Source organism: Brevibacillus sp. HB1.2 (assembly GCF_013332495.1).
In the GTDB taxonomy this organism is placed as follows: domain Bacteria; phylum Bacillota; class Bacilli; order Brevibacillales; family Brevibacillaceae; genus Brevibacillus; species Brevibacillus porteri.
The window spans coordinates 460,650-518,320 of the sequence record NZ_JABMIU010000003.1 but is presented as its reverse complement, the minus strand read 5'-3'; the positions used below and the strand labels follow the sequence as shown (position 1 = coordinate 518,320).

General features: G+C 48.0%; 59 protein-coding genes, 1 pseudogene and 1 other annotated feature (2 of these 61 cut by a window edge). Of the genes and pseudogenes, 9 read left to right on the top strand and 51 right to left on the bottom strand.

The features are described 5' to 3' along the window. The 3 genes from hisS to HPY28_RS10505 form a co-directional block, all read right to left on the bottom strand. Nucleotides 1-1,158, bottom strand: partial view of a histidine--tRNA ligase gene (gene hisS / locus HPY28_RS10515; RefSeq protein ID WP_017247585.1) — the 5' portion only. Its footprint begins 117 nt before the window's first position; the window shows 1,158 of its 1,275 coding nt (coding positions 1-1,158); it begins with the start codon at nucleotides 1,156-1,158; its stop codon lies off the left edge, out of view. A 600-nt stretch (nucleotides 1,159-1,758) separates the two neighbouring features. Beyond that, nucleotides 1,759-3,282, bottom strand: coding sequence for a coproporphyrinogen III oxidase (locus tag HPY28_RS10510; protein ID WP_174230535.1), 1,524 nt, complete (start codon nucleotides 3,280-3,282; stop codon nucleotides 1,759-1,761). A 94-nt stretch (nucleotides 3,283-3,376) separates the two neighbouring features. Further along, on the bottom strand, nucleotides 3,377-3,547 hold the full coding sequence (locus HPY28_RS10505) for a hypothetical protein (RefSeq protein ID WP_017247583.1): 171 nt from the start codon (nucleotides 3,545-3,547) through the stop codon (nucleotides 3,377-3,379). Nucleotides 3,548-3,702: 155 nt separating this feature from the next. Between HPY28_RS10505 and HPY28_RS10500 the strand changes: the two genes are divergently transcribed. Both HPY28_RS10500 and HPY28_RS10495 read left to right on the top strand, forming a co-directional pair. After that, nucleotides 3,703-5,592 carry an N-acetylmuramoyl-L-alanine amidase family protein gene (locus tag HPY28_RS10500; protein ID WP_017247582.1) on the top strand — a complete coding sequence of 630 codons (1,890 nt, stop codon included), beginning with the start codon at nucleotides 3,703-3,705 and terminating at the stop codon, nucleotides 5,590-5,592. 240 nt (nucleotides 5,593-5,832) lie between these two features. Next, nucleotides 5,833-6,327: a DinB family protein gene (locus tag HPY28_RS10495; RefSeq protein ID WP_174230598.1), complete on the top strand. Its 495-nt coding sequence runs from the start codon at nucleotides 5,833-5,835 to the stop codon at nucleotides 6,325-6,327. A 65-nt stretch (nucleotides 6,328-6,392) separates the two neighbouring features. On the opposite strand, the gene HPY28_RS10490 is transcribed toward HPY28_RS10495, so the two are convergent. From HPY28_RS10490 to HPY28_RS10455, 8 genes are all read right to left on the bottom strand, one after another. Next, entirely contained in the window at nucleotides 6,393-6,953 is a 561-nt protein-coding gene (locus HPY28_RS10490; RefSeq protein ID WP_017247580.1) for a short-chain dehydrogenase, read from the bottom strand. Nucleotides 6,954-6,979: 26 nt separating this feature from the next. Further along, entirely contained in the window at nucleotides 6,980-7,417 is a 438-nt protein-coding gene (gene dtd, locus HPY28_RS10485) for a D-aminoacyl-tRNA deacylase (protein ID WP_017247579.1), read from the bottom strand. A 51-nt stretch (nucleotides 7,418-7,468) separates the two neighbouring features. Next, entirely contained in the window at nucleotides 7,469-9,640 is a 2,172-nt protein-coding gene (locus tag HPY28_RS10480) for a RelA/SpoT family protein (RefSeq protein ID WP_017247578.1), read from the bottom strand. 383 nt (nucleotides 9,641-10,023) lie between these two features. Next, the gene (locus tag HPY28_RS10475; protein WP_017247577.1) at nucleotides 10,024-10,536 is read right to left on the bottom strand and encodes an adenine phosphoribosyltransferase; all 513 of its coding nucleotides are present in this window, start codon (nucleotides 10,534-10,536) and stop codon (nucleotides 10,024-10,026) included. A 12-nt stretch (nucleotides 10,537-10,548) separates the two neighbouring features. After that, a complete protein-coding gene (gene recJ / locus HPY28_RS10470) occupies nucleotides 10,549-12,897 on the bottom strand; it encodes a single-stranded-DNA-specific exonuclease RecJ (protein ID WP_173622462.1) in 2,349 nt (782 codons plus the stop codon). Between the two features lie 164 nt (nucleotides 12,898-13,061). Continuing rightward, the gene (gene secF / locus HPY28_RS10465; protein WP_083261699.1) at nucleotides 13,062-13,979 is read right to left on the bottom strand and encodes a protein translocase subunit SecF; all 918 of its coding nucleotides are present in this window, start codon (nucleotides 13,977-13,979) and stop codon (nucleotides 13,062-13,064) included. Then, complete coding sequence (secD, locus tag HPY28_RS10460) at nucleotides 13,969-15,207, bottom strand: protein translocase subunit SecD (RefSeq protein ID WP_174230534.1); 1,239 nt, start codon at nucleotides 15,205-15,207, stop codon at nucleotides 13,969-13,971. The genes secF and secD overlap by 11 nt, the downstream gene beginning before the upstream one ends. A 185-nt stretch (nucleotides 15,208-15,392) precedes the next feature. Next, on the bottom strand, nucleotides 15,393-15,629 hold the full coding sequence (locus HPY28_RS10455; protein ID WP_017247573.1) for a post-transcriptional regulator: 237 nt from the start codon (nucleotides 15,627-15,629) through the stop codon (nucleotides 15,393-15,395). A gap of 87 nt (nucleotides 15,630-15,716) precedes the next feature. Here HPY28_RS10455 and spoVB point away from each other — a divergent pair, with 87 nt between their 5' ends. Further along, complete coding sequence (gene spoVB / locus HPY28_RS10450) at nucleotides 15,717-17,303, top strand: stage V sporulation protein B (protein ID WP_017247572.1); 1,587 nt, start codon at nucleotides 15,717-15,719, stop codon at nucleotides 17,301-17,303. Nucleotides 17,304-17,306: 3 nt separating this feature from the next. Here spoVB and HPY28_RS10445 read toward each other — a convergent pair whose 3' ends face one another. Together HPY28_RS10445 and corA are read right to left on the bottom strand one after the other, a co-directional pair. Beyond that, nucleotides 17,307-18,020 carry a DUF421 domain-containing protein gene (locus HPY28_RS10445; protein WP_017247571.1) on the bottom strand — a complete coding sequence of 238 codons (714 nt, stop codon included), beginning with the start codon at nucleotides 18,018-18,020 and terminating at the stop codon, nucleotides 17,307-17,309. 67 nt (nucleotides 18,021-18,087) lie between these two features. Further along, complete coding sequence (gene corA / locus HPY28_RS10440; protein ID WP_007717563.1) at nucleotides 18,088-19,065, bottom strand: magnesium/cobalt transporter CorA; 978 nt, start codon at nucleotides 19,063-19,065, stop codon at nucleotides 18,088-18,090. A gap of 131 nt (nucleotides 19,066-19,196) precedes the next feature. On the opposite strand from corA, the gene HPY28_RS10435 reads away from it, so the two are divergent. Continuing rightward, entirely contained in the window at nucleotides 19,197-19,613 is a 417-nt protein-coding gene (locus tag HPY28_RS10435) for a TIGR04086 family membrane protein (protein WP_017247569.1), read from the top strand. 49 nt (nucleotides 19,614-19,662) lie between these two features. Here the strand turns inward: HPY28_RS10435 and yajC are convergent, their stop codons facing one another. From yajC to HPY28_RS10390, 9 genes are all read right to left on the bottom strand, one after another. Further along, nucleotides 19,663-19,983, bottom strand: coding sequence for a preprotein translocase subunit YajC (gene yajC, locus HPY28_RS10430; protein ID WP_017247568.1), 321 nt, complete (start codon nucleotides 19,981-19,983; stop codon nucleotides 19,663-19,665). Nucleotides 19,984-20,001: 18 nt separating this feature from the next. Then, the gene (tgt, locus tag HPY28_RS10425) at nucleotides 20,002-21,132 is read right to left on the bottom strand and encodes a tRNA guanosine(34) transglycosylase Tgt (RefSeq protein WP_007717557.1); all 1,131 of its coding nucleotides are present in this window, start codon (nucleotides 21,130-21,132) and stop codon (nucleotides 20,002-20,004) included. A gap of 117 nt (nucleotides 21,133-21,249) precedes the next feature. Then, nucleotides 21,250-22,278, bottom strand: coding sequence for a tRNA preQ1(34) S-adenosylmethionine ribosyltransferase-isomerase QueA (gene queA / locus HPY28_RS10420; RefSeq protein ID WP_174230533.1), 1,029 nt, complete (start codon nucleotides 22,276-22,278; stop codon nucleotides 21,250-21,252). Between the two features lie 43 nt (nucleotides 22,279-22,321). After that, a complete protein-coding gene (locus tag HPY28_RS10415) occupies nucleotides 22,322-24,256 on the bottom strand; it encodes a SpoIID/LytB domain-containing protein (RefSeq protein WP_069850505.1) in 1,935 nt (644 codons plus the stop codon). A 173-nt stretch (nucleotides 24,257-24,429) separates the two neighbouring features. Further along, the gene (locus HPY28_RS10410) at nucleotides 24,430-24,648 is read right to left on the bottom strand and encodes a DUF2905 domain-containing protein (RefSeq protein WP_012685583.1); all 219 of its coding nucleotides are present in this window, start codon (nucleotides 24,646-24,648) and stop codon (nucleotides 24,430-24,432) included. Next, nucleotides 24,645-25,643, bottom strand: a complete 999-nt coding sequence (gene ruvB, locus HPY28_RS10405) for a Holliday junction branch migration DNA helicase RuvB (RefSeq protein ID WP_012685582.1) — start codon at nucleotides 25,641-25,643, stop codon at nucleotides 24,645-24,647. Before ruvB ends, HPY28_RS10410 begins: the two co-directional genes overlap by 4 nt. A 4-nt stretch (nucleotides 25,644-25,647) precedes the next feature. Next, entirely contained in the window at nucleotides 25,648-26,265 is a 618-nt protein-coding gene (gene ruvA, locus HPY28_RS10400; RefSeq protein ID WP_174230532.1) for a Holliday junction branch migration protein RuvA, read from the bottom strand. Next, nucleotides 26,262-26,762 carry a crossover junction endodeoxyribonuclease RuvC gene (gene ruvC, locus HPY28_RS10395; protein ID WP_017247564.1) on the bottom strand — a complete coding sequence of 167 codons (501 nt, stop codon included), beginning with the start codon at nucleotides 26,760-26,762 and terminating at the stop codon, nucleotides 26,262-26,264. Before ruvC ends, ruvA begins: the two co-directional genes overlap by 4 nt. A 163-nt stretch (nucleotides 26,763-26,925) precedes the next feature. After that, nucleotides 26,926-27,117, bottom strand: coding sequence for a hypothetical protein (locus HPY28_RS10390; RefSeq protein WP_017247563.1), 192 nt, complete (start codon nucleotides 27,115-27,117; stop codon nucleotides 26,926-26,928). A gap of 129 nt (nucleotides 27,118-27,246) precedes the next feature. Between HPY28_RS10390 and HPY28_RS10385 the strand changes: the two genes are divergently transcribed. After that, a complete protein-coding gene (locus HPY28_RS10385) occupies nucleotides 27,247-28,335 on the top strand; it encodes a hypothetical protein (protein ID WP_173622458.1) in 1,089 nt (362 codons plus the stop codon). A gap of 86 nt (nucleotides 28,336-28,421) precedes the next feature. On the opposite strand, the gene HPY28_RS10380 is transcribed toward HPY28_RS10385, so the two are convergent. Further along, nucleotides 28,422-28,994, bottom strand: a complete 573-nt coding sequence (locus tag HPY28_RS10380) for a BofC C-terminal domain-containing protein (RefSeq protein WP_017247561.1) — start codon at nucleotides 28,992-28,994, stop codon at nucleotides 28,422-28,424. Between the two features lie 217 nt (nucleotides 28,995-29,211). Here HPY28_RS10380 and HPY28_RS10375 point away from each other — a divergent pair, with 217 nt between their 5' ends. Then, nucleotides 29,212-31,200, top strand: coding sequence for a bifunctional 2',3'-cyclic-nucleotide 2'-phosphodiesterase/3'-nucleotidase (locus HPY28_RS10375; RefSeq protein WP_173622457.1), 1,989 nt, complete (start codon nucleotides 29,212-29,214; stop codon nucleotides 31,198-31,200). Nucleotides 31,201-31,255: 55 nt separating this feature from the next. Here HPY28_RS10375 and HPY28_RS10370 read toward each other — a convergent pair whose 3' ends face one another. Both HPY28_RS10370 and HPY28_RS30705 read right to left on the bottom strand, forming a co-directional pair. Continuing rightward, a complete protein-coding gene (locus HPY28_RS10370) occupies nucleotides 31,256-32,284 on the bottom strand; it encodes a phosphotransferase (protein WP_017247559.1) in 1,029 nt (342 codons plus the stop codon). A gap of 183 nt (nucleotides 32,285-32,467) precedes the next feature. After that, a complete protein-coding gene (locus HPY28_RS30705; RefSeq protein ID WP_256437596.1) occupies nucleotides 32,468-33,154 on the bottom strand; it encodes a prolipoprotein diacylglyceryl transferase in 687 nt (228 codons plus the stop codon). A 147-nt stretch (nucleotides 33,155-33,301) separates the two neighbouring features. On the opposite strand from HPY28_RS30705, the gene HPY28_RS30430 reads away from it, so the two are divergent. Continuing rightward, entirely contained in the window at nucleotides 33,302-33,730 is a 429-nt protein-coding gene (locus HPY28_RS30430; RefSeq protein ID WP_254612953.1) for a hypothetical protein, read from the top strand. Between the two features lie 125 nt (nucleotides 33,731-33,855). Here HPY28_RS30430 and HPY28_RS30425 read toward each other — a convergent pair. From HPY28_RS30425 to HPY28_RS10340, 6 genes and pseudogenes are all read right to left on the bottom strand, one after another. Then, nucleotides 33,856-33,909 (bottom strand): annotated as a pseudogene (locus HPY28_RS30425) (LysM peptidoglycan-binding domain-containing protein); the annotation flags it as partial. 149 nt (nucleotides 33,910-34,058) lie between these two features. Then, nucleotides 34,059-34,922 carry a prephenate dehydratase gene (gene pheA, locus HPY28_RS10360; RefSeq protein WP_017247555.1) on the bottom strand — a complete coding sequence of 288 codons (864 nt, stop codon included), beginning with the start codon at nucleotides 34,920-34,922 and terminating at the stop codon, nucleotides 34,059-34,061. A 22-nt stretch (nucleotides 34,923-34,944) separates the two neighbouring features. Continuing rightward, a complete protein-coding gene (gene thrB / locus HPY28_RS10355; protein WP_017247554.1) occupies nucleotides 34,945-35,874 on the bottom strand; it encodes a homoserine kinase in 930 nt (309 codons plus the stop codon). Further along, entirely contained in the window at nucleotides 35,871-36,953 is a 1,083-nt protein-coding gene (thrC, locus tag HPY28_RS10350; RefSeq protein ID WP_174230530.1) for a threonine synthase, read from the bottom strand. Before thrC ends, thrB begins: the two co-directional genes overlap by 4 nt. Continuing rightward, nucleotides 36,953-38,254, bottom strand: a complete 1,302-nt coding sequence (locus HPY28_RS10345) for a homoserine dehydrogenase (RefSeq protein WP_174230529.1) — start codon at nucleotides 38,252-38,254, stop codon at nucleotides 36,953-36,955. The genes thrC and HPY28_RS10345 overlap by 1 nt, the downstream gene beginning before the upstream one ends. Nucleotides 38,255-38,292: 38 nt before the next feature. Next, entirely contained in the window at nucleotides 38,293-38,736 is a 444-nt protein-coding gene (locus tag HPY28_RS10340; protein WP_017247551.1) for an ACT domain-containing protein, read from the bottom strand. 185 nt (nucleotides 38,737-38,921) lie between these two features. On the opposite strand from HPY28_RS10340, the gene HPY28_RS10335 reads away from it, so the two are divergent. Next, on the top strand, nucleotides 38,922-39,074 hold the full coding sequence (locus HPY28_RS10335) for a hypothetical protein (RefSeq protein WP_007728640.1): 153 nt from the start codon (nucleotides 38,922-38,924) through the stop codon (nucleotides 39,072-39,074). A 50-nt stretch (nucleotides 39,075-39,124) separates the two neighbouring features. Here the strand turns inward: HPY28_RS10335 and HPY28_RS10330 are convergent, their stop codons facing one another. The 9 genes from HPY28_RS10330 to HPY28_RS10290 all read right to left on the bottom strand — a co-directional run bounded on the left by HPY28_RS10330 (nucleotide 39,125) and on the right by HPY28_RS10290 (nucleotide 46,349). Beyond that, nucleotides 39,125-40,303, bottom strand: a complete 1,179-nt coding sequence (locus HPY28_RS10330) for an NAD(P)/FAD-dependent oxidoreductase (protein WP_174230528.1) — start codon at nucleotides 40,301-40,303, stop codon at nucleotides 39,125-39,127. Nucleotides 40,304-40,346: 43 nt separating this feature from the next. Next, a complete protein-coding gene (locus HPY28_RS10325) occupies nucleotides 40,347-40,802 on the bottom strand; it encodes a helical membrane plugin domain-containing protein (protein WP_007728644.1) in 456 nt (151 codons plus the stop codon). A gap of 290 nt (nucleotides 40,803-41,092) precedes the next feature. Continuing rightward, the gene (locus HPY28_RS10320) at nucleotides 41,093-41,758 is read right to left on the bottom strand and encodes a PilZ domain-containing protein (RefSeq protein WP_174230527.1); all 666 of its coding nucleotides are present in this window, start codon (nucleotides 41,756-41,758) and stop codon (nucleotides 41,093-41,095) included. An 8-nt stretch (nucleotides 41,759-41,766) separates the two neighbouring features. After that, nucleotides 41,767-43,044: a GTPase ObgE gene (obgE, locus tag HPY28_RS10315; protein WP_017247548.1), complete on the bottom strand. Its 1,278-nt coding sequence runs from the start codon at nucleotides 43,042-43,044 to the stop codon at nucleotides 41,767-41,769. Nucleotides 43,045-43,057: 13 nt separating this feature from the next. Further along, complete coding sequence (locus HPY28_RS10310) at nucleotides 43,058-43,642, bottom strand: Spo0B C-terminal domain-containing protein (RefSeq protein WP_017247547.1); 585 nt, start codon at nucleotides 43,640-43,642, stop codon at nucleotides 43,058-43,060. A 108-nt stretch (nucleotides 43,643-43,750) separates the two neighbouring features. Then, nucleotides 43,751-44,044 carry a 50S ribosomal protein L27 gene (rpmA, locus tag HPY28_RS10305; protein WP_005832382.1) on the bottom strand — a complete coding sequence of 98 codons (294 nt, stop codon included), beginning with the start codon at nucleotides 44,042-44,044 and terminating at the stop codon, nucleotides 43,751-43,753. Nucleotides 44,045-44,051: 7 nt separating this feature from the next. After that, complete coding sequence (locus HPY28_RS10300) at nucleotides 44,052-44,402, bottom strand: ribosomal-processing cysteine protease Prp (RefSeq protein WP_017247546.1); 351 nt, start codon at nucleotides 44,400-44,402, stop codon at nucleotides 44,052-44,054. Nucleotides 44,403-44,415: 13 nt separating this feature from the next. Next, nucleotides 44,416-44,727, bottom strand: coding sequence for a 50S ribosomal protein L21 (rplU, locus tag HPY28_RS10295; protein ID WP_016739197.1), 312 nt, complete (start codon nucleotides 44,725-44,727; stop codon nucleotides 44,416-44,418). Between the two features lie 10 nt (nucleotides 44,728-44,737). Next, nucleotides 44,738-44,816 (bottom strand) — a sequence feature (ribosomal protein L21 leader region). Between the two features lie 57 nt (nucleotides 44,817-44,873). After that, nucleotides 44,874-46,349 (bottom strand): Rne/Rng family ribonuclease, encoded by a 1,476-nt coding sequence (locus HPY28_RS10290; RefSeq protein ID WP_174230526.1) that lies wholly within the window; start codon nucleotides 46,347-46,349, stop codon nucleotides 44,874-44,876. A gap of 107 nt (nucleotides 46,350-46,456) precedes the next feature. Here HPY28_RS10290 and aac(6')-35 point away from each other — a divergent pair, with 107 nt between their 5' ends. Next, complete coding sequence (gene aac(6')-35 / locus HPY28_RS10285) at nucleotides 46,457-47,008, top strand: aminoglycoside 6'-N-acetyltransferase AAC(6')-35 (protein ID WP_174230525.1); 552 nt, start codon at nucleotides 46,457-46,459, stop codon at nucleotides 47,006-47,008. Here the strand turns inward: aac(6')-35 and HPY28_RS10280 are convergent. From HPY28_RS10280 to radC, 11 genes are all read right to left on the bottom strand, one after another. Beyond that, nucleotides 47,005-47,841: a M50 family metallopeptidase gene (locus HPY28_RS10280; RefSeq protein WP_069850542.1), complete on the bottom strand. Its 837-nt coding sequence runs from the start codon at nucleotides 47,839-47,841 to the stop codon at nucleotides 47,005-47,007. The genes aac(6')-35 and HPY28_RS10280 overlap by 4 nt on opposite strands. Next, nucleotides 47,834-48,619, bottom strand: a complete 786-nt coding sequence (locus HPY28_RS10275; protein ID WP_017247542.1) for a M23 family metallopeptidase — start codon at nucleotides 48,617-48,619, stop codon at nucleotides 47,834-47,836. Before HPY28_RS10275 ends, HPY28_RS10280 begins: the two co-directional genes overlap by 8 nt. A 158-nt stretch (nucleotides 48,620-48,777) precedes the next feature. Continuing rightward, nucleotides 48,778-48,978 carry a cold-shock protein gene (locus HPY28_RS10270; protein WP_005832370.1) on the bottom strand — a complete coding sequence of 67 codons (201 nt, stop codon included), beginning with the start codon at nucleotides 48,976-48,978 and terminating at the stop codon, nucleotides 48,778-48,780. A gap of 307 nt (nucleotides 48,979-49,285) precedes the next feature. Then, on the bottom strand, nucleotides 49,286-50,416 hold the full coding sequence (rodA, locus tag HPY28_RS10265; protein WP_017247541.1) for a rod shape-determining protein RodA: 1,131 nt from the start codon (nucleotides 50,414-50,416) through the stop codon (nucleotides 49,286-49,288). A gap of 58 nt (nucleotides 50,417-50,474) precedes the next feature. Further along, nucleotides 50,475-51,269, bottom strand: a complete 795-nt coding sequence (gene minD / locus HPY28_RS10260) for a septum site-determining protein MinD (RefSeq protein WP_017247540.1) — start codon at nucleotides 51,267-51,269, stop codon at nucleotides 50,475-50,477. A 20-nt stretch (nucleotides 51,270-51,289) separates the two neighbouring features. Continuing rightward, complete coding sequence (gene minC / locus HPY28_RS10255; protein WP_026042972.1) at nucleotides 51,290-51,967, bottom strand: septum site-determining protein MinC; 678 nt, start codon at nucleotides 51,965-51,967, stop codon at nucleotides 51,290-51,292. 151 nt (nucleotides 51,968-52,118) lie between these two features. Continuing rightward, nucleotides 52,119-54,551 (bottom strand): peptidoglycan D,D-transpeptidase FtsI family protein, encoded by a 2,433-nt coding sequence (locus HPY28_RS10250; protein ID WP_174225843.1) that lies wholly within the window; start codon nucleotides 54,549-54,551, stop codon nucleotides 52,119-52,121. A 21-nt stretch (nucleotides 54,552-54,572) separates the two neighbouring features. Then, nucleotides 54,573-55,097: a rod shape-determining protein MreD gene (mreD, locus tag HPY28_RS10245; protein ID WP_017247537.1), complete on the bottom strand. Its 525-nt coding sequence runs from the start codon at nucleotides 55,095-55,097 to the stop codon at nucleotides 54,573-54,575. Next, on the bottom strand, nucleotides 55,097-56,056 hold the full coding sequence (gene mreC, locus HPY28_RS10240) for a rod shape-determining protein MreC (RefSeq protein ID WP_017247536.1): 960 nt from the start codon (nucleotides 56,054-56,056) through the stop codon (nucleotides 55,097-55,099). Before mreC ends, mreD begins: the two co-directional genes overlap by 1 nt. Nucleotides 56,057-56,070: 14 nt before the next feature. Beyond that, nucleotides 56,071-57,114: a rod shape-determining protein gene (locus HPY28_RS10235; protein ID WP_017247535.1), complete on the bottom strand. Its 1,044-nt coding sequence runs from the start codon at nucleotides 57,112-57,114 to the stop codon at nucleotides 56,071-56,073. Between the two features lie 156 nt (nucleotides 57,115-57,270). Further along, on the bottom strand, nucleotides 57,271-57,671 hold the 3' portion of the coding sequence (gene radC, locus HPY28_RS10230) for a RadC family protein (RefSeq protein ID WP_017247534.1). Its footprint extends 298 nt past the window's final position; the window shows 401 of its 699 coding nt (coding positions 299-699); its start codon lies beyond the right edge, outside the window; it ends in the stop codon at nucleotides 57,271-57,273.

Here is a 57,671-nt window from a genome sequence, read left to right as displayed (position 1 = left end):
GATGATCGCCGTAAAACGAGCCTGTAGACGATCTGCTTGCTTCAACTGTGCTTTCATTTTCCGATCCAGATAATCCAGCTCAGCCGCAATCCCAGCTTGGCGCAATTGGTCGACAAGAACAAAAGCTGTTGTTTTCGCTTCTGGTGTCTGCACCACTACGAAGCAATCGATGCCACCCGAGATCGGCAGTTGAACACCTTGCTTTTCCAGAGCCAACAGCAGACGCTCGATACTGAGTGCGAAGCCGATGCCCGGCATATCGTCGCCGCCCAGCTCTGCAACCAGTCCGTTGTAGCGCCCACCGCCACAAAGCGTTTCTACCGCACCGATCTCTGCCATTTTGATTTCAAATGCGGTCAGTGTGTAGTAGTCCAAGCCGCGAACCAGACGCGGATTTACATGAAACGGAATATCCAGCGCGGTCAAGTAGTTTTGTACGGCTTCGAAGTGTGTCGCGGATTCTTCGCTCAAGTAGTCCAAAATGGACGGAGCATCCATCGTCAGTGTTTTGCATTTTTCATTTTTGCAATCGAGCACGCGGAGCGGGTTGCGATCGATACGAGATTGGCAATCCTCGCACAGCTCAGAGCGAACACCGTTCAAGTGTGCGAGCAAATGCTCCCGGTGACGCGCCCGGTCTTCTACCGTACCTACGCTGTTCAATTCCACAGAAAGTCCTGTCAATCCGAGCTCCTGATACAGACGAATCGCAAGGCCAATGACTTCTGCATCGATCGCTGGATCGCTTGAACCGATCGCTTCTGCACCGAATTGGACGAATTGGCGATAGCGGCCTGCTTGCGGACGCTCGTGACGGAACATCGGCCCCAGGTAGTACAGCTTGGTAGGCTGATTAGGCACACCGTACAGCTTGTTTTCCACGTAGGAGCGAACAACACCCGCTGTCCCTTCTGGACGCAGCGTGAGAGCGTCCGTACTGCGCGGATTGGCTACACTGTACATTTCTTTTTCCACGATATCCGTGGTCTCGCCTACACCCCGTTGGAACAACTCTGTGCTCTCAAACAGCGGCGTACGAATTTCCGCGTAATTGGAGCGGCGACACAGATCGCGGGCCTTAGCCTCCACGTAGTGCCACAGCTCTACAGTACCAGGCATGATATCCTGCGTACCGCGTGGGATCTGGATTCTAGTCATTCCTCTCGAACCTCCATGTCTTTTCAAAAACTCGGGCTAACGCCAAACCTTCAGGATCAAGGAACCTTTATTTTTGACCAAATAAAAAAGTCCCCCGTCTCCTGACATTTAGCAAATCGCCGCATGTCAGGGACGAGAGACTGGTTATACTCCCGTGGTGCCACCCTGTTTGAATAGCCTTACAATCACAAAAGGCTATCCCACTTATTAGCCGTTAACGCCGGCACACGCCTGCCAGTTACTGGGGAAAGAGATTTCTTTCAGCCGTTCACTGCGGTCTTCAGGGATGTCATTCACCAAGCCGTTATACGAAAGCACTCTCAGCCACGGCGCTTTCTCTCTGGGCATCCGGTTCCTGGATACTTGTTCCCGTCATCAGATCATTTCTTATTCAATAAAAAAGCTTAATGTGAATCATAGCAAACCCGCCAACTGCCGTCAACAGGCGCTCGAATAAAACTTTTTTTAACGTGTAAGAATTTATTAGCGACACGCTAATAAATTCTGGAGCGCATAAAAACTTTCCGCAAAAACGTGGTCGCTCCTCCTTGAAAAAGCCTCGATAGAGGTTTTTTTATTAATCAACAGTATATCCATCACTTACTTGCCAGATACCTGTCCAGCCGTTTTCGCACCCGAATAGATTTGATCCAAATCACGAAGCTTGTTTTCAACCAGAACCTTGTATGTGTCATTGTACGTTTTTGGGTCCTTTGGATTCGGAAAGCGCGTCAGCTTGCCGCTTCCTGGAGCCATCAGCTTGGATACGGCACCACAGCCGAGACCAAGGATGGTTTGTACCTCTTCCATGATCATGATGTTGTAGATGCTCTCCTGCCCTGGCTTGGCATATCCGACATTCTCCAAATTTCCCAAAATGTTTTTTTGCCGATACAAATAGTAAGGGTCATAGCCATTCGCCGCTGTCCACTCGGAAGCCATCTCCATCATCTTACTAATTTCTTCGCGACTAGCGACCTTGTAGCGGTCTTTGTTCTGCGTCATCTCAGATGCTCTCTTGAAAGACAGCGTATGCACCGTCAGCGAGGCAGGCATTAGCTTTTCTACCTCTTGGAGGCTGTGCGCCAGCTCGGCTACGCCTTCATTTGGCAGCCCGATGATCAGGTCCATATTAATATTAGTCAAGCCCATCTCCATAGCCAGATGGTATTTCTCAATCGTCTCTTCGACGGTGTGATGACGTCCGATTGCCTGGAGCGTCTCCTGCGTGAACGACTGTGGATTAATGCTGATCCGATCCACTTCCCACTGCTTCATCACATCAAGCTTTTCACGTGTAATCGTGTCGGGTCTTCCCGCCTCAACTGTCAACTCACGCACATCTCCCATGTGTGGAAAAGAGCGATGCATCGTCTCAAACAGCTGGTTCATGTCATCTGCGGTAATACTCGTAGGGGTTCCGCCCCCGAAATAAATGGACGTGATCCGTTGGTCATTCGCGCGAAGCCACTCTCCCATCCGCTCCATCTCGTAATGGAGACCTTCGAGAAACGGATTAACCGAAGCCGTATGACTGCGAATCGCGTAAGCAGGAAACGTACAGTACGCACACTTCGTCGGACAAAATGGGATGCCGATATACACAGACAGTTCACGATCAATTTGATACAAGTCAGGCACGACGTTGAGCTGCTTGTCTACGATTTCTTGCAAAAGGTTCAGCTTGTATGGACGCAAAATCACATCCTGCTGCAATCGCTTATGTGCTTCCTGTCTGTCTACACCAGCGGCGTTCAACTGGTGAAGCAGTTTCGTCGGGCGTATCCCGGTCAAAATACCCCAGCCTTGCTCCATGCCCGTGTATTCTTCCAACATCAATAACAGCGCATAGCAAAGAGCTTGCTTGGCCGTCTTTTTCATCGCTTTTTCATCACGTGCTACGTAGTCTCGCTCCACCTGATGAGAGATGCTTCGTTTGCCATCGCATAACTCTCCCGAAGCTACGACTCCATTTTCATACACGGTCAATGCCAGCATGATTTTCAAATCAGCCTCACCTGTCCACTCCGGCACAAAAGTGAGCGCTGGATCTTCGTAAAATAACGCGAGAATTAAGGAGAGTTCCCGCTCGAATGCGTGTCCCTCACATACGATCTGTATCATGGAGTTCACCTGCTTTTTTCAAAAATGCCACTCCTCATCATAGCCGACAAGAATTACTCGGGTCAACTAGACAAGTTGTGGCATCATGTGCAAGTCATCGCCGTTTTTGCCGTGGATGTTGGATATCCCGCAAGCCTGGATGAAAATCTTGGGCCATTTCTACATTTTGGAGTGACATTTCTTTCTCCAAATCGTCTTGAAAATCAACAGACAAAAACTGCCGATTCAATCCTTGCGCGAATGTTTCCTTCTTTGACTGTCTCACGATGAATTCCTCCTGAAAAGCTGCGTGTGCTAGCGTCTAGTAAAATCTAGTATTGCCTTGCCTGCCGAAAAGCAATCAGGGAAGCTATGCAGAACTTTGTCGTTTTTTGCAGGAAAAAGCAGGAGAACTAGCGAAGTGATTATTTTGGTAAAAACATGAAAAATCACAAGGAATTCAAGAAGCTACTTATTTCGGAAAGGATGTCTATCGTGTTTGTTCGTCAAAAGATCCTGAGGAGTCTCCTGACTGTCGTCTGTGCCATTTCCCTCCCCGTTTCTGCAGCTTGGGCCGCCGGTTCTGTTCAGGTCACCGTGGACAAGCTCAATGTCCGTTCAGGTCCTAGCCTCCAAGACGCTATTGTCACTACACTGCCGAACAAAACTGTGCTGCCTGTCATCTCCACCAAAAATGACTGGATTCAGGTAAAGCTTCCGAACGGCCAAAACGGTTGGGTAGCGAACTGGCTCGTCAGCACACAGCAGCAGCAACAGAAACCAGCAACTGCATCTGCCAAGCAAGTAGAGAGCACCACGACGAATGTCAATGTTCGTTCTGGACCCGGTCAGACATATGCAGTCGTACAAACAATCAATCCAGGTACGCGCTACCCCATCGTGCAAAAGAGTGGCGAATGGATCCAAATTCAACTCAACGCAGGAACAAAAGGCTGGGTCGCAAACTGGCTTGTAAAAGAAGTAGGTACGGGACAAGCAGTTACTCCTCCCTCTACTGGTAGCACACCCCCAACAACCAATCCTGCGGGGACAGGCTCACAACCGAAGCCTCCCGCCGTACAAGGAGCCAGCCTCACCTTGGACTTCGCTCCGTACGTATACGCCACGCCAGATGCCAGTACACCTGCTATCGGTCAACTACATGCGGGCGAGAAAATCACGGTCTTGAACAGACAAAATGGTTGGATTCAATTCCCATACGATGGAGTCAACGCTTGGCTCTCCACCGATCAAACCAACCCGGACACAGGTCAACCGACTCTGCCCGAAAATGGAAATGGAAGCACGAAACCTCAGACTGGGCAACCATCTTCTTCGAGTCAAACCGCCACAGTAAAAACGGACGGATTGAATCTGCGCAGTGAACCGAACACAACGAGTGCTATTCAAGCTACACTTCCAGTCGGAGACAAGCTGACTGTTTTGGAAAAACAAGGAGACTGGTACCGCGTCAACACGGCAGCCGGAAAAACTGGCTGGGTGGCAGGCTGGCACATTTCGGTGAACCAACCAAGCATGCCTACTCCGAGTGGCCCATACGTGACGATCATGAATCCAGATACCAATGTTCGTTCTGGTCCGAGTACTGATCACGATATTATCAAACAGGTGCAGCCTGGTGAGAAATACGGAATTGCCAATAAATCAGGCGAGTGGTTCCAAGTAAACTTCCTTGACGGCTCCACAGGCTACATTGCAGGCTGGCTTGTTTCAGCTAATGGTGCGCCAGCAGTGGTACGCAGTAATGATCTTGCCGGCAAAGTCATCGTCGTCGACGCTGGTCATGGTGGTACTGATGGTGGCTCGACTGGCTCCAGCTTCTCTACTTTAGAGAAAACAGTCAATCTGCAAGTATCTCTGCTCCTGCGTAACAAGTTGGAAGCAGCAGGCGCCAAAGTCATCATGACACGAGCTGATGATCGCAAGCTGACTCTGCAACAGCGCGTCGACATTGCGATTCAAAATCAGGCTCATATTTTTGTCAGCGTCCATCACAATACGCATCCAAACTCAGCAACGAATGGCTCGATTATTTTCTACTACAGCCAAGGTAACTCTAGCAAGCTTGCCTCCCTGGTTCAAACGGAACTGGTGAAAGCGACGAGCTACAAGGATATGAATTATCGTTACGGAAACTATTTCGTTCTACGCGAAAACCCGGTGCCGTCCATTTTGGCCGAGATCTCCTTCTTATCCAACTACAACGATGAGATTCGCGCACGTTCCGAGAAACAACAGGATCTTGCCGCAGAAGGTCTATTCAAAGGGATTGTCCAGTACTTTAATACACAAAGCAATCAGGGAGGCTGATCCCTCTCTGACAAAAACCCCCATGCGAAAGAAGCTGCTCAAGCTCTCTCCTATGGGGGTTTCTTTTTATCGTGCATCCGATCGCATCAAGGCAAGGCAGGCAGGAATTCCAAAAGGATTTGCGAATATCATAAGGCATCGAAAGGAGTGATGACGGATGAAAAACAATCACAATATCAGCAAACGCACGGTATGGACGCAGGTGATCACAAGTTAACCTTTGAAAATGGAGTGATTTCTATTAAAACCATGTTTGAGTACAATTGGATGGTTCGTGAAGAATGGCTGAAATGGCGTGAGGATGTTCCGATGGAAGAATTGCTTCGTCCGCGCATCGGGGGTGTCGGGGGTATTTTGCACACATTGTTCCATGTTATTGATGTAGAGTGGAGCTGGATTCAAGTCATGCTAGGAAGGCCAGATTTTCAAGAAAGCTTCGATCTTCACAACCGGTTGGAAAAGGTTCGTGAGCTGGAGGCGACTTTTCGCCCGGATGTGCTTCAATTTTTGCGCAATTGGGATGAAAGTATGGAAACAAGAGCCTTTCAGGATACGAAGCCAGACGGCAGCATCGCTACATACACATGGGGTGAAATTATGCGACACATGATCGCTCATGAAATCCACCATGTCGGACAGCTATCGATTTGGGCACGAGAAATCGGGAAAAAGCCGATTTCCGCAAACCTGATCGGCAAAAATCTGATTCTCCCTTCAACCAATTTCATTCACTGACCCGAATCAGTACTGAAACGACAAAAACGATTGCATTCGGCAATCGTTTTTTGTTGTTGACTTCGCTATATGGATGAATACACCGGGCGTTTTTCCCACGGCTCGACCTGACCGACGATGACTTGCCGTTCTTTTGCTTGCAAAGCGTCAATCACCCCAGCTGCGATTTCATCATTTGTCAGCCAGCGTGCATGCTCACCTGCACATGTAAAACCGAGGATGACCCGTCGGTACATACAGTATTCTGATGTAGGCTCTGTCATTGGATTTTTCCAAGCAGCGCTCCCACACACATGCAGCAATTGCCAGCACTTCTCAGGACGCGACAGTTCTTCTACGATCACAGGCAGTGCATGCGGCGCAGTCGAATGAATCCACGCGACAACCACATCCATCGGCCCTCTCTTCTCTACGAGATCGGCGATAGCCTGACGCAAGCTGTCTTTCTGGTGGTAGTCTTGCGATAGCAAATGAATCGACTCTGGATGAGTTGAACCGTCTCTGACACTTCTTAATTTGACTGGATCACGACCAAGCACGGTTACTTCATAACCTTGGCGAGCCAGCCAGCGGGAGACCTCTGTAAGCATGCCACTCGCACCTATTACCAATGCTTCTTGCGCCATGTTTCCATCCCCCTTGATGGTTGTAATTACGATTCCACAATCAGTGTAACAGGACCATCATTTAACAGACGTACGTCCATCATTGCGCCAAAACGTCCTGTTTCCACCTGGAGCCCTTTTTCACGCAGCTTGGCATTAAACAGCTCGTACAGCGGTTCAGCTTGCTCTGGTCGTGCGGCAGCCATGAAGTTCGGTCGTCTGCCCTTTCTGCAATCGCCATACAGCGTAAATTGGGATACGGACAAAATTTGACCACCCTTATCTAATACAGAGAAGTTCATTTTGCCTTCCTCGTCTTCAAAAATGCGCAAGTTCGCAATTTTGTCTGCGACAAATTCTACTTCTTTTTCTGTGTCTTCATGCGTAATTCCTACCAGCAGCATTAAGCCGTGATCAATTTGTCCGACGACTTCACCTGCTACGGTAACACTCGCTTCTCTCGTTCTTTGTACGACAATCCTCACACTGACTCATCCTTTCTGTTATGTAAACAAGAACACCCAATCCACGAGGGATTAGGTGCTCAGTATCCGGCGAACCGAGTAAATATCTTTGATGCGCTTGATGCGCTCTACTACTTTCAACAGATGATCCACATTGCTAATCGAGATGGTCATATGAATCGTTGCTACTCGATTTTTATCGGACTTGCCACTGACAGCCGCAATGTTCGTCTTTGTCTCTGCTACAACCTGTAATACATCGTTTAACAATCCGCTCCGATCATTGCCCGTGATCTCGATCTCTACATGGAAATTATGTTTGAAATCGGTATCCCATTCGACATCAATCAGACGCTCTGTACATTCGTCCGTCAGTACGTTCGGACAATCCAATCGATGCACCGATACCCCACGACCTCTTGTAATGAAGCCGATAATCTGGTCGCCTGGGACAGGTGTACAACAACGAGAAATACGGACGAGCAAATTATCCAAGCCACGAACTTTGACGCCAGACTCACTCTTGGCAGAACGATTTGCTGGATTGGGTTTGACCTCAGGAATGGTCGGGTTTTGTTCTTCGCGCTCCCGACGGAGTTTGTCTAGAAGACGAGTCGCAATTTGCGAAGCCGTGATGCCGCCATAGCCGACTGCGGCAAACATGTCTTCAGCCCCTTGGAAATTAAACCGGGCTGCCGCTTCCTTCAGGTTTGTTTCCGTCATCGCTTCTTTTACATCAAAGCTGCGCGACTTGATCTCCGCTTCCACCATCTGCTGACCTTTGGCGACGTTCTCTTCCCGCTTCTCTTTTTTAAACCACTGTTTAATTTTATTGCGAGCATGCGCGGATTTAGCCATTTTTAGCCAGTCCTGACTAGGACCATACGAATGCTTGGAGGTCAGGATTTCGACGATATCGCCTGTTTTCATCGCATAGTCGAGCGGTACGATCTTGCCGTTCACTTTGGCGCCAATTGTTCTGTTTCCTACGGCAGAGTGAATCCGGTAGGAGAAGTCCAACGGAACAGAGCCTTTTGGCAGCTCGACTACATCGCCTTTTGGTGTGAAGACGAAAACCGTATCGGAGAAAAGATCCTGCTTGAGACTTTCCATGAACTCTTGCGCATTTGGAGCCTCTTCCGATCCGCCTTCGATAATCTCCCGCAGACTGCCCAGCTTCTCTGCAAACGAGCCTTGCACGATGCTTTTGCCTTCCTTGTACGCCCAGTGAGCCGCGATCCCGATCTCAGCTGTCTGGTGCATATCCCATGTACGGATTTGCACTTCCAATGGCTCACCTTTTGGCCCAATCACTGTCGTATGAAGAGATTGGTACATGTTCGTCTTTGGCATGGCAATGTAATCTTTAAATCTGCCTGGCATCGGCTTCCACAAGGTGTGCACGATACCGAGAACCGCATAACAGTCGCGGATGTCATTCACGATGATACGCAATGCTAGCAGGTCATAAATCTCATTGAACTGCTTGTTTTGCCTTGTCATCTTTTTAAAGATGCTGTAGATATGCTTCGGACGTCCCGAAATTTCTGCCTCGATATTTAACTCGCCCAGCTTTTCTCTGATCGTATCTGATGCTTCATTCAGATAGGCTTCGCGCTCCACCCGTTTCTTTTGCATCAAATTTACAATCCGATAATACTGTTGCGGATTCAAATACCGAAGCGCCGTATCTTCCAGTTCCCATTTAACGGAAGCAATCCCCAAGCGATGGGCAAGTGGCGCAAAGATTTCCAGCGTTTCATCGGAAATCTCGCGTTGCTTCTCCTCCGACATATGCCGAAGTGTCCTCATGTTGTGCAGACGGTCTGCCAGCTTGATCATGATGACGCGGATGTCCTGTGCCATGGCAACCAGCATCTTGCGGTGGTTTTCGGCGAGCTGCTCTTCTTTGGACTTGTATTTAATTTTTTCCAGCTTGGTCACTCCGTCTACCAGGAGAGCTACATCCGGTCCGAACTGCTCACGGAGATGATCAAGCGTAATCTCAGTATCTTCCACGACATCATGCAAAAATCCAGCCGCAATCGTAACGGCATCCATGTGCAGGTTTGCGAGAATACCAGCCACGGCGATTGGGTGCATAATGTAAGGAACACCTGATTTGCGTATTTGCCCTTCATGCGCTTTTTCGGCAAGCTGATAGGCACGCGTAATCAGGTCCATATCCGATTGTGATAAATAGGTGCTTGCTTTTTTTACTATCTCATCAATGCCGGTAATCATAGTTTCCTTCCCTTATCCTCTCAGTAAAATAACCTCAATCGAGGCCTTCTCACGGAGGAGCGACCGCATTATAGCGGAAAGTTTCACCGAAGTATTGCCGGAAGCAGACGCTGAGGCACTTCGTGATGCGCTCCGGAAAGTTTAAGCCTGGACGCATTATGCACTGTGAAGCACTTGAACTTTCCTATACGTCTAGAAAACTTGGGCTTTGCCAAGCCTTTTGGCGCAGGCGAAGGCTTACTTGCACGTATCATGTCTGTCTATTTCATACTATTATCTTGTATGTCGTTCGTCTTGTAAAGCTGAATTCCCCTGTAAAGTATGTACAGCCGCAGAAAAAAGAAAAAAACGGGCATTTCACCCGTTTTTCCTTGTTGCATCAATTAATATTGAACGAGCGATTTGATAGGAATTTCACCAATTTTGCTACGTCCATCCAAGTAGGACAGTTCGATGAAGAAGGCAGCTCCTACTACTTTTCCTCCAAGTTGCTCAATCAAATTGATTGTTGTCTCAATGGTTCCACCAGTCGCCAGCAAATCGTCTGCAATCAGAACACGCTGACCTGGTTGGATAGCATCTACGTGTACAGCCAGTGCATCTTTTCCATACTCCAGGTCGTAATCTGCCTTGATGGATTCATATGGCAGCTTGCCAGATTTGCGGATCGGCACAAAGCCAATTCCCATTTCGTACGACAATGGAGCACCTACTACGAATCCACGTGCTTCTGGACCCGCAATCACGTCTGCTTGTACTTCACGAGCGAAGACAGCCAAGTCTTGAATCGCAGCTTTGTAAGCAGGGCCATCTTTCAACAGAGTAGTGATGTCCTTGAAACGAATACCTGGCTGTGGAAAATCTGGGATAACACGAATGTATTGTTTAAAATCCATGAAAAATTCCTCCTAAACGGTGGTTGGTTCCACCAATTGATGAAGCGCTTGAATCATTGCATCAGAAGAAGAAAGCAATAAATCCGTAGCAAGCTGTGCCTCTTCTTTCCAATTCGCATAGAGCATAGAGCTCTCGAGCGGCCTTTTCGCAGTGTTGGTCTGCAACGTGTACTGCTCGGCCTCCTCTACTAAAAACTCCAGCTCCATAAAGATGGCGATCATGCCGTCTAATAGATTTCTTTTCCATTGCAGCTTTTTGGCCAATGCATCCATATGGATTTTTTTAACAGTTGGCACCTGGACGAAAAACTGGTACAACTGTTTAAAATGATCCCGGCCCGGACAGGAAAGCCGCTCCATTCCCAAATCCGGATCACCAAACAAACAGTATATACGCTCCGCTTGTTTGAGCAAGACTCGAACCACTTCCAATTCGGAACGATGCTTCGGCAAATCATACAAAATCACGTTGGAAGAGGCTGTGATGTTCGTCCCCTCTCGACCAACCACAAACAAGGAATTCACCTGATCGCTTGTCGCTTTCGCTGCCAATGGCTCATAGCTATCCTCGCGAAACAGAATAGTCACCGAATTTGACTCCACCATCACTTGCTGCCATTTCTCTATCTTGTCACGACTGCCTCGCCAGTCAAACACTTGCTGGTGTCCAACAGACAAATCACGGATCGTCAGTTGAGGCTTTCGATTTCCGTTCCATTCGTTTACAGACAATTCTCCCAATACGTGAAAACGTGCCTTGGGCGTTACTCTCTTTGTTACATGTGCCCAGTTGAAGCCAATTGCATCCAAAGAGGTTCCCGCTTTGTTCAATGTACACTTCAAATGATTGTCATCTCGCCCAATGGTGCGCATCCCTTGTGTTTCTACTTCTTCTAATAAAACAAGTGGTGTTGGATTCCCCATTCCATATGGGGCGAGCTGTTCAAGTTGCTCCGCTGCCGTCAAGCTGATCTCTTCCATGCTCATCGCAACGTCCACTTTGGTCATCGGCGTGAAGTCTTCAGCGGACAACCACTCTCCAGCGAGCTCGTTTAATTTTTGGCGTAATAAGTCGAGATTTTCTACAGGCAAGGTCATCCCCGCTGCCATTGTATGACCGCCATAGTGCGGTAGCCATTCCTTGCAAGCAGTCAGACCTTCATACATATCAAAACCTGCAATGCTTCTTGCCGAACCTTTTGCCGTTCCTTTTTCCGGATCAATGCCAAGAACAATCGTTGGACGGTAAAAAAGCTCGACCAATCGGGAAGCTACGATCCCTACCACGCCCACGTTCCAGCCTTCTTTTGCCAGAACGAGAACATTGTTCTGGTCTGGTGGATACAGCTCATTCACCATCTGTACAGCTTCCTCAGTCATCGCTGCGACGATTTCCTGACGTTCGCGGTTTAAGTCGTCCAGCGCCTGGGCACATTTCTCTGCTTCGTCCATATCCGAAGTCGTCAGCAATTTCACAGCGGATTCAGCCGTCTCCAGCCTTCCACTCGCATTCAGACGCGGTCCTAGCGCAAAGCCTACATGTCCCGCAGACAGCTCGGTATCCGCTAACCCACAAACTCGGATTAAGGCTTGCAGACCAAGGTTCCTTGTATGATTTAAGCGCTTTAATCCCGCTCGAGCAAGAATGCGATTTTCATCTACCAACGGCACCAGATCCGCTATCGTCCCCAATGCAGCCAAATCAGCCAAATGCAGTGGCGGTTCTTTCAGCAAGGCATGCCCCACTTTAAAGGCGACCCCCACTCCCGCCAACATATCAAACGGGTACGAACAGCCGGGCTTCTTGGGGTTAATCACAGCAAATGCCTCCGGGATGATTGCCGGAGGTTCGTGATGGTCGGTTACAATGACGTCAAGACCCAACTGGTTCGCGTACGCTACCTGCTCCACTGCACTGATCCCTGTATCGACAGTGATGATCAGCTTATAGCCGCTATGATGCAGATGCGCCAATGCGTCTTTATGTAACCCATACCCTTCTGTAAAACGGTTGGGAATGTAGTAGTCAAAAACAGCGCCGAGTTGGCGCAGTAGATGTACCATTAGCGATGTGGAGCTAACCCCATCGGCGTCGTAATCGCCGTATATGCAAATCGGTTCTTGCCTTTGAATGGCTTGTTGAATACGATGCACGCTTTGTTCCATTCCATCCAGCAAGAAAGGGTCATGAAACAATTCTGGACCGGCTTGCAAAAAGTCACGAGCCTTTTGTGATGTGTCAATGCCACGTATCACCAGTAGCTTGGATACGAGCGGAGTAAGCTGGCAATCTGCGGCAATACTAGCAGCTAGCTGCTCATCATAGGTGGCCAGTTTCCAGCGTGTTTTCGCTTTCAGCATGGGCTTTCCTCCAATCCTCATTCATTATAGAGGATGGAGCAGGAAGCTGACAACTGCATAAAACATGCCGTTTTTTGCAAAACTCTCATGTGGCTTCAAACTGCGGCAAATACAGAAACAGAGAATAGAAAAACCGCAGGGTTCACCTGCGGTTTCGTCCACCTTTACACTACTTCTTTTTTCTTTTTCATATTCCGTTCTTTCAAATTCACCCATACTTGGGCTGCAATAAAAATAGAGGAATACGTACCACTCACCAGACCGAACAGAAGGGCCAAGGAGAAGTTTTGAATGCTCTCGCTTCCCAAAACAGCAAGTGCAAGAGCTGTGAAGAATACAGTCGCTACCGTGTATACAGAACGGCGCATGGTTTGCCACAGTGACACGTTCACCAGATGTTCCAGTTCAGGAATTGTCTTGGATTTCATCGTTCTCAAGTTCTCCCGAATCCGGTCAAAAATAACGATTTTATCGTTAATCGAGTAACCCAGGATCGTCAGAAGCGCGGCGATAAAGGTAATGTCTACCTCCAACCCGAGGATAGAGAACAACGCAATCGGAATAAACACGTCATGCGCAAGCCCCACGACACATGCAATACCGAACAGCCATTGGAAGCGGATCGCGATGTAGATGGCAATTCCCACAGCAGCAATCGCAACGGCAATCCCTGCTTTTTTCACCATCTCTTGCGCAATACTCGGATCAACCGACGAAACCTGCTTCGAGACCTGCTCACCATATTTTGCTTTGAGAGCCATTTCCACTTTCATCAGTGTGTCAGATGAAATGGTTTGGTCAAAACGTGTATAAGCCTGATTTTTACCATACGGAGTGACCTTGCTGAAATTCACATTAGGAACCTCTTTCTTGATCACTGCTTCTAAATCTGTCGGATTGAATTCTTTTCCTATGAACATATCCAAGCGAGTTCCTGCCTTGAAGTCAACGCCGAGGTGAAGCCCTTGAAATAGCGTAAACAGAAGGCCGATGATAATAATCACAGAGGAAGCAATGAAAAACTTCTTGCGATTTTTCACGATGTCGAATCTGACTACAGTATGGTCTTTATCATAGCTCACGGATCTCACTCTCCTTTACCCCGAACCAGAACGGCTTTTTAAACATGTTGGAACGGACAACCAGCCAAAGGAGGAAGCGAGACCCAAACACGTTGGTAATAATACTTACGATAATCGTCATTGCCAATACAACAGCGAAGCCTTGTACGGAGCTCGTCCCGAAAAAGAACAGTACGCCCGTTGCAATCAGTGTCGTCACGTGAGCATCGATAATCGTAACCAAGGAACGGCGTTCACCTGCACGGAAGGCAGAGAGGACTGTCTTACCAGAACGAATTTCTTCCTGGATGCGCTCATATGTAATGATGTTAGCATCCACGGCAATCCCCACGGCCAAAATAAATCCAGCAATACCTGGCAGCGTCAGCGTCGCATTCATCCAGTCGAGTACGACCATACAAAAATAGGTAAACCCAGCCAAGGTAATGTTCGCAATCATACCTGGCATACGGTAAACAACTATCATGAAAATAAAGATCAGCGCAGCTCCGATATACCCTGCATACAAGGTTTTCTCCAGAGCCAGAGTTCCCAAGGAAGCACCCACAGAGGTTACTTGCTTCTCAACCAGTTTGGCTGGCATCGCACCGGAATTCAGCAGATCAGCCAATTCCTGTGCCGTTTCCTGTGTGTAATTTCCAGTAATTTGCGCGCTACCACCAGTAATAACCGATTGAATGGTCGGATTGGTTTGCATCGTCTCATCCAAATAGATCGCCATTGGCTTGTGCAGGTTTGCACGTGTGACATCTTCTAGCTTCTTCGGCTCAGAGAATTTCAGGGTAACAAGCGGGCGTTTCAGCTCGTCATAACCAACTGCTGCCCCGTTTGGAGCCAAGTCACTTCCTTGCAACATAATCTTGCCCTTTTCATCACGGAATGTCAGATGTGCAGGCTTTCCGATCAAGTCGCGAAGCTTGTCCTGATCCGCTGTTTGTGATGCGATTTGAACACGAATCCGGTTTGGCAATTCAGTAGTGGTGACTGGCTCAGCCACGCCACCGATGTTAATCCGCTTTTCAATCATGTGTGCTGTTGATTTCAAAAGTTCAATATCAACTTTGTGCCCAGCCTCGAGAGGCTCTACCTCATACAGAATCTCAAACCCGCCCTGCAGGTCCAGACCGAGTGTGATGTTTCCTGCCACCTGCTTGGTCGTAGTTGTTATAAGCGTAGCCAAAAGCCCTACAACGACCAGAAACAGGAGGAATCTTCCCCATTTAATCATAGTAGTAATACCCCTCTTTCCTAACAGGGTCCCGTCCTAGACGAGAAACCAATATGCCCATTATAACGAAGTACAAAAAAACGTGTCAATTATTGCTGGAAAAGTGAACCATGGTAACCAACCCCTTGCGTTTTTCGCGACATGTACGTATACGAAGAGGGCGCCCGGAAGTTTCTATAAAATCGCTACGAATTTTTATACATTTGAATCATGAGGTAATTCATATACTTGTTAGGCTTCAAGGACAAAATGTCGTTGACAAGCTGGTGTATCGGTGGCATTTCTTTATAGCTGTTCGTGACGCATTCCCAAACGTCTTCAGGTGCCACGTTGTCGTACCCCAAAAGAGCAAATTCCTCTGCCTTGCTTACACAAAGACTTGCGACTTGTCCATACCATTCCTGTTTTTGCGCTTGGTCCATCCCAATTTCCCCCTCAAAGTAGTCATGCCGACAGCGGCACGTCCATATTCTTTACTGAGTGAATTTATCCTTGCAAAGGAGCCTTCCATGAAACAATCCTTCTTTTACGGAACGGTCATCCTCATTATTGCTGGTGGCATCACCAAAGTGTTTGGTTTTGCTCACAGGATCGTGTTGTCGCGCATTATCGGAGCGGAAGGGATGGGGCTTTATCAAATGGTTGTGCCCCTTTTATACTTTCTGATTACTGTGACGACATTCGGACTTCCAGTTGCCATTGCAAAGCAAGTGGCAGAGACGGAAGCAGCTAATAATCCGCGGCTGACTCGCCGATTTCTGTTACTAGCCTTGTCGGTCACAGGCGGGATTAGCCTCTTCATCTGTGTCCTGCTCCTCTTGTTCGCTCAATGGATATCCGGAATGCTATTCGCGGACCCTCGTGCACACATTGTTCTGCTTGCAGCCATCCCGGTCATCCCGATTTCCGGCATTTCTCTTGTCCTGCGAGGATACTTCCAAGGCAAGCAAAACATGATCCCTACTGCCGTCTCTCAACTTGTGGAGCAAGTCGTCCGAATGGCACTGGTCGTTGTCATGACGATGTCGTTTCTATCGGCAGGCATTGAGTACGCCACAGCAGGGGCTGTCGCCAGCATTATTTTTGGAGAAGCCGCCGGACTCTTGTACATTCTCTGGCAGTATCGTAAAGGCAGCAAAAAAGCAGCAGCTCAGCTTCTGGATAAGCCCCTTCTCATGACGGTTTCAGCAAGCAAAAAGAGCTTGTCGCAACTCATCCATGTCGCACTCCCTGTCACGCTAAGCCGTATCATCGGCTCCATCGCTTACGTACTAGAGCCGATGCTCGTACCGTATGCGCTCGTCATCGCAGGCTTTACCACCTCGACTGCAACTGGTTTGTACGGACAGTTTGCCGGAATGGCCGTTCCTTTGTTGCTTTTTCCCACTTTTTTAACGTATTCCTTGTCCGTTTCCCTCGTTCCTGCCGTGGCGGAAGCGGCCTATCAAAAAAATGCTCCACTCGTGCATCGCCGCATTTATCAAGCCATGCGGATTACACTCGTCATAGGAGCACCTTGTACCGTCTTGCTCACCATTTTTGCAGAACCTTTATGTGTCCTGCTCTACGGCAATGAGTATCGGGAGGTTGGCGTACTGCTAAAAGAGCTGGCACCGTTCTCCGTCTTCCTGTTTTTCCAAGCACCGCTTGCAGCCGCCTTGCAAGGCCTCGATTACGCTCAGGTCGTCTTTCGAAATACACTGATCAGTGCCATCGTCAAAACTGTCGCCATGTTTTTTTTCACGGCACATCCAGCATTCGGCATTCACGGCGCTGTCGTTGCTCTTAATATCGGCATTACACTTGGGACATTACTGCATTTTGCCAGCCTGATCAAAAAAATCGGGTTTACGATCGACCTTCGTGAATTCGGCAAAATCGCGGTCGCCATGCTTCTCATGGGTTATTCTGGTTCCTATATTGCCAAGCACTGGTTTATGGACGTATCCATTGGTCAGCTATTGACTGCAAGCACCTTCATTAGCACCTTGCTGTACTTTGTCCTGCTCGTCGCCATGCGTGTCTTGGGCAAACAAGACGTGCGTCGCATTCCGTGGATCGGCGAACAACTCGCCGTGTTCTTCCCTCGCCGCTAGCGCTTATTGCAGCGGCTTGTCTTTTTTGTCCAAATACATGATGCCACGTTCGTCAATGCTGCAAAAAGAGACATCTCGAATGTCTTTGATTCCATATTTCCGGATTTCTCGTTTCAGCCACAGCTGGTTTTGTCCGATCTTGTTCAATGCCTCCGTCCTCACCTTGCCATCGAGAATCAGTGGGATGGGCAGACCTTTGTACGAGATAGGACCGACTTGTGGCTTCTTCATCAACGATAAATCTTCCCTCGTAATCTTTTCTTTTTGCTCCTTTAAAAACACACTCATCTGTCCAGTTGGCTCCAACAACGCAAATTCAACATCGGCAATGTTTTTTACGTCTTTTTGCCGCAGATGTACCATCAAATCATCCATGTTCAAGCGATTGCGACGCATCGCCTGCTCCCTGATTTGCCCATTTTCTATAATCAAATCGGCAGAGCCGTCCACTGTATCGCGGAATTTCTTGCTCTTTAATGACAGATAAGCGAAGGCGACTTCCAATAAGGCAATCAACAGCATCGGCAAATAAAACCGAAGGGCAGGCTTATCGACATCCTCAATCGCCAGTGCAGCCATTTCTGCAAGCATAATCGAAATGACCACATCAAAAACGGACAGCTTTCCCAATTCCCGTTTTCCCATCAACCGCACTAAGATCAGGAGGAAAAAATACGAGAAAAGGGTGCGAAGTAACACCATTGTAAGATTATCCACTTACGCTGCCCCCCAAGAACATTTGATACTAGTGTTCAACAGGGGGCAGGGAAAGTATTAGCACCAATTACAGCCACTTTCGCTTGCGGAAAATGTGAAGCATGGCAAACGTCATGGCTAGCATAATCACGAGTGCCACGATCAGCATATACGGTTCTGCTTCTTCACCCAGCCATGCGAAAGTATTCATCCCGAATAGTCCGGTGATAAATGTCAACGGAAGGATGATCGTGGAGATGATCGTAAGAACCCGCATCGTCTCCGTTGTTTTGGCGCTAATGATGGTATAGTACGTATCCAACGCACCGTTTACCAGATCACGGAAGGTTTCCGTTGAATCGGAAATCCGCTCCAAGTGGTCTGTTAGGTCGGTGTAGAACGGAACGTTTTCCTCGGAAATATCGAAGGAGTAACGGCCATTGACATTCGCGAAAATTCTTTTTTGCGGCATGATCACACGCCTGATTAAAATAATCGTTCGCTTCAACGCCAAGAACTCTTCGGTAATTTCCTCCATCTGATGCTCATAAATCTCGTCCTCCAGCTCGTCAATCCGCACACTAATCCGATCAATAATGGGAAAATATTCATCGGTAATCCCGTCTACAATGGCATACAGCAAATAGTCAGGACCTCTGTTCAAGTAAGAAATGTTGCGGTGACACATGGCAGCGATCCGACCGATGGTATTCATCGGGGACTTGTGGATCGTCACGATGTAGTTAGGGCCGAGAAAAACGTTCAGTTCTACCGTTGTGATCTCGTCATCACTTTCTTCATTGTAACGCAGGGCGTGAAAAACGAAGAAATAGTAGTCATCGTACTTGTCTACCTTGGCACGTGGACTGACGTGCAGGCAGTCCTCAATTGCCAGCGGGTGAAAGTCGAAAATCTTGGCAATATAGGGCAGTTCATTGTTTCCCACATCATACAGATCGATCCAGAGTAGATCCTCTGGTGATTTCAGCCATTGATCTTTCGTTGCCAGATCAACGTCGTGAAACATCTTCTGTTCAGAGTGATTATAAAAGTACGTTTTGATCAATCTTCCTCACCCCCGTCTCGTTCCCCATCCATCATACGAAAATTCCTATCAATGTTCAACGCGAAGATGAATACGTGAGCCAAGCCTCTCATATAGATGTACAAACACTTCCAATAAAGGGGGTACATACCGTGCGAAGTGCATCTACCTCTGTACTGACAGGTCTATTGTATACGACATGTCTTGTTTTAGTTGGAGCGTTGCTCGCGACCTTGCTCCTTAGCTTCACCTCGTTACGGGAAGGCACGCTGCCCTATTTTACGTACGTGATCAATGCCATCGCCCTCTTGATCGGGGGATTCGTTACTGGACGTCGTTGCGGCGGCAGGGGCTGGTACTACGGCGGACTTACCGGACTCACTTACTTCCTTTTCATCCTCTTGATCGGTTTCCTCGGCTTTGACGCCCCGATGCAATGGGGGACCTTCCTGTTCTTGTTCGGCGCTTTCGGAGTGGCTGCGTTAGGTGGGATTCTCGGCGTGAATTCGGCCAATTCCAACAACAAGCATAAAAGCGGTAAACCTAAAGTTATCAAGCCTCGCCGCTAAAACAAGACAGAAAAAAGCAGGTGGATCACCCACCTGCTTTTCGCATGTATTATTTGGATTCTTCTTTTGCTTCTTCGCTCTTCGCTGGTTCACTCTTTGCAGGTTCGTTGCTGGAAGAAACTACGCTGTTGATCGCACCACGATCGAACGTAACGTTCACGTTATGAGCAATACGTAAAGTGATAGTATCGTCAGACAGGTCTTGGATCGTTCCATGCACTCCACCGATTGTTACGATCTTGTCGCCTTTTTTCAGAGCACCAAGCATAGCGTTGCGTTGTTTTGCCTTCTTTTGTTGCGGACGAATCAGCAAGAAGTAAAAAATCGCAAACATGATGATAATCGGTAAAAACTGAGTCAAGCCATCCATGAAAAAAATCCCCCTCGATTAAAAAGATCTATCTTCACCCAATCCATATTGAGCGAAAAACTGGTCGCGGAAATCTTGCAAGCGGTCTTCGGCAATCGCCTGACGCACCTGTTCCATTAACTTCACCAAGAAGTGCAAGTTGTGGTAGGTAGTTAATCGGATGCCAAAAGTTTCCTCCGACTTGACCAGGTGTCGGATGTAAGCACGTGTGTAATTTTTGCAGGTGTAGCAATCGCAATTTGGATCAAGCGGGGTAAAGTCGCGCGCGTATTTTGCATTGCGGATGACCAGTCTTCCCTGGCTTGTCATGCATGTCCCATTGCGGGCAATTCTTGTCGGCAACACACAATCAAACATGTCGATGCCGCGGATCGCTCCGTCGATAAGCGCATCTGGTGAACCAACCCCCATCAAATAGCGGGCTTTGCTTGTCGGAAGCAGTGGAACGGTGTGCTCCAGCACTTCATACATCAAAGGAAATGGTTCTCCCACACTCAAACCGCCGATCGCGTATCCTGGGAAATCCATGGAAACGAGATCGCGTGCACTTTGTGCGCGCAAATCGTTGAACATGCCACCCTGAACGATTCCAAACAAAGCTTGTTCGTTTGGACGAGTATGTGCCTTCAGGCAACGCTCTGCCCAGCGGGTTGTTCGCTCCATTGATTTTTTTACGTAATCGTACTCCGCAGGATACGGAGCACACTCATCGAATGCCATGAAAATATCGGCACCCAACGCATTTTGAATCTGCGTAGCCTCTTCAGGACCAATAAACAGCTTTTCTCCGTTTAGGTGAGAACGGAAGGATACTCCTTCCTCCGTGATCTTACGGAGGTTACTAAGGCTAAATACTTGAAAACCGCCGGAATCAGTCAGAATGGCACGGTCCCAATTCATGAAGCCGTGCAATCCACCCGCCTCGCGAACAATTTCATGCCCTGGACGAAGAAACAAATGGTACGTATTACTGAGGATGATGCCCGCGCCAAGTGCTTTTAACTCCTCGGGGCTCATCGTCTTTACTGTCGCTTGTGTACCGACAGGCATAAAGACAGGGGTGTCAATCGTCCCATGAGGGGTATGTAGCTTACCGAGACGTGCACCAGTTTGCTTGCATGTTTTGATTAACTCGTAGCGTACAGCCAAATCTTTGCACTCCTCAAGCTATGTATGTAAGTCTTACCTATTATAGAAAAACTTCTGGATGAAGTAAACCCACCTGACTAATAAGTATACACTTATACAGGTGGGTTGTTCACATTTTTATAAAATGAACATCGCATCGCCAAAACTGAAAAAGCGATACTCCTCTTCCACAGCCGTTTTGTAGGCACGCATCACATTCTCTTTTCCAGCCAAAGCACTCACTAACATAACCAGCGTAGACTTCGGCAAGTGGAAATTCGTCAGGAGCCCGTCCAGAATGGAAAACGTGTAGCCCGGATAAATGAAAATATCCGTCCAACCAGAGGTTACTACCAGCTTTCCTCCATTCGCGCGCCCTACTGTCTCCAATGTGCGGCATGATGTCGTCCCGACAGCGATTACTCTTCTACCTTCTGCTTTTGCCTGATTCACCAGCTTTACTGTTTCCTCGGGAATCTCATAGTACTCCGCGTGCATGACATGCTCTTCCACGGAATCGGCTGATACAGGGCGAAAAGTCCCAAGTCCCACATGCAGGGTCACGTAAGCAAGCTGTACGCCTTTGGCAGCAATTTGCTCCAAGTACGGCTTCGTGAAATGGAGACCGGCTGTCGGAGCTGCTGCCGAGCCGCGCTCCTTCGCATAGACTGTCTGGTAACGCTCACTGTCCTCCAGTTGTGCGTGAATATACGGAGGCAAAGGCATCGAGCCTAATTGGTCGAGAATCTCATAAAAGATTCCCTCGTACAAAAAGCGCACGATTCGTCCACCCGTCTCTGTCACGTCTTCACATACACAACGCAATAGACCGTTACCAAAAACCACTTCTGCCCCCGGCTTCATCCGCTTCCCGGGCTTCACCAGCGTCTCCCAGCGATCATCCCCCAGTGATTTCAACAAAAGGATTTCTATTTTTGCACCAGTCTCCGCCTTTTCTCCAATCAATCTGGCAGGTAAAACGCGGCTGTCATTCATGACGAGTACATCCCCTGCCTGGAGGTGATCGATTAAATTGGTAAATTGCTGATGAACGATATTACCTGTTTGTTTCTCTAATACGAGCAATCTCGATGATGTTCGGTCTTCTAACGGGTGCTGGGCAATCAAATGCTCCGGCAAATCAAAATCAAATTGTTGCACGTCCACGAAATCGTTACTCCTTTTTGCGGTAGATCTTGTGGCAAACGACTTACTTTTCGATTGTCACATCCTGGTAGTAGTGTTGCAAGATATCTTTGTAGTCATACCCTTCCTCTGCCATCGCACGAGCTCCGTATTGCGAAACACCAAGTCCGTGCCCAAAGCCAGTACCACGGAAGATGAATTGCGAACCATTGATCATTTCTACTTCAAACTTCGTGCTGCGCAGAGAGGAGCCACCTTGTTGAAAAACAGATCGGAAAGCATCCGGTGAAGATACGACGATCGGCGTCCCATTTGCTTCCATCGCGATCACACGTCCAGATGGACCGCGTTCTGTCACTTTCAGGCTCGTTACGTTCCCTGAAATGCGTGGAGCTTTGTTCTTGTCATGCGCGGCATTGATCATGGCTGCAACCTCTGTAGAGGTAAACGGTCCACGCGTCCACGAATACGCATTTTCTTCTTTTACTTCTGAGAGGATTGTTACTTCTGCGCCAGTAGGGAGTACCGACAACACACGATGAGTTGTTGTGCTTGGACCTGAGCGCAAATTGGTATTCTCGGTCGAAATGACCGCTATTCTTTGTCCCGCTGAATTGCTCTGGCCTGTTTCGGTGACTAGATCATTTCTTACATAGCCGAGCGATCCATCTGCTAAAGCCACGCGATACCATACGCTCGCATTGTCCATTGGATATGTGTCTTTACTCTCGACAGATCGCAAATAAGGAACTGGATTGCCCCATACTTCTGTGCCGTCCGCCGTCATACCGCCCGCATTGGAATAGAAGAGCGACTCAGCTGGTTTGCCTTGGTAGTAAATGATTTCGCCTTCTGTCTCGTCGACAGCCTCACGTACATCATCAGACTCTTTTGTATAGCCATAATACGCCTGTTCGAAAACCGTATCGGACACATTGGCAACTTCATACTTATTGCCTTGCCACACAGCACGAGTTCTCGACAGGACCGCCTGTGTTTTCAAAGCTTCCACCGGCCAGCCTGGAGCCATCTCAGAGCCAACGACTCCATATAAATATTCTTCCATTGGAAGCTCATTTACTAGCGTCAAGTGACCATTGTATTCCGACAGCTCCATCTCGCCGCGATATGTGCGCTGCTCTCGTTCTACAACGCCAATCACCGATTCATCGCCTGCTTTATTCGCTTCAACTGTCAGCTTTACTTGAGGGGAGAATACATATTTCCAAATCATTTCATCTGGTGATCCGTATACATCCTGCTTCAATATAACATAAGATTGGCTGGCTGGCTCCTGATAGGAGAAAGAAGGAAATGCGGCGTTTGCTCTTCGTTTCAATTCTTTCACAGCATCAGGACTAACCTCGTCTCCGATCCAAACCGCATATTTGACTTTATCCCCATCTGATACCATCACGGGATAAGCAGGAATACCGGCTGCTTCAAATGACGCTTGCCATTCTTGCGCTTCCTTTAAGCTTTTGAATTTACCCGCTTCGAGTCGATGCGGACCTTTTACCAGCGGATTCTGCCCGATTGCTTGGGCAACCGTTTTCGCCTGATTGGCTGCAGCCTGATACGTGTCATACGTTCCGCTTACGACCTGATAGACGGTCTGACTGTTACGTTTTGTCACCTGGATTGAGCCCTCGTATTTTCGTTGGCTCATTTGCTGTGCAATCTGCTGTGCGCGATTCCAGTCACCTGTTTCGGCAACGATCAAATGATATTCATCAACCCGGTAACGAGCTGCATCTCCCTTTAATTCGGGTAAATCTGTCTTGCCCTCGGGTCCATTGAGCACGACTCCCATTCCATTTTCAGCAGTTAGCGTAACGGAAGGAACTACTCCCCGATAGCCTTGTCCTGTATCGACAAATAGCGCAACTCTGATATTGTCGCCGGCAGCCTGCGCTGGTACTTGTCCTCCTACGAGAACTACTGATAGCAGGCCCACCGAAAGGACTTTCCCCATCCATTTCTTTCTCATGTCGTCCATTGTCCTTTCTCCACCTGATTTTGTCTAAGCTTGATTTCGTCAAAAATTGGCATGTCTTCCCATGTTTTTCGACAATCGCAGGCTGATCTCCTGCCTTTTTCGTAAAATGGGACCAAACACCCGCATGCAAAAAGACCACCGGAACAATGAGCTCCGATGGCCTTCACACTTGCCTATTTAAACAGCCGGAATAAATACATGCCAAGAGACAGGACGATGCTAATCACAATACAAGTCACAATCGGAAAGTAGAACTTGACGTTTTCCTTTTCTACCACGATATCTCCCGGCAAACGCCCCAGTGGCAAAAATCTGCCTCCTACCTGCCACAAAAGACCGATTACGATTAAAGCAGCACCACCAATAATAAGTAGCTTGGCTACAGGATTCACGATTTCATCTCCCGACCAAAGTGTTGGTACGCACTCGGGGTGAGTACACGCCCCCGCGGCGTCCGCTGCATAAAGCCGATCTGCATGAGATATGGCTCGCAAACATCTTCCACCGTTTGTGACTCTTCTCCAATTGTTGCTGCGATTGTATCCAACCCAACCGGTCCACCGTCAAAGCGATCAATAATCGCTAGCAACAGTTTATGGTCAATATGATCAAGACCACAGGCATCCACTTGCAATCTTTCCAGTGCTTCTTTGGCAATCTCTGTCGTAATGACGCCTTCACCTTTTACTTGGGCAAAATCGCGAACCCGCTTCAGCAAACGGTTTGCCACCCGGGGTGTTCCACGCGAACGTCTGGCAATCTCCTCTGCCCCGCCTTCTCGAATGACGACCTGCAAGATGTCGGCTGCCCTCGAAACGATAAAGGTCAGTTCCGGAACTGTATAAAACTCCAGGCGATTTACAACCCCAAAGCGATCTCGAAGCGGCGCGGACAGCATTCCAGCTCGCGTCGTGGCCCCAACCAGTGTAAAGGGCGGCAAATCCAAACGAACACTGCGAGCGCTTGGCCCCTTACCGATAATGATGTCCAGCGCAAAATCCTCCATAGCCGGATACAAAACTTCCTCGACGCTTCGGTTGAGCCTGTGAATCTCGTCGATAAACAGGACGTCGCCTTCTTGCAAATTCGTCAAAATCGCCGCCAAATCACCCGGACGCTCAATAGCCGGACCTGACGTCGTGCGGATGTTCACACCCAGCTCATTTGCGATAATTTGCGACAAGGTCGTCTTCCCTAGACCAGGCGGACCGTACAGCAGTACGTGATCCAATGACTCTTTTCGCATTTTCGCTGCTTCAATAAAAATTTTCAGGTTTTCCTTTACGTGTTGTTGACCGATGTATTCGTTTAAATAGCGAGGACGGAGGCTCAGCTCCGCCGCATCTTCTTCCCAATTCATATGCGTCGTGATGATCCGAGAATCCAAAATCCTACCCCCTCATGAGCAACGCAAGCCCTTGTTTGATGAGCTTTTCTACACCATCGCCCTCTTTTGATTTCTCAGACAGCGTGTTTCTGATTTTTTGCAGTTCACCATCAGAGTAACCCAGTGCGGTCAATGCATCGAGCGCTTCGTTCAGTGCAGACACAGCTTGCTCGCCTGCTGTCAAATCACCCGCTGCAATAGTCAAAATCGCAGATGGTGTGTATCCTACCAATTTATCCTTCAAATCGAGGATAATGCGCTGGGCAGTCTTTTTCCCAATCCCCGGAAATTTCGTCAAATAGGTAACATTCTCCTGTTGAACCGCCATCACCAACTGCTCAGGCGTCGCTGCAGCCAGAATGGCCAATCCGCCCTTTGGCCCGATTCCGCTAACATCAAGCAGTTTACGGAACAAATCGCGTTCGTCACGGGTAGCGAAGCCGTACAGCAGAATGGCATCCTCCCGCACATGGTGGTGGGTAAACAATTTGGTTTTGTTGCCTTCATACCGAACGAATTGGTACGGGTTTGGGCAAAACAGTCGATAACCAATTCCGCCCGTTTCGATAACTATGTATTCCGAATCGAGATAACTAAGTGTACCTTCTACAAAATCAATCATTTCTTGACCCCTTCCGAAATGGAAATGAACGCGCGAAACTGTGCGTGCGTAATCGCAATACCCAATGCGTCCGCCACGTCGTCAGGCTTTGGTACTTCTTTTAACCGCAATAGGAGCTTCGTCATTTCCTGAATTTGTTTCTTCTCTGCTCCCCCGTAGCCAGTCACGGCTTGCTTGACCTGCATCGGGGTATATTCATAGACCGGCACACCAGCCAGCTCTGCCGCAAGCAAAATAACCCCTCGCGCTTGACCAACTGTAAAAGCCGTCGTCACATTTTTATTAAAGAAAAGTTTTTCGACCGACATTTCATCGGGACGATATGTTTCCAGAAGGCTCTGCATTGCCTCAAAAATCTGTTTCAATCTAAGCGGTACTGACAATCCTGCTTCTGTCTGGATGCTTCCATATTGGACGGGACGCAATTGGCTGCCCTCTTTATCCACAACCCCGAAGCCAACAATCGCAATACCAGGGTCAATTCCTAAAATGCGCATAGTCCACTCTCCGTGAGCAAAGATTCTACTCTCTACTGTAACACAAAGCATCCAGAAAGCGAACGTGTATTTCCATTTTATATCCGAGTTCAAAAAGTCGACTTTTTGAACAATCTTATAAAAAACCCGCTCCTTATAAAAGGAACGGGTTATACGGTGTCTGTTAGTGTTTGTTCATTCCGAGTGAATCCGACACATCATGCTGCAAGTGGGCATATTCGTCCACGCCACTTTGCATGTGCTCTTTGATCTTGTTGATCTGTTGGTAATTGAGCTTGTTGTGCCCCTGGTTCAACTGAACGTACAAACGCTGATGGAACTGGTCTTTGTAGCTACCTCTAGGCATGGTAGACATGGTCTAAAGACTCCTCCTTCGATCACCGTATGAAATCAGTATGGCGTAAGCGCAAGGGCGTTATGATACCAAGATTTACGCAACATGAGCCAGACATCTAATTGAAACGATAAGCAGTGGAGGTGTTGGTTGTTGCGAAGCAAAGTCCTTATTTTTTGTATATGCCTTTTCGTAATCGCACTGTCAATGCCACACTCTGCATTTGCCAAGGTCAAGAATGACATCACGGTCACCGTTTCAGTCTCACCTGAGTCCTCTTTCCAAACGACCATGTCCTTCCGTGATCAAAAGCAATTTACGAAGCGGCTATTAGGCTCTACTACCGAAGTCGCCTCCTACAACCCCCACTGGATACGAGCTACACTGACCGTAAAAAAACGAACGTATGTATATGATCACGATGGACAGCTTTATGAAAAAGAAATGCCCCGCCGTTATGTTTTGGCAAACGATGTTCGCCAGCGGATCGAAGAAATGGCCAAGTCCGTTGAGGCAGTCCATTTTGCACATGCCATACCCTGGGAACAGGTGAAAAAAACGTTGAAACGGATGGAATTCGGTACCGTGATTGATTTAGAGACAGGACAACGTTTTGATGTCCAGCGCAGAGCAGGTAGTCGCCATGCCGATGTCCAACCGTTGACACGCAAGGATACACAGATCATGAAGAACATTTATCAGGGAAAATGGTCGTGGAAGCGCAGAGCCATTCTGGTAGAGGTAGACGGTACTTATTTTGCAGCATCCATGCACGGAATGCCTCACGGCGCTGGCGCGATTAAAGGAAATGAATTCCCGGGGCATTTTTGCATCCACTTTTTCGGCAGCTCCACCCATCGACGCACAGAGCCCGATCCTAGTCACAGCATGATGATTCTAAAAGCCTCCGGAGCACTTGCGACTACAATAAAAGGGGCGTCTCCAGAAGAGCTGGTCGGTTATTTCCTCACCGCGTTGCATGAGCACGACACCCATGCAATGCGAATGACAACGGACGGATTCACACTTCCTGAAGGGCTGTCCGCGATCGAATCTGTGCGAACGTCAGAAATCGTCATCCCGTCAGATGAACGTGGCCCCCTCTTGATAGAGGTTCCTGTTCGGCTCACGTACATCGCCCGGGAAGGCGGTAATTTCCGACGAACATGGAAGTTTCTTTTGCGCCGCGAAGTCCCGGGGGAACGCTGGCGAATCATTGCGGTTGAACTGAATCCATAGCAATTGAAACAAAAATCCCTTTCCAGTCCAATACGTGCTTGTTACACGAAAGGCTCGAAAGGGATTTCTTTTAGGTCCACCCGTTTTCATTGGCCACTCCATTGGTATTCGCCATAGGTGGACAATACACTGTTATACTCTGCCAGATTCCGAATGCGAATCCCTCGTTTCAGATTCTCCCATTCCTCTTTTGGCAGACTCGCTTCCATTTTTGCTGTATCGATTCGATAAAAGGTCTGTACGACATCTTGTTCAGCAGGCAGACCATGAAACAGGGCAAGCATGCCGTCTGACGCTATTCCGATATGTCCATTCTCCTTGCACGCTGGCGCTATATCCTGCTCGCGTTTCATTAAGATCATCTTGACAGGTTCTGCTTGTACAATTTCCCATCCATTATAGTTGCCCATGACGTCTGCCAGTTGATTGGTACGAACTGCCACATGTTCTTCGTCTCGCACCCCACACAAATAATGGCGAGCTAAAACCAGTTCGTACGACGTCCCCGCGACTACATCTGCTTTGCCTGAATGGTTCAGTAAACGAGCAAGACCCGAATCATTTCCGTCCTTTCCTACTAACAGGATACCGATTACGACGCCAGTGGCTAATGCTGCACCCCATGTCGCGTAAACCACCCACTGTTTTTTCTCTGTCACATAGAACCCCTTCTTTTATATAGGTTTTTCTTCCTATCATTACCACAAAGAAAGAGGGGCATACGCGACCTATGGCGGATTGACGTTATATTTTTTTATTTTTGTCAATACAAAAAATTAATATACTATTTCATCTAGCTATCTATCCAGCGTCCTATTCTAATGATAAACTATTTTTGCTTGGCATTATTGTAAACTTATGGAGGTCATTTCAAACATGAAAAAAACGAACAAAAAAATGCTGACTGCTTTCCTCCTCAGCACTTCTTTGGTTGTTGGCGCTCTCTCTTTTCCTATTACTCCTGTAAGCGCACAAACAGATTCTGTCCTGAAGCTCCGCCTGTTGGAAACGACAGATATCCACACCAACATCGTTAACTATGACTACTATCAAGACAAAAACACAGACGAGTTTGGCCTCGCAAAAACAGCGACACTGGTCAAAAAAGCAAGAGAAGAAGCGAAAAACAGCATCCTGATCGACAACGGTGACTTGTTGCAAGGAAACCCATTGGGCGACTACGTGGCAAAAATCGACCCGTTGAAAGCTGGAGACACTCACCCTGCTTACAAAGCAATGAACCTGATGGACTATGATGTTGCCAATATCGGTAACCACGAGTTCAACTTTGGTTTGGAGTTCTTGGATACCAGCTTGAAGGGTGCAAAATTCCCTTACATAAACTCCAACGTGTATGTAGACGACAAGGACAAAAACCCTGACAATGACAAAAACATGTACACTCCTTACGAAATCCTGGAGCGCACATTTAAAGATGAGAACGGCAAAGATGTAAAACTCAAAGTAGGCGTAATCGGTTTTGTTCCACCACAAATTATGCAGTGGGACAAGGCTAACCTGGAAGGAAAAGTTATCGCGAAAGACATCGTAGAAACTGCCAACAAATTCGTACCTGAAATGAAGAAAAAAGGTGCAGACATCATCATCGCGGTTCCTCACTCCGGAATTGGCCCTACCGAGGGTGGTCCTCAATTGGAGAATGCTAGCTACCAGCTGAGCAAAGTAGATGGTATCGACGCGATCCTGTTCGGACACTCCCACTCCGTATTCCCTGGTCCTGGATTCGATAAAATTCCAGGCGTTGATGCAGAAAAAGGAACGATCAATGGTAAACCAGCCGTTATGCCTGGCTTCTGGGGTAACCACCTCGGTGTGATCGACCTGACGCTGAAACAAGAAAACGGAAAATGGAAAGTGGCTGAGTCCGCTACCAAAGTAGTTCCAATCTATGACAAAGCGAACAAAGCATCCTTGGCTGATGCAGACAAAACTATCGTAGATGCAGTAAAAGAAGATCACGATAAAACAGTTGAATGGGTTCGTTCTGCTGTAGGGAAAACATCTTCCCCGATCTTCAGCTACTTTGCACTTGTGCAAGATGATCCATCTATCCAAATCGTAACCAATGCACAAAAATGGTTCGTTGAGAAAAACGTGAAGGGTACAGAATACGAAGGCATTCCAGTTCTGTCTGCTGGTGCACCATTTAAAGCAGGCGGCCGTAACGGGGTAAGCTACTACTCCAATATCCCAGCTGGTACAATCGCCATCAAAAACGTATCTGACCTGTACATCTACCCGAACACATTGAAAGCGGTTCTGGTCGATGGAGCTACGGTGAAAGAATGGTTGGAGCGTTCCGCTGGACAGTTCAACCAAATCGATCTGAAGAAAACGGATGAGCAACCACTCATCAACGAGTCTTTCCCAACGTACAACTTTGATGTGATCGACGGTGTTACTTATCAAATCGATGTTACACAGCCATCCAAATACGCTGTAGATGGAAAAGTAGCAAGCAAAGATGCAAACCGCATCAAAAACCTGTCTTTTAATGGCAAACCAGTAAAACCTGAAGACAAATTCATCGTCGTAACCAACAACTACCGTGCAAGCGGCGGCGGTGCGTTCCCAGGACTGGATGGCAAAAACATCGTAATCGATTCTCCAGATGAAAACCGTCAAATCGTAATCGACTACATCCTGAACCAAAAAAATATCGACCCAGCAGCAGACAACAACTGGTCTTTTGCTCCAGTAAACGCGAAGCTGAACGTTACATTCACTTCTTCTCCTGACGCGAAACCATTCGCTGAAAAATTGTCCAATATCAAGTTCATCAACGTATTGGAAACTGGGTTTGCGAAATTCTCTATTGATCTGTCCAAGCCTGCTTCCAAGTAAGCTTGTCACCAACACAAACATCCCTCTTTCGAGAGGGATGTTTTGTTTTATCCGACTATCCGACAAAATGGTAATGCCCCCATGGAGAGTGCTGGAAAATTCGTTCTCCATCGTTTAAAAAACGTTGGCGATTCGCCATCACTTTGCCTTCCATTTGGATCAGCTGCATGACGCCCTTCATGTGGTAGCCTGGGCGCTGACTATACAAGCCCGTTACCTCCCGCAAGAAATTATCCGGATAGCGAAGCAATTGATGAACAGCCCATATCTGGGTATCAGATAAATAGTTGATGTTACTATAGGCTTCCATCGCTTCCACAAAGGAATCCATGCGGTAGTCTTGCATCAACAGCATTCGTGACATTAATTGTACAAGGTCAACAAGCTGAAGATCATGACCTACTGTATCAAGGTCAATCAAATAGCAATTGCCTCGCTCCGTAAGCAGAAAGTTATGACTCGCCACGTCTCTGTGCGCGAGTGTCCCCTTCTCCATGGCTAAAAACATTTCTGGCGTCAAAGGCAGCTTGTAGGCAGATTGCAGCAGCTCCTTGCCATCTCGAAGAACGTGATCTGCCTGGTGCGAAATGAGTTGCTCCAGTTTGCTCTGGGGTCCTTTCTGTTCAATCGACCACATCAACCGCTCAAAGTATTCCAAGCGGCTCTCCCATTTATCTAAAAGAGCCGGTTTTCCTTCATACGCATACGTATGAGCAATAGGAAAACCCTGAGCTGCAACATGAAAACGGGCTAATGTTTCTGCTGTTTTTTTGACATCGAAAAGAGAAGCGTTATCTGCTTCATGCCCATCAATCATTTTCATGATGGTGTAATGACGGTCTTCAAATGCAAAAATTTTGGATCCTTCATGATTCTCCACATACTGCACAGTATGATGAAAGCCCTTCTCATGTAGTGCATCCGCTAACTCTGTCACCCACACAGCTTTTTCGACCTGCTTATATCCTTTGAGTATCCAGTGGCCCCTGTCTGTTTTTAACAGGTTGACGTTTCGCTTCGGCTTCACACCGTAGATTTGACAGCGAAAAGCCTTTTCAATGGTGGATAAGATTCCTTTGTTCATCCCATACCCTCTCAGTAAGAAGAGGAATCTTCATGCCCATCTCCCCAGTTCGGCCAAACCCCTTGTTCAGGCATGGTAGCCATACACGGGGAAGGCGGGAACATCATGTTATTGTGAATATCCTGTGGAGAACGATTGTACTTGCCTTTTCGGCCTTTGTACTCCCGGACTTCAGAAGAACACTCACATGATGATGACTCCACTGGTTCCGGGCACACAGGCCTTTTCGCTCGTGGCCGCTTTAATGGCATGGGTGGAAATGGTGGTGGGCATGGATAAGGAAACGGCGGCATCGGTCTGATTGGTGGTGGGACAATTGGAAATGGATTGATTGGTCGCATTTGTTCTGGACTCACAATCGGTCGTCGATTTGGATAAAACGGGCCCATCCACGGGTTCCCGAACGGTGGGCAAGGCGGAAATGGCGGGCATGGTGGCATGAACGGCGGTGGGAATGGCGGGAACGGACGCACCTGTGGCATTGGCCTGCGCTCTTGCTCTGGACTTACCCTCGTCGATGGCTTCAGCTTCTGTTGCGGACTCACTTTTGAAGGTGGCTTGAGCTGCTGTTGTGGGCTCACCTTTGAAGGCGGCTTCATCGGCCGCAACGGACTCACCCGTGTTGGTGGATAGTTTGGCTGCATCGGTTGCAACGGACTCACCCGCGGTGGTGGATAATTTGGCTGCATCGGTTGCAACGGACTTACTCGTGGTGGGTAGTTTGGCTGCATCGGTTGCAACGGACTTACCCGTGGTGGTGGATAGTTTGGCTGCATCGGTTGCAACGGACTTACCCGTGGTGGTGGATAGTTTGGCGGCATCGGTTGCAATGGACTTACCCGTGGTGGTGGATAATTTGGCTGTGGGCAAGGTGGGCATGCATATGCTGGCGGTCTTGTAGGCTGTAATGGCAAGACCTGAGTTGGTGGTCTATATGGAATGCTAGGCACATTTTGATTCGGTGGAATCGCTGGTGGATAAATATACGGACTCACTCCGGTTGGAGGTGGAGTCGGTATGAGTGGACGTATAGGAACAGGAGGAACCGGAGGAAGCACATTTGGCTTGCCTGAAATGTTCGGTGGTTTATACGGTGTTGGCTTCTCGATTGGTTTCTCGATCGGTTTTTCGATTGGCTTTTCAATCGGCTCCGTTGGTTTTGGAATAGGCTGTGTTGGTGGTGGAGGTGGTAATGTAGGTGGTGCTGTTGGCCTGACTACCTCTGGTGAAACAGAAGGGACTGGTGGTCTTGGCATTTCTTTGGGTGGCCTTGGCATCTCCTTGGGTGGCCTCGTAGGAATGGGAGCTGGCAGTGGAGTAGGCCTGATCTCCTCCCTTGATTCGATTTGCACCTCTCCTGATTCTTCTGGCTCAATTGGCCGCCTTTCGATTTGTTGCGGTACCTCCATCTCTTCCTCTTCCGTAATCGGTCTTTCTTTCACATAAGGGGCCGCCTCACTCATTGGATGGGGGGGCGTCGTTCTTTGCTGTGGTCGGACAGGAACTTGTTTCGCCGGAATCTTGATTCTCGCTCCAGGATAAATTGTATCGGGAGTTTTTAATTGACTATTAAGGCGTAACAGTTCTTTGTAATCGACGCCATATCTTTTGGCGATCTTCCACATCGTATCGCCTTTTTGGACGATGTGTATTCTCAATGTTTTTCTCCTCCCTTGCACCAAACTCCCTAACATCGTATGCAGTCATGGGCGTTTTGCTCCTTGACGCCACTCCTTTGTTGGGAGGGAGCCAGAAAAAGAAAAAACCAATCCCTCTAGGAATTGGTCTGATGCATATAAAATGGATACGTCCCGAGCTGACGAACTTGACAACCAATGGCTTCAATCTCCGCAAACGCTCCTGGCAACAAGACGTCGTCCATCTTCTGCTCAATGTCGATGACAAAATAATAGCTTCCGAGTGCCCTCTTCGTTGGACGCGATTCGATTCGAGACAAGTTTACCTTTCTCCAAGCAAAAGCAGCCAGCACTTGATACAATGCTCCTGGGAAATCTTCCGGCAGCGTGACCAGAATCGTCGTCTTTTCCTTGCGGGAAACCGGCAGATCAAGACTTTCCAGACCAACGAGAACAAAACGCGTGTAGTTATTCGAATAATCTTGAATTTGTTCACGCGCAAACTCCAATGGATAAATCTCTACGTTCAATCGAGTACCAACAGCAGCCCACGGCTCTTCTGGATGCTCACTCACCATTTTTGCTGCCAATGCCGTACTGTTTACCGTTTCGATCGCTGCTTCCGGCAAATTCTCACGCAAAAAGTTGTGGCTTTGTGCAATCGCTTGAGGATGTGACAACACTCTCGTAATCGCTGACAAAGGCAATGGGTGCTCTCTTTTTGCCACCAGCAAGTTTTGCGTAATCGGTAGTGCGAGCTCCGCCAGAATGGGCAAATCTACTTCGTGAATGAGCCAATCCAGTGTAGAATTGACTGTTCCTTCAATGGAGTTTTCCATCGGTACGACACCGTATGCCACTTCCTTTTTGGAAACAGCGTCTAGTACTTCAATAATACTTGGGTACGGAACGAAAGATAACTTTTGTCCGAGCGACAATATCCTCGCTGCTTCTTCGGTAAACGTTCCACGCGGTCCTAGAAAAGCAAGTTTCTTCTCCATGGCTACTCCTATCCACTATGGTCTATCTCTGATGGATTTCTACCTGTACGCCATTTTCGTCCGGTTGCAAGATCATCACGCGGTACGAGATGTCGTGCCCTTTCATCACTCTGTCCACAAATGCACGCAGCTTCTCTAATTCTTCATCCGAAGAGAAAAAACAGAGGATCGTCGGTCCCGCGCCGCTTAAAGCAGCCCCCAGTGCCCCGTGTTCAGTCGCTTTGTCCAGGATTTCGTTCAATCCAGGTACAAGCTTTGCTCGATACGGCTGATGCAACCGATCCGACATTGCCCGTCCCATCAGGTCGAGTCTGCCTTGTGCCAGTGCAGCAACTAGCAAACTACTATGACCCACATTATATACAACATCCTCTCTGCTGTACACCTGCGGCAAGACGTTCCGCGCTTTTTCTGTCGAGAGCATGAATTCTGGGATCACGACGAGTGTTTGCAATCCCGCCGGAGCAGAAAACCGCACATATGGAATGGGGTCTCCTGGTACTTCAGGCATCGTCGCAACAATGATACCGCCAAACATCGAAGCTCCCGCATTATCCGGATGCCCTTCTAGGCGTGTTGCCTTTTCAAACAATTGCTCACGAGTAAATGGTTCGCCAGCGAGATGGTTGGCCGCTACAAGTGCACCTACAATCGCAGCCGCACTACTCCCCAATCCCCTCGTCAGGGGAGCATCACTGGAAGCACGAATCGCCAGCTCAGGAATGGCGAGACCTGCTTCTTGAAACAATCCCGCCGCAACCTTGTACAGGAGATTGTTTTTGTCCGTCGGTGTTCCTTGCAGCTCCTTGCCCATCATCTCTACTGTCGTATGATCACTGATTTCCATTTCTACGACAGAATACAACTGGAAAGCCATTCCCAGCGCATCGAATCCCGGTCCCAGATTCGCTGTTGTTGCTGGTATGGTTACTTTTACACGTTGTCCATTCATGATACAAATTCTCTCCCACTTTGACGAACCAGCTCCATCACAGCTTCATGTGTCGCCGGAACAGAACGGGGCTCTTCACCTACCAGCTTCAAAGCGATATTTGGATCTTTTAGTCCGTTTCCAGTCAGTACACACACGATCTGGCTGCCGGGTTGAAGCCTGCCCGCCTCATGCAGCTTGATAATGCCAGCCAGCGATGCTGCCGAGGCAGGCTCACAAAACACACCTTCACTCTTCGCCAGCAAATGATAGGCATGCAAAATTTCTTCGTCCGTTACACTATCGATGAGACCGCTTGATTTCGAAATGGCATTCAAAGCACCATCCTTGCTCGCCGGGTTACCAATGCGAATGGCTGTCGCAATCGTTTCAGGGTTGGCTACTGGTTTGCCATGAACCAACGGCGCTGCTCCCGCTGCCTGGAAACCGTACATCTTAGGCAAGCGGCTCGATTTTTTGGCTGCAAAATATTCCTCGAAGCCTTTCCAATATGCTGTAATGTTTCCTGCGTTGCCAACTGGGATGGCCAAAATGTCAGGTGCGTCCGTCAGCGCATCGCACACTTCAAACGCCGCGGTCTTTTGTCCCTCGATCCGGTAAGGGTTCACGGAATTCACCAGTGTAATCGGTTCTTTCGCTGTGATTTTGCGAACGATATCCAGCGCTTCATCAAAATTACCGTCAATCGCGATGACTTCTGCACCATAGGCGATAGCCTGAGCCAACTTGCCTAACGCGATATTGCCGTTCGGGATCAGGACGATGCAACGCAATCCTGAGCGTGCCGCATACGCCGCAGCTGCTGCTGATGTATTTCCCGTCGAAGCGCACATGATTGTGTTGCTTCCCTCTTCTACCGCTTTGGCTACAGCCATGACCATGCCTCTATCTTTGAAAGAGCCAGTCGGATTGAGCCCCTCGTACTTGACGTACAGCTCCACCCCCAATTGTTTGGAAAGATTCGGAGCATGGATTAGGGGTGTGTTTCCTTCATGCAAGCTGACCAGCGGAGTTTTTTCTGTGATCGGGAGAAATTCCTGATAACGTGCCAAGATGCCAGACTGTCGATCAAAAGCCATTATTTGTCTCCCCCTTCTACACGGTAGCAGCTCTGCACAGTTGATACGATATCCATCTGCTCCATGAAAGCCAGTACCGCATCCATGTCACTTTTTGAGGACAGGTGTGTAATCATGATAATCTCCGCTTCACGTCCGTTGTTGAACGGTTGCTGGATGACCTGCTCAAGGGAAATATTTTTGTCTGCCAATAGCTGCGTAATTTGAGCAAGAACACCGCGTTTATCTGCAACTACGATGCGCAGGAAGTATTTAGAGAATTTTTCGCTGTCTTCTTTCAATACTTTTTCTTTGTAGGGAGCAACCATTCCGCGTCCATTCACTCCTAGCTTTCTGTTTTTGACGACAGTGACCAGGTCAGACACAACGGCGGTAGCAGTCGGCATTTCACCTGCGCCCGGCCCGTAAAACATGGTTTCTCCTACCGCTTCCCCATGTACGTACACGGCATTAAAGACACCATTTACGGAAGCGAGTGGATGGGATTTTGGAACCAGAGTCGGCTGCACACTTACCTCAATCGCCTCTTCGTCACGACGAGCCAGGCCGAGCAGCTTGATTTCGTAGCCCAGTTGTTTGCCATAAGCGATATCTTCCTTGCTCACGGAGCTGATCCCTTTTACGTCCACATCTTCGAGCTTCATCGGTACACGGAAGCCCAGTGTTGCCAGAATCGCCATTTTGCGGGCGGCATCAAAGCCCTCCACATCGGAGGTTGGGTCCTGCTCCGCGTAGCCCAGTGCTTGCGCTTCTTTCAATACCTCACTATATTCTGCGCCCTCTTGACTCATTTTGGTCATGATGTAATTGGTCGTCCCGTTGACAATCCCCATCATTTTCGCGATACGGTCTGAGGAAAACCCCTCTACTAGCGCACGCAAAATTGGTATTCCACCAGCCACGCTTGCCTCGTAGAAAACGTCACAGCCCTTTTCTTGAGCCTTCTCTAAAATTTCGGCTCCGTGCAACGCCATCAGATCCTTGTTGGCTGTTACTACGTGCTTGCCTCGTTCGAGTGCACCCAAAATGTACTCTTTTGCAGGGTGAATGCCACCAATTACTTCTACGATGACTTCAATTTCTGGATCATCCAAAAGACTAGCAGGGTCTGTGGTCAGCGCGCCCTCCATGGATGAAATATTGCGAGATTTTTCCGCATCCTGAACAAGAATACGGGAAACCTCAATACTGAGGCCGGTTTGCTTTTGCAAATCCTCCTGATGCGCTTGAATGATGCGTACTACACCAGTCCCTACTGTTCCAAAACCCATTAATCCCAATTTAATGCTCTGCTTCTCCATGTCTCTCTCCCCTGCCTTTTCTTTGATTGTTTTTTTGCTTAGCCTCTACCGACGATCATCGCTTTGCGAACGCCCGGGATCAGCTGCAAGCTATCCAAAAACTCCGTGCTAGATACGCGAAGATTAGCCATATCGACTGACATGGATATAGTAGCAATCCCTTGAAGTGGTATCGTCTGATTGATGGTCAATACGTTTCCACCTTGATCTGCTACATATGTGAGCACTTTGGACAAGTAACCTGACATGTGATCCAAAGAGAACGTAAACGTCATAATTTTTTCGCTCATCATCGAATTGAACGGAAAAATGCCATCTTTGTACTTATAAAAAGCACTGCGGCTCAATCCCACCCGTTCAACCGCTTCGTTCACAGTATCCACTTCGCCGGATTCCAGCATCTTCTTGGCTTCAATCGTTTTGGCAATCGATTCTGGCAGGATGTCAGATCGAATCAAGTAGAATTTTTCTTCCTTTTTCATGCGTTGTGTCCTCCTGAGAAAAACAGTTGTTTCTTCATAGAGGACATTATAACGGAAAGCATGGAATGTGACAATCCTTATCCGTCACTTTTTTTCATCGGATCACATTTGGTTTACTTTGATTACATGAGGGGGAGCTTCTTCGCGCACAATAATGCGTATCGTATGGAGGAGGTGAAAGACAAATGGCCGGACGTGGAAAGTCAGATAAATCGGAGCGCCGTAACAATCACCCAGCTGGTAAGCCAAGCAGTCTCGAACAGTTTGGCAATGACATGCGGGGCAAAAAGATGGCACAATCCCCAAACGTGATTGAAGATCCAAGCGGAAACGGATAAACAAACACAAAAAACCCGGGATACCATGATCCCGGGTTTTCCTGATTCGATTAGTATGCCAAAGAGGACAGACCGTTGATATGAGTCAAGTAGCGAACGTTACTCGCTTCTTTCATCAAGGTTGCAGGCAGACCTTTCAGCTTCAGTTGGCTTGCACCGATTGTTCCGATCGCGTCTTTACGGCCCAGGCTACCCAATGTACCGGAGAATACCGGTTTGAAGGTATCCATTTTGGTGCCGTTGAAGTGTGCGAAGAGATTGTGACCTACTACTTCGCCCATTTGCCATGCCAGTTGCGCAGTCGGAGGGTATGGACGACCTTCTGGCCCCATTACGACCGCACTGTCACCTGCAAGGAATACATCAGGGTGAGAAGTGGATTGCAGGAATTCTGTAACAGTTGCACGTCCGCGGTTTACTTCCACGCCGCATTCAGCCACTACGCGATTTCCTTGTACGCCACCTGTCCATACCATTGTTTTGGTTTCAATGGTACCGCCATCTTTCAGACAAACTGTGGTTTCTTTCATTTCCGTTACAGGTACGCCTGTCAGGAACTGAACACCGCGTTTTTCCAAACTCGTTTTCGCACGTTCAACCAGGTCAGGAGCAAAACCAGCCAAAATGGATGGACCTGCTTCTACGCAGTAGATGGATACGTCTGCAAAGTCTACGCCGTGTTTGTGGCACAGATTTGGCAACATATCAGCGAATTCCCCAACCAGCTCGATACCGGTCAGACCGCCACCACCTACAACGAAGGTAGCATCTGCTTTATTTTTGCTCGTCTTGTATTCAATCACGCGCTCTTCGAGGTGTGCTCGCAGACGATTTGCTTCTTCTACGGACTTCAGTGTAAAGCTGTACTCTTGCAGACCTGGGATTCCGAAGAATGCGGTTTCACTACCCAGCGCAATCACCAAAGCATCGTATTTGATGGACTCGCCACTCCCCAGTGTAACGCGTTGGGAGTCGAGACCAATATTTTCTACCGTGTCTACTACGAGGTTAATCTCTTTGCCACGCAGCAATCTTTCCAGAGGGAGCGCCACGTTTTGTTCAGACAGGTTTCCTACTGCCAAGCGGTGCAGTTCCGTAATGATTTGGTGAGTAGGAAAACGGTTTACCACCGTGATCGACGCTTCTTCAGCCGTCATGTATTTACGTGCAGTCAATGCGCTGAGCAAACCGCCATAACCGCCGCCTAGAATCAGAATATGCTTCGCCATGCCCAATCCTCCGTCCTTGTCTTACATTCCATAATAAAAAATACTAGCGTTTTTGTTGTTGACGTTCTGCTGATACTTCCAGGAATGCTTGTGCGAAACGCAAAGTTTTTTGTACTTGCGGATCCTTGAGCATTTTGAGAATACCGAACAAACCGATAGTAGACTCTTCAACATGAACACGGTCATTGGCTTCAATGGCTGCTTGCGCAATACCTTTCGCTTTATCAGAGATCGGTTTTACGAACTCTTCCATTCCGCCTTTGATGTCGTCGATCAACACATGATCATTTGCTACTGTTTGTACCAAATCATATGTTTTGGTCAAAAGAGTTGTCAGTTCTGCCAATTTAGGCAGGTTCGCCACCAATACGTTAAGTGACTCTTGGATTTCTGGTTTCATCAACTGATCGAGTACATCTTGTTGCTGCGCTGGTGCCAGAGTTGCAGTGCTTGCTACTTCAGCAGCAGCTTGAGCTTGTTGCGTAGTTGTTTGAGACATAAAAAAAACGTCCTCCTTTGCTTTGGAATAGAGGCCTTTTATTCTCGATGCCTGTTCATACGAGTAACGGCCGCTATTCTCCCTGAAAATCCGGTAAAAAATTGCTTGTAACATTTTTCACAAAGTTAAGCAGAAAACGGATTCGAATAATAAAAAGTGAATGATTTCACAAGTATTTATTCAGGAAAGCGTACACAACAAATCATGAAGTGAACAGGCTCGATGTAGAACTCTATGTACTCTACTATATACCTTCTTCACAGGAACATCAAAGGAAAAAAACCGCTTCCTTAGGAAGAAGCGGTAGTTGAGAGCTTTTTATAGTAATCTTTGATGAGTTCATGGTGCTTTTCATTGATATCCGTAAAGATTAATTCAATGATCGATTGTTTGTCTTGGAACGTTTTTTCCACGATTTTCGCCATCATGACGATCTCCTGCGCTTGCTTCGGTATCTTGAAAGACAAGTGGAGAAAATCGCCCTTCGACACATAACCGTCCGTTCCCAAAACAAGACGGGTAGGAGAAAATTTCAGCAACACTGCCTCGCCTTTTTCTTCGATCGGTCTAGCTCCCATCACCTTGTAAGGGACAGAAATACCGAGATCTGGGGAGATGGGATCCTGCTTGCGCTTTTGTGTAATTTCTACCCCTATACTAATCGGAATCATCCCTAAAAGCTTGATCGGCCAAAGCGTTTGCTCTGAAACTACTTCCAAATCAATGGTATTCACTGCCGCATTCGTTTCCCAACGAATGCGTACAGTTGATCCGAGAAGCTCTGCTTTCGTTTCAGGCTTCATCTCGTAGGAAACTACGAGATAACTGCCCTTTGCATGTTCAACCATAACTTGGACAGGTGTCTTCACCTGCTTGGAGATGATTAGCGGTAGCATCGCACCGCGTTGGAGTCGTTTATCCCCCAAAAATGGGTTCAGTGATGGGACATCAATCATGGTTTTTGTCACTCCACAAAGTCAAACTCTAATTTGCCGATCCGAACGGTATCCCCGTCTTTTGCTCCCAGCTTGCGCAGAGCATCATCTACACCCATAAAGCGCATTTGTCTTGCAAAACGCTGGGCTGCATCATAGCTGGTCAGATTGGTCATGCGTACGAGCTTCTCGATCTTTTCACCGCTGACAACAAATACTTCGTTATCACGCGTAATCTCGAATTCCTCTGGTTCTTTTTCTGCTCGGAACACCACGCGCTCTTCCACTTCCGCAACTTCCTCGACAGCAGGCTTGTCCGGAATCGTCGCCAAGGCATCCCCGATCGCATACATCAATTCTTGTACGCCTTGACGGGTTGCAGCAGAGATCTCGTACACCTTCACATCTGGAACCTTTTCCTTGAAAATACGCAGGTTTTCCTCTGCTTCTGGCAGTTCCATTTTGTTCGCGACTACAATTTGCGGACGATCTTCGAGCTTCAGGTTATACATAGTCAGCTCTCGGTTGATCTGCAAATAATCCTCGTATGGATCGCGTCCATCTACCGCTGCCATGTCAATCACATGAACGATCAAGCGCGTACGCTCTACGTGACGCAGGAATTGGTGACCAAGACCCACACCTTCATGCGCGCCTTCAATCAATCCTGGCAAGTCAGCCATTACGAAGCTCTGCTCGCCCAAGTCCACAACACCCAGATTCGGTGTCAGCGTCGTAAAGTGGTACGCCGCAATTTTTGGCTTCGCCGCTGTTACACTAGACAGCAAGGTGGATTTTCCTACACTCGGATAGCCAACCAAGCCCACATCTGCAATCAGCTTGAGCTCCATGACAATGTAACGCTCTTGACCTGGTTCTCCGTTCTCCGAGATGTGTGGGGCTGGATTCGAAGAGTTGGCAAAACGAATATTGCCTCGTCCACCACGTCCGCCTTTTGCGATCACAGCACGTTGACCCTGCTCCACGAGATCGACAATCACTTCTTTAGTATCATCATCAATGACAGTTGTTCCCGGTGGCACGCGCACGACCATATCTTCCGCGCCAGCTCCGTGCTGAGATTTGTTGCGGCCATGCTCTCCGCGAGGTGCTTTGAAATGTCGTTGATAGCGGAAATCTACCAGTGTACGCAGACCTTCGTCCACGACAAACACGACATCTCCACCTTGACCGCCATCTCCACCCGCTGGACCACCCAGCGGTACGTATTTCTCCCGGCGAAAGGAGACAGCTCCATTACCACCGTCCCCGCCTTTTACATATACTTTTACCTGATCGACAAACATGGTGTCACCTCTTTCATTCCGCGAATGGGATCACCAAATTCAGGACCCATTCTTCTTCCGTATGTATCCACTCGGTGACCTCCACCGTACTCTGTTCGCTTTTACGTATCAGCTTTTCCAATTCTTCCATTCCGGATGCACGTAGTACACCGGCCAGGTCAAAACGAAAATGAACGCCACGCTCATCCATTTGCAAGCTTACCTGCATGCTGGCTGCTTCGTAGCCGCTCTGATCTACATGATCGTTCACTGTGCATAATATCTCTGACACCAACTGGAACAAGTCTTGCTCGTTCAAAACTACTCGCGTGAGATCCACATGATTGCACACGTCTACTTCTAAAAGCAATTCATTGTTCAGTGCATTAAATGTCAAGAAGAAGACGGACAACAAGGAGCTATTCAATCGGGCAACCATCGATTCCTGCATCGCCATCTGTGCAATGCGTTTCAAATGGGCCTCTCCTTGTTCAGTACGGTTCAAATGCAAATAGCCGAGCAGAACCTGAACGTGGTTCAACCAGTCATGCCGCTGCCTGTTCAGAACGGTCAGCAGTTGGTCTGTCTGATGCGTAAACAGCCTCCGCTCGTCCCCCATCACATTCACCCAAGTCGATAAGAATATCTTTCCCATCTATTGTACCATAAAAAAGAGCCGGACAAAAAGAAAACCCAGCTATATCGCTGGGTTTTTCTTAACAAATATTTACGCTTCAGAAGCAACTGGCTCGATCACAACTTGTTTGCGATCACGGCCCAGACGCTTGAAACGAACAACACCATCTGCAGTTGCAAACAGAGTGTCGTCTCCGCCTTTCATTACGTTCGCACCTGGGTAAATCTTTGTTCCGCGTTGACGAACGAGAATGTTACCAGCAGTAACGAATTGCCCGTCGCCACGTTTCACGCCCAGACGTTTGGAAATGGAATCGCGACCGTTCTTTGTGGAACCTACCCCTTTTTTCGATGCGAAAAACTGAAGGTCCAAGTTAAACAGCATGTTCATATCAGACACCTCCCTGCCATTTATGATCATTTACTTTTACGTATTTGCCGTAATTCGCCTCAACCGACAAAAGAGCAATAACCATGCTCTCTGCCAAAAGCTGTTGTTTCTCTCGTGCAGTCTCATCATCCGAAGAAGAAAGGCTCCACTTCAAGAACCCACCGCCTTCTTGTGCGACAGCGACATCAGGAGTGATGCCCGTCAAAGGTTGGATGGCGTTTAATATACCAAAGCTGATGCCTGATACAGCAGAACAAACGATGTCTGCCCCATAGGCACCCGCATTGGCATGTCCGGAAATACTAATTTCATGGATACCGTGCAACGCACGGCTCACGATCACTTCAATCATAACAAGTCACCAATTAAGCGTTGATCTTTTCGATCACAACTTTAGTGAATGGTTGACGGTGACCTTGCTTGCGACGGTAGTTTTTCTTGGCTTTGTATTTGTACACGATAATCTTTGCAGATTTACCGTGTTTTTCTACTTTACCAGTTACCGTTGCACCAGCTACTGTAGGAGCTCCTGCAGTAACTTTGCCGTCTTTGCTTACGAAGAGAACTTTGTCAAAAGTAACAACGTCTCCTTCGTTGCCAGCCAATTTCTCGATGAAGAGAACTGCTCCCTCTTCAACTTTGTATTGCTTTCCACCGGTTTCGATAATTGCGTACACTGTGTGCACCTCCTATACTCAGACTCGCCTTTACAGGTGCGTCGACGAGCGACGGCTTATGTACCTGATTCGTGCGGTTACAGTATGCACGAGACATATCTGCATGACAACCATTAGGTTATCATAGCTACAATAGCCCAGTCAAGTTATTTCGATTGTAAACGCTCCGCCTCTGCCCGATTTCCGACGTATCCAATTCGAAACTCATCCGGGCTCATCGCAGGAACAAGCTGCTTATAGACATGGACAGGCCATGTGATTGCTTCTGCTTTTTCCCACTCCTCTATCATGTCCAACAATCTTGGCGGCATGTCCACGAGAACAGCCTCCGCATCTTGGCTCTTTGCCAATGCGGTGACTTCGGCGTACATGCGCCGGAACAGCTCGTCTACTCGCCAAACTCTCCCTCGGCCCTTGCATGCCTCACACGGCTCCGTCAGCCGCTCCGTCAGGCTCGCACGCACTCTTTTTCGCGTCATCTCGACTAATCCAAGCGACGTCATCCCGAGAACAGTCGAAGGCACAGGGTCCTTCGCCAGCTCTTGTTTCAATCGCGAGATCACTCGCTCCTTATTGCTCTGCTCTTTCATGTCGATGAAATCAATGATCACGATGCCACCGATGTCTCGCAACCGCAGATGCCTGGAAATTTCAGTTACAGCCTCGAGATTGGTCGCTGTCACTGCCTGCTCCCGCTGTTGCCCTCCTCCACCTGTGAATGAACCGGTATTTACATCGATGACCGTCATCGCTTCAGTCCTGTCGATGACCAAGGACCCTCCACTCTTGAGCGGCACATGTCGATCACGAGCACGAATCAGTTCCGCCTCGACACCCAAATAGTCAAAGAGCGGCTGTTTGCCCTGATACCAGCGAAGCTTCTCTTGTACTTCTGGAGCAAAAGCTACCAACGCCGCTTTTACCTGCTGATGAGTCGTCGCACCTTCTACCAACAACTCATCCATGCCAATTGCCAAGCCATCTCGGAGCGCCATCTCAATCAGCTCTGCATCCTGAAAAATCCGTCCGGTCGAACGGAGTCCATCCGCTGTTCGCAGCATTTCCTGCCAGCGATTGCGCAAATAGACCAGCTCGCTAATGAGTGTCTGCTCTTCTGCTTCCGCCGCTTCCGTGCGCAGAATACAGCCTTCTCCTTGCACTACTGTCGAAGAGATCACCTGTTGCAGTCGTTTTCGTTTGGTATCATCGGTTATTTTACGAGAAAGCGATATGCTTTCTTCAGTCGGAAGGTATACCAGATACCGCCCCTGCAAGCTGATCTGCATCGTGATTTTTGGCGCCTTCATTTCCAACGCCTCTTTACTCACTTGAACCAATACCTTTTGCCCTACATGAACGCGTTCCGCAATACTTGGTTTCGCTGCTCCACCTGACTCCACACCGACTGTGTCATCTACATAAAAATAAGCATTTTGGCCTGTACCAATATCAACAAAGGCAGATTGGATACCAGGCTTCACATCCGCGATTCGTCCCTGATAAATGTCACCAACGCTTGCGTGTGCTCCCACATCCTGTGTACGCCATTCCTGCAATTTCCCGTTTTCCATGAATGCGACGCGGATGCTGCTACCTTGTGCACTAATCGCTACTTGCTTCACTGTTTTCACTCCTTATTCCCCGTGCAAACGTTGCCCAAAAGAAGGATAACCGGGCTCATAGGAAGTAATCTAACATAGCTGCTAAGTCAAGGTAAAGGAGATCATCCATGATTCATGCTGGTGATTTAAAAATAAGAGCCTTATCCCCCGATGATGCCGTTCACTTAGTCAAATGGCTTTCTGACGAGCGCGTTTTGACCTATTATGAAGGTCGCGATCGGCCACATGACGAGTCCCTCGTGCAGCAAAGCTTTTTTCCGGAAGACGACGGTGAAACTCGCTGCCTCATCTTGTACACGGACAAACCGATTGGCTATGCGCAATTTTATCCACTTGATACTCCAGAAAAACAACTGTATGGGTACGTACATGACGTCGTTGTCTACGGCATGGACCAGTTCATCGGAGAGCCTGCTTACTGGAATAGCGGTATTGGCACTCAGCTCGTTACAGCCATCCTCCACTATCTCCACAAGGAAAAACGAGTACAAAAAGTAGCGATTGACCCGCAAGCCTGGAATGAACGAGCCCTCCGTTGCTATGAAAAATGTGGCTTTCGAAAAGTAAAAAAGCTTCCTCTGCACGAATGGCACGAAGGAAGCATGCGTGATTGCTGGCTGATGGAATGGACCTCTCCTGCTGATAAGACTAGAGACTAAAGGAGCTTGCCAACTGCGGCGTCGTGCTTTTGCTCAAACAAAAGGGCATACAATAGCTGTTCCTCTGCCAAGAGACCTGCACCTTGCACGTAGAAAAGATGGGAGTATCCCCGCCGCAGCTTGTGTGAGACTGCTAGTACCGTCTCCTCAGGATGCACGCGTATCGCTTGAACGGCAGCTTCTTCTTGCTGCCGATCGTATTTTTCTACAAGAAAGCGAAAAAATTGATAAGGAAACCGCAAAAATGCCTGAATGTTCAATACCAATAAATAAATCCCGATTACTGCTAAGTTGTACTTCAACTCCAAGCTGGACATCCCCACCATGATCCCCGCAAACAGCGTACTCCCCGTCATCGATATCATCGTCGCCTGCCTATACGACATAAACCAGCATAGAACGGCCAACAAGATTCTCCCCCCATCCAACGGCCAAATTGGCAACAGGTTAAACAGCGCAATCGTCAAATTGCTTACCAAGAAAAAGCGGGCCCACTCTTCCGTCCATATTCCCATAAACCAAAACAAGTACGAAGCAGCCATCATCACCATATTTAAGAAGGGTCCGGCGAGTGCCACGACAATCTCATCCATTGGGTCCGTGGCGTACGAGTCTTCCATCGTCGCTACTCCGCCAAAAGGCAGAAGCTGCACTTCTTTTACGGTCCATCCGAGCTCGCGCGCCATCGCTACATGCCCCAATTCATGGATCAGCACGATGACAAACAAGGTAATGACCTCCAAAAAATGGCCTGTCACCACGGACAAGCCGATCACTGCCCAAAATAGCAGGTGAATGCGAAACCGAATGTCAAGCCAGCCTCCCCTATTCAAACGGTATCACTTCCAGGGGATTAACAAATTGCTCATTCACTCTCGCCCCTACATACAAATGACGTGATGTCTGGTCCATTACCCGTGCGGTTCCGATGACTTGACCAGGTTTAAGGACCTCGTCCTTCGTCACCCCTATACTATCGAGATTGCCCAGCCATATCTCCCGTCCTTTGGTTAGACGAACAATCACTGTCGTCCCATAATCAGGCTTTTCTCCGACAAACGCGACCCAGCCAGCTTCTCCAATCGTGATTTGATCGTTCATTCCCGTAAGCAGGATCACATTAGCACTCGCTGGATCATAGGATTTTACGACTTTCCAGCTACTGGGGAGCTTCCACACAGCATTTGCGTCCTTTGTTGTACTCGTGGCTGGCACAGCAGGGGGATTGGTAGGTATCGAAGGAAGCATCGTCGGAATCGGACCAAATCTCGCTTCATACCAGTCCGCTACTCCTGAAAAATTAAAGTCCCGTGTCATGACTTCCCTCGCGGAGCTTTTCCAAGAAGCAGGGATCAGTGTTGTTTGAAACAAAATATAAGCAGCACCAATCAATAAAACAGATGCTAAAATTTGCACGCCCCACTTTTCATGGGACGGTGGCTGTTCCATCATATCTTTCTCACGTGGCGAGTAACTGAATGGGTCTGGCGATTCTTCGATGGGATCTTTCCAATCATCGACGTAGGGAGTATAGCTGTCTCGTGACTGCGTTCGGATTCTTTCCAAACGCTCTCTCCGTCTTTCTTTTACTCGATCTACTCTTTCAAACATGTCCATCCCTCCGCAGGCCAAGCCTTTAGTATCATCCTATGACTTGTCTACCTGCTTTATGACGACCATCGCCCCTCTCCAACGACCCAGTGTATCGGGTGGAAACACGCAAAAAAGACAGTCTCCCCATTGAGAGACTGCCTTTGAATCTGTCAATTTTACAGTTTAGTTACGCTAGCAGCTTGTGGTCCACGGCTACCTTGAACGATTTCGAACTCAACCTTTTGACCTTCGTCAAGAGATTTGAAACCTTCTGACTGGATTGCGCTGTAGTGTACGAATACGTCGTCGCCACCCTCAACTTGGATGAAGCCGTATCCTTTTTCTGCGTTAAACCATTTTACGATACCTTGTTGCATGAAACAAAACCTCCCTGAACATTACGCCTCACGAGGCGAAAGAGTGTAGCGTTAACCTCTTTTTTACAGATAAGCCTTTTGCGTCAAGGAAAAAAGTCATACAAATTGCGATTGACAATTGGTGACGTCACTCACAATACGTACGACTTCATACCAATCAATCAAACACTATAACTTGTAAAAATGGTTAACTTAGGATGATTTTAGCATAAATTTTTGCATTTGTCACGCATTTCATGAGTGTACAAAAAGCCTTCTATTCATCACCGGAAAGTGGCGAGAACCAGAAGACTTTTTGAACAACTCCTTAATCAAAACGTAACTTGTCCTTACGCATCCCAATATTGAGCACCACACCAATGATCAGGAAGTTGGTTACAAGCGAGCTCCCTCCGTAGCTAATGAACGGAAGCGGAATACCCGTAATCGGCATCAACTGAATCGTCATTCCGATGTTCTCAAAGATCTGGAAGGTAAGCATCCCTACGACACCTGCGACAACGTAAGAGCCGAACGGATCTTTTGCCTCCATCGCGATGCGGATCATTCGGTAAATCAAAACGAAAAACAAAATCATCAGCAAGCCTGCTCCGACAAAACCCAGCTTTTCTGCAATGACGGTAAAGATAAAATCACTCTCTCCTACCGGCACCCATCCAAAGCTCGCTTGGGTCGGCGTATCAATCCCTTTTCCGAACAATTGCCCAGAGCCGATAGCAATCAACGCTTGCTTGAGCTGGAATCCTCGTCCCATCGGTTCAAGATCCGGGTTCATCCAAAAGAGGATTCGATCCCACTGATACGGCTTGATAATCTTGAAAAAGATATCCTGCTTGTATTCATGCAGCAACGTCATGGCGGCAAAGAAGCTGCCGACCAATCCTCCCATGTACAATACATGCTTCATCCGTATACCACCAACGATTAGCATCGTGGCAAGCATCCCCGTGTAAACCATGGCCGTACCCAAATCGGGCTGAATCAAAATCAAAAGCAATGGTACACCAACCAAGGCCAATACCGGAATCAGCTTATAGAAATAGTAAAACCGATCTGGATCATTTGCCCTCTTAGACAAGAAGCGCGCCACCGTTATGATTGTGAACAGCTTCATCGGTTCAGAAGGCTGAAACAAGACAGGACCAAGGTCATACCAGCTCGTCGTATTGTTAATGGGCCTCGTTTGAAATACCCCGATCAAAAGAATCAGACCGAGTACATATAAGACATAGGCCATGTTGTGGAATAGACGATAGTCAAATAACAATGTCACACCTAGCACAATAAAGCCGATGACATACCAAAGGACCTGCTGATGTGCCTTATCTACACCTGCCGCAGAACCGGAAATCCCCAAATAGCTGAAAATACCCAGCCCTGCCAAAATCAAAATGATGGTCCAGTCAATTGTTTTTAAATGACGTTTTTCCAGGTCCATCCGTTTCCTCCTAGAAAACGTGACTCCCCTCTATAGAAAGAAGGGAGCCAAGTATTACCTATTTTAATCCAAAGAATTTACGCATTTTATGAAACACGCCCGCTTTTTCTTCCAATGGTTGCAATGGAACAGCTTCACCTAAAAGGCGACGAGCCACGTTCCGATACGCAATGGAAGCACGCGATTCGTGATTTATTACAGCCGGCTCACCTTGGTTCGCGGATTTAATGATATGATCATCATCCGGCACGACACCAATTAAGTCAATGGCTAACAAATCCAAAATGTCTTCTACATCCAGCATGTCACCATTTTTCACCATATGGGAGCGAACGCGATTAATGACAAGCTTCGGCATTCCGATTTTTTCTCGTTCTAATAGGCCAATAATCCTATCAGCATCACGAACAGCGGCTTTTTCAGGGGTAGTCACGACGATTGCTTGATCAGCCCCTGCCACTGCATTGCGGAAGCCTTGCTCAATACCCGCAGGACAATCGATGATGACATAATCATATTCCCGCTTCAGTTGCGTAATGATTTCCTCCATCTGCTCAGGAGTTACTGCTGATTTGTCTTTGGTCTGAGCAGCCGGGAGCAATGCCAGATTGTCAAACCGCTTGTCTTTGATCAGAGCTTGCGGCAGTCGGCATGCACCTTCTGCAACGTCTACCAGATCATAAATAATTCGGTTCTCAAGTCCCATGACTACATCCAAATTACGCAAGCCAATATCGGTATCTACCATGCATACTTTTTGTCCCAACAATGCGAGCGCCGTTCCCAAATTGGCGGAAGTGGTCGTCTTACCCACGCCGCCTTTACCGGAAGTTACGACAATTCCAATCCCCACGTCCGTTCCTCCTCTTTCCCTCAACCCTCACGCTTTTTCTCACCCAAATCAGGGCGGATTCGCGACAAGTAGTTCATTTTCGCTACCAGCATGATCTCATTTTCCAGATAGGCAAATTCTGTGCCTCCGGAATTATTCGTCCATTCCTCACCCGGCTTGCTGATCACATCTGCAATCCGCAACTGGGTAGGACTCATGACTGCAGCCGCAATAATTACCTGTGAGTCACCGGAAATACCTGCGTGCGCGTACCCTCTGAGATGACCGAGCACGTAGATGCTTCCTGTACTGCGAACCGTCCCCCCGGGATTGACATCTCCCAATAAAAGCAAATCACCGTCAAACTCCAGTACTTGCCCAGAGCGTACCGTATTTACCTGTATGGAAAAATGGGTTTTCAGGCGTTCAGCCATAGCTTCTTCCCGCGTGATCAAATCAGATTCGATTGTATGGATCACCAGGTTGCCCTTCGTTCGAATAATTTGAGTCAACTGCTCTTGTTGCTCGGGTGAGCAGTATCGTTTTCCCAATTTTATAGATACCCGAATGAGTGGCCCAGACAAAATCTGTTGGTGGCTATGCTCTATTTTTTCACGCATATCGGCCAGCAGTTCGTCGAAGGAACAGGTATCATCCATAAAGAAGACGAGACCCTCTTTCGTTCCTTTGATCGTGACCTTGCTTTTCACAGTCGTCACCGGTTTCACCTCGACCGATACCATTCGCCATGCAGAAAGATTTTTCCTGCTCTGCGTGAAAAAATTGCCGAATTGGGTCAGATGGTGGCATTTTGCAAGAGCTTGACTCCATTATTCTCTGGGGCTTGATTGCCCTGGACAACCATTGTGTTTACTTTGCGGACGTTGGGTTTGGCTTTGGAACCCCACCAGTAAGGACACCTGGATTCAGTTCATTGTAAGCTTCGAGCAATCGACGCGAGATCGGACCAGTCGCATCAGAACTGGATGTACCGTCTCTCAAACTGTTCGGCGCAATGACGACGAAAACCAGTTGAGGATTTTCATAAGGCGCAAAGCCGACAACCAGTGCATTTTCCGCTGGCTGCGACGTTTGTGCCGTACCAGACTTGGCTGCAACTGTGAAAGGCAACCCATTGAATCGTTGAACGGTACCACCTGGCTGAGTAACCAGCCGCATCCCTTCTTTTACCACCTGTATATGCTTCGGATCGATATCAACCCGGTTGAGCACTTGTGGTTCAATAACCGAGAGCGTTTGTCCTGGTTTCTTCGGATCGGTAGTTCCTTTGCGAATTTCTTTTACAAGATGTGGGCGTACCCGATATCCTCCATTAGCAATGGTCGATACGTATTGACCCAGCTGCATCGGCGTGAACAGATCGTATTGACCAATCATCACGTCCGCCAAGTTCCCGTAGTAAAGGTTCTGGTTTTCCCAACCGGTATGTTCATTCGGCAGATCCACACCTGTTTTCACACCAAGACCAAACTGGGCGTTGTAGTAATCATAGACAGAGAACTGCTTCTCCCAGCCTTCTTTCCCTTTTCTTGCTAATCGAATCGCCATTTCATACATATACGTATTGTTCGACACCTGCAAGGCACGACGAGCGTTAACAGGTCCATGACCACTTGCCTTCCAGTTGCGTTTATACGTGTTACCGACATTCAAGCCGCCTCGGTCATAGATGACTTCGTTCGGTGTAGTCAAACCCTCCTGAAGCGCAATCATGACAGACAATGGCTTATAGGTAGAAGCAGGTGGATACGGCGTATAAATGAATCGGTTTGATTCATTCGGCAAAATAAGCGAGGCGTAATTCTCGTTGAATTTCTTGCGGTCGTAATACAGATTCAAATTGTAATCTGGATAACTCGCCATCGCCAATATTTCGCCCGTATTCGGATTCATCACCAATACGTGTGCATCCTTAAATTCTTTTGGCGTAGTTGGGCGCTTCTTGAATGCTTCAAACTCTTCTTTCAAGATGGCCTCTACCTTGCTTTGATAACGCCAATCCATAGCCAAAACGAGATCGTTTCCTGGCTCAGGGGCTTGGCGCATCTTCTTCTCTACCGTCTCCGAATTTTTGTTCACGTGCACTTCCATAATCCCGTTTTTGCCACGCAAATAACGTTCATAGGAGCTCTCCAGACCGGTTACACCTACACGGTCGATCGCGTTGTAGCCTTGTGCCTGATATTCTTTCAAGCTCTCAGGACGAATCGCATTGATGTACCCGAGAAAGTGAGTACCAAATGCCGTACCATCCGGATCTTCGAAAATTTGGCGAACAGGCTCCAACTCCACACTAATTCCTGGCAGTTCGGTGCGTCGTTCTTCGATCTGGAACATTTCCTGCTCCGTGATGTTGACCTTGACACGCCTCGGAATATAACTAGCCATCTGCGGTGAACGCATCTCCTGCAGCAACGAGAGCTTGTGCCACTGAAATTGGCGTTGCTGCTCTGTCAACGGCAGTTTGATATCCATGTCGAACAACGAGGCATAGCGCAGCAAATCCATGTCAGACTTTTCTGCTAAGCCTCCGGGGGTTGGCAAAACTCCGATCTGATCCTTCACTTTTTTTGCAAGGTCATTACGATCTTCCTTGTCCAATTTCAGAGTGAGGGTCATATTAGCGTTTATCGCCATTTTTAACAGTTCGAAATCCGTAGTATTCGCTTCCGTAATAGCAGGTGTACCCGGCTTGGCAGCATTCAGTTTCTTAATAAGGTCTGCTCTCTCCTTGTCATCAAAAGGAGAACGAACACGCATCCCGAGATACACAGCAGTCTTTACCAGCTCAAAGTCCGACATCTGATCGACAGTCTCTACTTTTGGAACGGCTTTTAGCTTCGCCGCAACCTTTGCCTTGAGATCGTTTGTTTCTTGTGCATTGAAAGCAACAGGCAAAGTTGACCTCAGTTCAATCGTCTTCTTTAACAGTTCCTTATCCGTACCAATTTTGCCGCCATCGGGGATGAGGATTTTTGCCAGACGATCCGCGACTTTCTCTTCATCAATGTCCTGCCCTTGTTCTTCAACGTATTGAACGGTGTACACAGGCTTATTCGAAACGAGTACCTCGCCATTTTTATCCAAGATACGGCCGCGAGGAGCGGAAATCGGCAGTTCACGGATACTAAACTTTTCCAATTCATGCTTGTACTGTTCGCCTTCTACCAGTTGCACAAAGGCTAGCCGTAAAATAATGGCGGCGAAGAACAAAAATACAATCACAAACAATATATTGAGCCGAATAGGTATGTCTGTTTTCGGTTCTTTGACTTCTTCCACGAACTCTCCTCTCCTTTGCCCTTACTGCATGTGCATTTCCTTTTTCGCCAGAATCTTGTTGCATACATTCTTGATCGGAAAGTATACCAGTAAGCCAAAAGCGAGATTCAACAACACACTAGGCAAAATTTGATGTGTCAAAATCCATTGAACATCGAAGGGGGCAGCGGAAAACAAGCGGAACAAGGAATACAAAAGCCACTCATGTCCGAATAAAATCAGGAAGCTGGTAATGAAAACCATCCCGAATCCTCTCTGGAACAAAAGAACGATCATCCCTGCAAAGTAGCTGGCCACCATCATGGACATGGTATAGATTCCAATTAGTTGCCCAAACAGGACATCCTGTAAAAATCCGAAGGCGATCCCGTAATACAAGCCCTCGCGCCTACCGAGATACATCGAAATAAAGATGCAGCACACAAGCGCAAACCGGGGTACCGTCATCCAGGACAGACCCCATGTACTAGGTGCAGATACTTGCATCACAGTTCCTTCCAAAACAAACATGACCACTACGCCCAACGTCAATAAAAACCGAGCCATTACTGACCACCCCCGCTAGCAGGTGGAGCCGGAGGCACAGTTGTCTGTGTTTGTGTCTGGCCGGCTGGCTGTTGCGGGATCAATTCACCATTGGGAGCGATTGTAAAATCACGTTCCACAACCATGACTTCATTCAATTGTGAAAAATCAGCGCTTGGCTGGATGTAGGCGGTTTGAGTCAAGCCATAATCATCTGGCTCTACGCGAACAATATAGCCAATCGGCAAATTGCGAGGGACAACTCCTCCCAAACCTGACGAGATCACTTGCTGATCTTTTTTAATCGCTTGTCCCCAAGGGATTTTGCGCATGACGAGCAATCTTTCTTGCGGATCGTATTCTTCAATGACACCACTAATTTGACGGTACACAGGTTTGCCGTCGACTATCTGCTCCGTCAAAATATCCGCTGAGATATGGTCACGTCGCTCATAGCTCGTCAACAATTCAACCGTAGCTGAAAAGTTGGCAACACTCTGTACGCGCCCGATCATTCCTTTGGCTGTAATGACAGCCATATCTTTTTTAATGCCACTTTTTAATCCTTGATCGATGGTAACGACGTTGTTCCATGTATCAGGGTTTCTCGCCACGACTTCCGCAAAGTGAAGGTTGTAAGATTTAAGTGAATCTTTTGCCCCTACCATTTCTCGAAGGCGCTGATTATCTGCTTTGAGCGTGTGCAATTCGGCACTTAGACGGGCGTATTGATCCAAGCTTGCCTTAAGTGCCTTGTTTTCTTCATATACGCCGTACGCTTCTTCAATTTCCTGAAAAAAGCCAGAAACAGCCTGGGCAGGGCGATAGAAAAAGCCCTGCACCACGCTGAAGGTATCTTTAAAGAACATTTCTGGCCAGGTCAGGCTAACCCGTTCACGAGAAGTGAAGCCCACGACGGAGATAAGCAGGACCAAGCCTACAAGTACAATGATAAGCCGCTTATTCCCGAAAAACGACATGCCCTACCCTCCGTTTATTTACCCCGTTTTAGTCGGGAAGAGGTGATGCCTTGCTTGGATTTGAACAGGTGAATGTTCTCCAATGCACGACCTGTTCCAATCGCTACGCAATCCAGTGCGTTTTCCGCAACATGCACGGGCATACCCGTTTCCTTACTTATCAGGCGATCCATGTTACGCAAGAGCGCACCGCCGCCTGTGAGTACAATTCCACGATCCATGATGTCCGCCGCGAGCTCAGGCGGGCTTTTTTCGAGTGTTACCTTCACCGCTTCCACAATAGCAGAAATGGTTTCCGCCAATGCTTCGGCAATCTCTGTGCTGCTTACCGAGAGTGTTTTTGGCAATCCGGTTACAAGGTCACGACCGCGAATGTCAACGTTTTCGACCTCATCAGGAGCAATCGCAGAGCCGATCTCCAGCTTCAGTGTTTCTGCTGTCCGTTCCCCGATCATCAAGTTGTAACGGCGCTTGATGTACTGAATAATCGCCTCGTCCATCTCATCTCCGGCCACACGAATGGAGCGGGATGTAACAATCCCCCCGAGAGAAATGATAGCGACTTCTGTCGTACCACCACCAATGTCTACTACCATACTTCCAGTCGGTTCCCACACTGGCAGGTCTGCACCGATCGCTGCCGCAAACGGCTCTTCAATCGTATGGGCTTCCTTCGCCCCAGCCTGCTTCGTAGCATCTTCGACTGCGCGCTTTTCCACCGCAGTAATTCCCGAAGGTACACAGACCATTACATTTGGACGACGGCTAAACAGACCTTGATTTTTTTGTGCTTGATTAATGAAATAGCGCATCATTGTCGCAGTTGTATCAAAGTCAGCGATAACCCCATCTTTCATTGGACGAACCGCTACGATATTACCCGGCGTACGACCGATCATACTTTTCGCTGCATTCCCTACTGCTTCAATGGAATTGTTATTGGTACGAATCGCTACAACAGAAGGCTCACGCACCACAATTCCTTTCCCCTTCACAAAAACAAGTGTATTGGCAGTGCCGAGGTCAATCCCCAAGTCACGTGTAAATCCACCAAACATAAAAAAACTCCTTCCAAATATTAATCCAAATGACAAGCATAAGAGAACCTCTATCGAGGCCTCTAAAAGATAGAGCGACCGCGTTTTTGTGGAAGGTTTTCATGCGCTCAAGAATTCATAGACGTTTCGATGAAAAATCTTGTGCGTATAAACATGTTACAAGTACCCCTGCTCTTTGAGACTAATGTACTTGCCTTCCCCGATAATAACATGATCCAACAATGAAATCCCCACCAGTTCACCAGCGTCACGCAATGTATGCGTAATCGCGATGTCTTCCCTGCTAGGTGTCGGATCACCGCTCGGATGGTTATGTAGGCATATCACCGATGCGCTGCTACGACGGATCGCTTCTTTAAAGACTTCTCTCGGGTGTACGATGGAAGCGTCCAGACTGCCTACGAAAATCGTCTGCTTGCCAATCACGTGGTTCTTGGTATTCAGAAAGAGACAGACAAAATGTTCCTGTGTCAAATGAGCAAGCTCTGGCGACATCAAATCAGCTACGTCCCGTGGTAAACGGATAGAAGCCCTATACTCTCGAGGCACTCCCATCA

Bases quoted from the DNA above. Each gene is read 5' to 3' on its own strand.
- HPY28_RS10370 (WP_017247559.1), bottom strand. From the start codon at position 32,284: ATGAACAAAGGAATCTTATCCACCATTGAAAAGGCTTTTCGCTGTCAA.
- HPY28_RS10310 (WP_017247547.1), bottom strand. From the start codon at position 43,642: ATGGGGGACGAGCGGAGGCTGTTTACGCATCAGACAGACCAACTGCTG.
- HPY28_RS10490 (WP_017247580.1), bottom strand. From the start codon at position 6,953: ATGGCGCAAGAAGCATTGGTAATAGGTGCGAGTGGCATGCTTACAGAG.
- recJ (WP_173622462.1), bottom strand. From the start codon at position 12,897: ATGCTGAAAGCGAAAACACGCTGGAAACTGGCCACCTATGATGAGCAG.
- HPY28_RS10415 (WP_069850505.1), bottom strand. From the start codon at position 24,256: ATGGACGACATGAGAAAGAAATGGATGGGGAAAGTCCTTTCGGTGGGC.
- HPY28_RS10340 (WP_017247551.1), bottom strand. From the start codon at position 38,736: ATGAAAAAGGAAGAAAAATTCTACTTGATTCGATCTGACATCCTGCCA.
- spoVB (WP_017247572.1), top strand. From the start codon at position 15,717: ATGAAACAATCCTTCTTTTACGGAACGGTCATCCTCATTATTGCTGGT.
- thrC (WP_174230530.1), bottom strand. From the start codon at position 36,953: ATGGCTTTTGATCGACAGTCTGGCATCTTGGCACGTTATCAGGAATTT.
- HPY28_RS10455 (WP_017247573.1), bottom strand. From the start codon at position 15,629: ATGGACCAAGCGCAAAAACAGGAATGGTATGGACAAGTCGCAAGTCTT.
- yajC (WP_017247568.1), bottom strand. From the start codon at position 19,983: ATGGATGGCTTGACTCAGTTTTTACCGATTATCATCATGTTTGCGATT.
- mreC (WP_017247536.1), bottom strand. From the start codon at position 56,056: ATGTCGTTTTTCGGGAATAAGCGGCTTATCATTGTACTTGTAGGCTTG.
- rodA (WP_017247541.1), bottom strand. From the start codon at position 50,416: ATGGACCTGGAAAAACGTCATTTAAAAACAATTGACTGGACCATCATT.
- HPY28_RS10345 (WP_174230529.1), bottom strand. From the start codon at position 38,254: ATGGAGAAGCAGAGCATTAAATTGGGATTAATGGGTTTTGGAACAGTA.
- thrB (WP_017247554.1), bottom strand. From the start codon at position 35,874: ATGAATGGACAACGTGTAAAAGTAACCATACCAGCAACAACAGCGAAT.
- HPY28_RS10475 (WP_017247577.1), bottom strand. From the start codon at position 10,536: ATGGATTTTAAACAATACATTCGTGTTATCCCAGATTTTCCACAGCCA.
- HPY28_RS10480 (WP_017247578.1), bottom strand. From the start codon at position 9,640: ATGATTACCGGCATTGATGAGATAGTAAAAAAAGCAAGCACCTATTTA.
- HPY28_RS10390 (WP_017247563.1), bottom strand. From the start codon at position 27,117: ATGTCTACCATGCCTAGAGGTAGCTACAAAGACCAGTTCCATCAGCGT.
- HPY28_RS10510 (WP_174230535.1), bottom strand. From the start codon at position 3,282: ATGATACAGATCGTATGTGAGGGACACGCATTCGAGCGGGAACTCTCC.
- HPY28_RS10320 (WP_174230527.1), bottom strand. From the start codon at position 41,758: ATGATTGATGTCCCATCACTGAACCCATTTTTGGGGGATAAACGACTC.
- HPY28_RS10270 (WP_005832370.1), bottom strand. From the start codon at position 48,978: ATGCAACAAGGTATCGTAAAATGGTTTAACGCAGAAAAAGGATACGGC.
- ruvC (WP_017247564.1), bottom strand. From the start codon at position 26,762: ATGCGCATTTTAGGAATTGACCCTGGTATTGCGATTGTTGGCTTCGGG.
- mreD (WP_017247537.1), bottom strand. From the start codon at position 55,097: ATGGCTCGGTTTTTATTGACGTTGGGCGTAGTGGTCATGTTTGTTTTG.
- HPY28_RS10300 (WP_017247546.1), bottom strand. From the start codon at position 44,402: ATGATTGAAGTGATCGTGAGCCGTGCGTTGCACGGTATCCATGAAATT.
- HPY28_RS10325 (WP_007728644.1), bottom strand. From the start codon at position 40,802: ATGTCTCAAACAACTACGCAACAAGCTCAAGCTGCTGCTGAAGTAGCA.
- rpmA (WP_005832382.1), bottom strand. From the start codon at position 44,044: ATGCTGTTTAACTTGGACCTTCAGTTTTTCGCATCGAAAAAAGGGGTA.
- HPY28_RS10330 (WP_174230528.1), bottom strand. From the start codon at position 40,303: ATGGCGAAGCATATTCTGATTCTAGGCGGCGGTTATGGCGGTTTGCTC.
- pheA (WP_017247555.1), bottom strand. From the start codon at position 34,922: ATGGAGAAGAAACTTGCTTTTCTAGGACCGCGTGGAACGTTTACCGAA.
- HPY28_RS10375 (WP_173622457.1), top strand. From the start codon at position 29,212: ATGAAAAAAACGAACAAAAAAATGCTGACTGCTTTCCTCCTCAGCACT.
- obgE (WP_017247548.1), bottom strand. From the start codon at position 43,044: ATGTTTGTCGATCAGGTAAAAGTATATGTAAAAGGCGGGGACGGTGGT.
- HPY28_RS10275 (WP_017247542.1), bottom strand. From the start codon at position 48,619: ATGTTTGAAAGAGTAGATCGAGTAAAAGAAAGACGGAGAGAGCGTTTG.
- ruvA (WP_174230532.1), bottom strand. From the start codon at position 26,265: ATGATTGATTTTGTAGAAGGTACACTTAGTTATCTCGATTCGGAATAC.
- HPY28_RS10235 (WP_017247535.1), bottom strand. From the start codon at position 57,114: ATGTTTGGTGGATTTACACGTGACTTGGGGATTGACCTCGGCACTGCC.
- HPY28_RS10500 (WP_017247582.1), top strand. From the start codon at position 3,703: ATGAAAAATCACAAGGAATTCAAGAAGCTACTTATTTCGGAAAGGATG.
- HPY28_RS10335 (WP_007728640.1), top strand. From the start codon at position 38,922: ATGGCCGGACGTGGAAAGTCAGATAAATCGGAGCGCCGTAACAATCAC.
- HPY28_RS30430 (WP_254612953.1), top strand. From the start codon at position 33,302: ATGAGTGGACGTATAGGAACAGGAGGAACCGGAGGAAGCACATTTGGC.
- secD (WP_174230534.1), bottom strand. From the start codon at position 15,207: ATGATTAAATGGGGAAGATTCCTCCTGTTTCTGGTCGTTGTAGGGCTT.